This window comes from Pantoea sp. Fr-CA_6, from assembly GCF_024520895.1.
Lineage (GTDB): Bacteria > Pseudomonadota > Gammaproteobacteria > Enterobacterales > Enterobacteriaceae > Pantoea > Pantoea agglomerans.
This window is the reverse complement of the sequence record NZ_JALNPO010000006.1, coordinates 1-56,995: the sequence shown is the minus strand read 5'-3', so window position 1 is coordinate 56,995 and position 56,995 is coordinate 1. Positions and strand designations below refer to the sequence as shown.

Genomic DNA, 56,995 nt, shown 5'->3' with positions numbered 1-56,995 from the left:
TTCCGCCCTCAGCTACACCATGCAAAAGCTGGAAGAGGAGCTGGATGTGGTGCTGTTTGACCGTTCCGGTCACCGTACTAAATTTACTAACGTGGGACGCATGCTGCTGGAGCGTGGCCGGGTGCTGCTGGAAGCAGCCGATAAGCTCACCACCGATGCGGAAGCGCTGGCACGTGGCTGGGAAACCCATCTGACCATCGTCACCGAAGCACTGGTACCTGTTGATGCGCTGTTTCCGCTGGTGACGCGACTAGCCGACAAGGCCAATACGCAATTTTCGCTGGTGACGGAAGTGCTGGCGGGCGCGTGGGAACGGCTGGAACAGGGCCGGGCCGATATCGTGATTGCCCCCGATATGCACTTCCGCGCCTCCACCGAGATCAATACCCGCAAGCTCTACACCATGATGAGCGTCTATGTCGCCAGTGCTGACCACCCGATTCATAACGAGCCTGAACCCCAGTCTGAAGTGACGCGGGTGAAATACCGTGGCATTGCGGTCGCAGATACCGCGCGTGAGCGTCCGGTGCTGACCGTGCAGTTACTGGATAAGCAGCAGCGCCTGACCGTGAGCAGCATGGACGATAAGCGCCGTGCGCTGCTGGCTGGCCTGGGCGTGGCGACCATGCCCTATTCGCTGGTAGAGCAGGATATTGCGGAAGGCCGTCTGCGGGTGGTGAGTCCGGAATATACCCGCGAGGTCGATATTATTATGGCGTGGCGGCGTGACAGCATGGGCGAAGCCAAATCCTGGTGCCTGCGTGAGATCCCGCGCCTGCTGGCGAAGAAAAACTAAAGCGCCGATTCAGGGCGAGGGCCAGGAGCGGCTCAGGCAATCCATCGCCACTGCCCTGAAGCGGGTGAAATCGGTGCTATCCCGCAGGCGGGTCATCGCCCTTTCACGCAGGAACGTCACAAACAGATCGTATATCGCCATCGCCTCTTCATATTCACTTTTGCTGATCGCCAGCAGGAAAATGACATAGGCGGTATCGTCTCCCCAGGCAATGCCGTGCGGCGCCAGCACGGTGTAAACCACGGTTTTCTTTGCCAGCAGCCCCAGCGAGTGCGGCAGCGCAATGCCTTCGCCGAGCATGGTGCTGACAATCGCTTCGCGCTCTTCAACCGACGGATAGAACGCCGCATCCACAAATCCCTCCGCCTCCAGTTGATCGCACAGCTGGCGAAACAGTTCAGACTGGGTCATCGGCCTGTCGACGATATGAAAGTGCTGGGCATCAAAAAATTTCGCCAGCATATAGGGCCGGGTACGGTCCACCAGCACCAGCTTGCCAATCTGTTCCAGCTGAAAACCGGTGGGAAACGGCGACATCACCACCACCGGCTTCTCTTTTTCGCTGAGCCGGATGGTGGAGATAACAAAATCTTCATCGATGCGGTTGCGCGCCTCATACTCGCGCTGGGACAGGCGGGCCGTGACCTGCAACTGCGGATATTTGCGCAGCAGCATCGCCTCAATCATTCGCAGCGTGGAGTTACCGCTGTCGCAGACCAGCAGCACCTGCGGATGACGCTGATAACCGACGTCATAGTGGCGCTCCAGCCCGACACCGATATGCAGCACCAGAAAGCCAATCTCATTCTCGGTGATGACGTAAGGGGTATATTTTCCCCAGCTGGTCACCGCCGCTAAGGTGACATCATAGGCCATGGGATAGTGCTGTTTGATGTTGCTGAGCAGCGGGTTGGGAATATGAATCTGATAGCGCACCCGCGTAATCATGGTTTTGATGTGGGTGAGCAGGTCAGCACGCAGCTGCTGATCGTTTTGCAGATTGAAGTTGTAATGGGTGTTGATAAAGCTGAGCAGATAATCCACCAGCGCGTCGGCGTCATCAGCATTGATGGCGCTGGGAGCAATCGCCTGAATGCGTCGCGCGGCGATATTGACCCGCAGCCAGTTCTCTTCCGCCGGTGAAATCGGTTTGCTGACCAGCGGACGCATCAGATTAATCAGGTGATGGGCCGCTTCACGCACCTCATCACCAATCTCCTCTGCACCCGGATCGTTAAGCGGATAGCCTTCACTGATGCGCCGCACCGCCACGGCGCAGTAAAGCCGCAGATAGCGTTCACCCTCATCGCTGAGCCGAATGTTGTGCTGAGCAAAACAGCTTTGCAGCAGCGGGCGCAGCGTCTCCAGCATGCCGCTGTTCAGCGCTTCGATAGTGAGCAGCGGGCTCTCGGGCTGCGCCTGATCAATTTGCCATAACAGGTCGGTCAGGCAGGTACGAATTGCCACTTCGCTGCCAAACAGCTTCATGCCGTAGTGGGGCTTGCTCTCAATGGTGAGGTGATAGCGCCCCAGCCATTCGCGCACCTCCGCCATATCATTCTGCAGGGTGGCGCGGCTGACAAACCACTCTTCTGCCAGCTCTTCAAGTTTCAGGGAATAGGCGGCGGTAAGAAAGCGGGTCAGCAGGTAGCGAACCCGATCCGGCGAGGTGCGCGGCACCCGTAGCGGCGACGCGGTATGCTGTTGCAGATGCTGAAAGCGCTGAGCATCCTCAATCTTCAGCTGATAGCCCGCGCCGCGATTGAGGACAAACTGCGCGCCATGTTCTGCCAGCAGCGCATTCAGCGCCGTGATATCGGTACGCACGGTGCGTGTCGAGACGGCGAAACGCCGCGCCAGCTCATCCTGAGGCAGCGTTTCGTTTTGCATGGCATCGAACAGTTGCGCAAGGCGCTGATTGGGAAATCTCACAAGCGTTACCTGTTTGCAGACAGAAATAGGGAACATCAGCCTACGGAGATCGTCTCGCAACGTCCATGCTGCGCGATCTGCCTGTTGCAGGCAGATCGTGTTGATCTCTAAGCCAGCAGCGTTTTACAGATGGCCAGCAACTGCTTCACATCTTCAACGCGGGTCTCTCCGCTGGCTTTGTCGATGATCGAACTGTAGACGTGCGGGATCACTTTGCTGACGCCCGACTCCAGCGCTATGCGCACGATCTCACCGAAATTTTCCAGATCGATGCCGCCGGTTGGCTCCAGCCAGAAATCCAGTTTTGCACAGGCTTCCGCCACAGCGCGATACTCATCCACCGCCTGCAGACCGCCCATCGGGAAATATTTTACCGAGCTGCCGCCCATATCCTGCAGCATCGCGATCGCCGTTTCGACGGGCACGATCCCGTCACGCTGTTTTGAGCTGCGCGGTCCGGTGGAGATTTTCACCTGACCTGGCGTGCCGGTGGGCGAGATCAGCCCGTTCACTATCGTCTGCGACTGCCCCAGCAGCGCACGGCTGGTGGCGACGCCGGTAAAGACCTGATTCACATGCTGCGGTTGCAGCACTGCCGCGATCTCACTCACCATCTGTGACTGGTTGGGATCGCCCGCACCCAGACCAATCGAGAGCGCATTATCGATCAGCGCGGCATACTCGCGCATATCGGCGATAGCGGCTTCATTGCTGGCGTAGTTTTTCGACAGTACGCCGACCAGCACATGCCCTTCTGCCGCCTGCCAGATAGCGCGTGCATTCTCTTTCGATCCCGCCAGTACGTTAAGGCAGAGACGATCCTGATAGAAATTGGGGGTCAGCGTCATGCGTTTTTCTCTCCGTTTAACAGTGCCTGAATGCGGGTGAAAATAGTGTGCAGTTGATCGGCGCTGACGCTGCGCACGTCCGCCTCAATGATCCCTTCGTTGGCTTTGTAGCCACGAAAGTAGATCGCCACATCGCCGTTTTTCAGCGCCTGCACCAGATCGCCGGTGCGCTGCTGGATCGCGGCTTCGTCGAACTTGATCTCAGCCCGGGCGATGTCGCGTCCGGCTGCGTCCCACACTACCCGGGCCGTCACGCCATTCAGACTGTTGAGCTGTTCAATGAACGGCGTCATTTTTTCCACCATCTGCGCGCCGCTGATTTTTGGCTGCGTCAGATAGTTTTCAATCGCCTGGGTCAGCCCCAGGATCCCCTCTTTGCCCACTTTCATCGCGCGGCCAATGCCGTTGGTCTGGCGTTTGACCCACTCAACGTAGTGGTGTCGGCCAATCACCAGCCCGCTGGTCGGCCCTTCAATCGCTTTTGCTCCGCTGTAGATCACCAGATCGGCACCCGCCTGGTAGTAGCATTGCAGATCCTCTTCTGCCGCCGCATCGACGATCAGCGGGACGCCATGCTGGCGCGCAACGGCTGCGGCCTGCGCCACATCGAGATGGCTCTTCTGCACACAGTGGTGCGATTTTACATAAAGGATCGCCGCGGTCTGTGGGGTGATCGCCGCCGCAAGCTGGGCGGGTGAGCACTCGTTGCTGTAACCCGCTTCCACAAGTTGCCCGCCACCCAGTGCCACCATGCTGCCGACCGGTGCGCCATAGTTCACGTTGTGCCCTTTCGGCACCACAATCTGGTGCGGGACAGTCAGCGGCGCGGCATGCAGGTTATCCACCAGCCAGTCGTTGTCTTTCACAATCACCGCCGCCACGCTCTGGGCGATACCGGCCGAGGCGCAGGAGACCACCAGCGCGTTCTCCACCTTCAGCAGACCGGCGATATAAGCACCGGTCTTATCCACCAGATCTTTCATTTCGAAGTAGTGATCGAGGCCATATTTCACCGTATCGATCACCTCACTCGACGGCGTAGAGACGCCGAGGATCGTCATACGGCCAGAGGCGTTAATCACCGGCTTCAGGCCATACTTTTCATATACCGAGGTCATGCGCTATTCCTTCTTCAGTCGCGATCCACGTACCAGCAACGATGGCCGCCAGCGGGACCAGATGCTTCTCACCTGCGACCTGTTCACCTTCTGAATCGATGAATGGCCGGGTTTCCTCTTTGACGCTAAACACAGTCAGATCGGCGTCGTAGCCGACTTTCAGCTGGCCTTTGCGCTGCAGGCGCAGTCCTGCCGCCGCATTGACCGTTACGCAGTCAATCACCTGCGGCAGGGTCATACCGACACTGAAAAATTTCGACATCACATGCGCCAGGTTGTGAACCGGTCCGGCCAGACGATTGCGGCAGTAAATGTCAGAGCTGATGGTGTCGGGCAGAATGCCCTGCGCAATCGCCGCGCGGGCGACTTCAAAGCTGAAGCTGGCACTGCCGTGGCCGACATCAAGTTTGACGCCACGCGCGATAGCCTGTTTTACCGCCGCTTTGAGTTCGCCCTGCGGCGTCAGGATACGGTTGGGTTTGCCGTTAAAGCAGTGCGTGATGATATCGCCCGTGGTGAGCAGATCCGCAATCTGGTCGAGATTGGGCGGATTATTGCCAATGTGAACCATCAGCGGCAGCCCGCCGGTTTCCTGCTGGATCGCCTTCGCTTTGATCAGCGGCTGCACACCATTCTCGCCCACCACGCTGCTGCTGATGCGCGCCTTGAGGCCGACAATAAAATCGGGCAGCCGCGCCACCGCCTGCTGCACCGCCTCGCCATCTATCTGCGTCATGTCAGCCAGCTCATTCTGGGTGACGATACCGGTGCGGGCGATATTGATCAGCGCATAAACCTGGGTCTGTGCCGCGCGTGTCAGCCGGTAAAAGTCATCAATGTGCTCTGCGCCGGTGCTGCCCGCATCGACAACCGTGGTGACGCCATGCGCAACACCAATCGCATCCGCTTCATCATGATAAATCGGTGATTTGGGATAGCAGTGAACGTGGGAGTCGATCCAGCCTGCGCTGAGGTAGTAACGGCCAGCCAGATCGCGCTCGCGCTGTGCGTTGCCCTGCACCTTGCCTATGGCGGCGATGCGGCCATCCTGCAGGGCAATGTCGACCACCTGCTCATCGCTGAGACGCGCACCGCGAATAATCAAGTCGTACATGGTTTCTCCTTAACGGCAGCCCGCTGCCGGGCTGCCGGTGAGATCAGAGAGCAATCGGAAACAGTGCCCCAAGGATCATCGCGCCGAGGATAGCGCCGCCGGTAATGGGCTTGTTCCAGAGATAGAAGAGCAGCGCGCCCAGCAGCGAACCCAGGCCAATCGGAATGGATGCCGCCATGGCTGACAGGATGATCAGCGGCCCCAGAAAGCGCCCCGAGGCATTACCCGCACCCATCATCACGTCTGCGCCGTAGGTTGAGTCGCTCTGATTGATGGTGAATTTACGCGCCAGAATAATCAGGTAGCCAATCGCCACACCAATCACCAGGCCCGTCGCCAGCGAGGCAGCGAAGTTCGCCACCGGGAAGACAATGCCCGCACCCAGCAGCAGTGCCGGAACGCCCAGCCCGACGCCGGTCTGAATCGCCCCGCCGATATCCAGAATGCCCACCAGCGAGCCTTCGATGATACGGGCGAACAGGAAGCTGGCACCAAAGGCGGCGACCGCGCCGTAGACGCCGGTCTCCATGCCTGCCCGCAGCATCGACACAAACGCCACTTCGTTGAACGCGCCGATGCCATAGAGGTAATACATGTGAGTTCCGGCAAAGACGCCAGAAGAGAGCAGGCCAACAAAGATCGGGAAAGACCAGTCGGCGTACCAGAAGCCTTTATTTTCGTTCATCGCATCGCCTCTTATTTGCCGCTGACTGAGTTATGGATCATGTCGAGCCAGCCGGGAATGCCGAGCTGGAAGGACTGCAGCAGCTTCATATCGAAACCCCGGAAGAAGCCGCTCAGCACAAACAGCAGCACGATGGCGGTCATCATGACTTTGGTGACCCGGTTCCAGCCGCTCTCTTCCACGCCTTTACCGATCAGGATACCCAGCACCAGTCCCGGCACGGCGTTGCCCATGATCAGCTGCGCCAGGCCGCCAAAAATGGTGGCCCAGAAGCCTGACTTTCTGCCCGCGTCGATCGCCGCCAGCCAGAAGATCACCGGCATGACGGTGTTCACCAGCAGGTTAGCGGCGGGCACCAGCACTTTGACTGCCGTGACCTGCAGCGCAGCCGGAACAGCCGAGGCGGTGGAGTTGAGGAAGGCGACCACGATCATGCCGATGATGCCGCAGGCGATGGCCATTTTTTTCGGATCGTGCAGCGTCTCCGCCACATTACGATTCTTCACCATCAAGGCGGCCGCACCCCAGTTTGGAATGATGCGATGATCCACATCCTGAGTGAATGAACCGGCTGCAACCGACGATGCCCAGGCATTGAAAAAGAAGCCAAGACCAAAGGAGAAGTGGGATGCCGGATCGCCCTCGCACGAGTTCAGCTCGCCCAGCGTACGGAAAGCGCCCATGCCCTGAGTGGTTGGCGCGTGGAACATGCGCGCCGCACCCGCACCGACGCCGACCCCTACCAGCCCGCCAATGATCAACGACTTAAACAAAATGATTAAAAACATGTTGTTGTACCTTGTTGTCGTTTTTACCTGCCCAATCGCACGCCGCCGCATCGCCCCTGCCTGATCATCGCGATGTCGCGACAGCAGAGCATCGGGCAAACGGCTGGCTGGCGTTAACAGGCTCTGCTTTACGATGCCGCCGTGAACGCCACCTGTTCGGTGTCGAAAACGGTGACGCTGACGGTGATCTCCAGCGTGACGCTGAAGCTCCGCCGTTGGCGCGCCAGAAAGAAGAAGAGAAACTTCTCGGTTTTGACGCTCTCCTGCGCGCGCAGCACCCGGACATCCTGAGGTTCAATGCGCAGCAGAATTTTTTGCGTCGCGCGCAGAACCTGGTTCTGCACACGACTCAGGGCATCGGCAAAGGCTTTCGCTCTGGTGTCGCCTTTGCCCTCGACCGTCACCTGGGTAACGTATTGTTCTTTCATAATCAGCTGCCGTGCTTCTTGTTCCAGGCCTGCACCAGCCGCTCGCCTAACTCTTCTTTATCCATAAAGCCGAAGCCCAGCACCGTGGCACCTTCATTAATGGCGGTGACGCCTTCGTCGACAGAACGCATGCCATGCTTTGCTTTGTAGCCATATTTGTTCTGAGCGGTGATAGCACCGGCGCCGCCGCTGCCGCAGAACGAGATGCCGAAATCGGCGTTTTCCGCCTTCATCACGTCACCCAGTTTCATGTCAGCGGCGACACCTGGCACCACGACGGCACGGCCACCCGCTTTTTCGATGCCCGCCGCCACTTTCTGTCCTTTACCTAAACGATCACCAATCACTACTGTTACCATCTTATGTTCCTCTCTGGTTGTTTGATCGCGCGACTTCAATATGCACTGACAGCAGCCAGGCCTCTTCGCGGGGCAGATTGCCAAACAGATCGACGACCTGCTGCGCCAGCGCTAACGTTTCCGGCGGAATATCTTCAAACAGCTCCGCTTCCACTTCCGGCAGCGGCTCACCGCTCAGCGAGCGTGACGCCATGGCACCGACATGCGATTGCAGCATCTGCTGCTGAACCGCATTGGGCTGAATACCCTGCTGCTGATAGATCGCAGCAATCTGCGTCATCACGCTGTCAGCCAGCTGTTGCACTTTCTCAGGTGCCGCTTCATACACCGGGACGCCGTTATTACTCACCTTGCTACTCCTGTTAAACCGGATAATTCGCGTTAAAAACAAATTAGCGGTCATCGCCCCGACTGTGGAGAGGCAACATTTCCAGCAGCAAGTGGAAATTGAAGTGAAGGTTGTGCGTCAGATCGCAGGCTGCATGCTTAGTGCGACACGCGTCGCAGAATGCATAATTTGATGGATTTAAACGTGAAAGACGGTGATGTTGTGCGGCGACAAGCCGGACGCGCGGGGGTTCAGGGTGCGGTGATAAGCAGAAGTGATGGTAAAAAACCGCCGGCCTGGCTGGCCGGCGATCTGATTAACGGAATTTCTTATGGTTGGTATTGCGGATGTCGTCGAACTTCGCTGCTTCGCGTTTCGCCCCGTCCACATTGTTGGCTTTCGCCAGCGCGCTGACCACATCGATCTGCGCGATCAGTGAGTCGATACCGGCATGGAAATCTTTCACCTGTGGGCTGTCAGCCGGCTGGCCTTCCAGCTTATCCGGCGTGCCCTGTCGCGCATCCTGTGCCGCGGCACGCATTTTGGTCAGCGCCTGCTGCATCTCCTGGGCATTGTCACTTTTTTTGACGATTTTCAGGTTCGCATTCAGTGTATCCATATCCTGCTCCAGATCCGCCGCATAGAGACTGACGCTGGAGAACAACAGAGAAGCCGACAACATTGCAATCACATGCTTACGCATCATTACTTCCTTTTTATTGTGATGAAAAAAAAGCAGCCAACCGGCTGCTTCAGGAATCCATCTTTATTGTCCCGCTATCTTCATCTCAGGCAGTAACACTGAACCGCACTGGATATTGCTGCGGGTTTCAATATCGTCACCGATGGTCACCATATTGCGCCACATCTCTTTGAGATTTCCGGCGATAGTCACTTCGCTGACCGGGTACTGAATAACGCCATTCTCGACCCAGAACCCGGCCGCACCGCGTGAGTAATCACCGGTAATGGCGCTGACCCCCTGTCCCATCAGTTCGGTCACCACTAACCCGGTGCCCATCTGCTTCAGCAGGTCGTCAAAGCTGTGGCCCTGGCCCGCAATGCGCCAGTTATGAATGCCGCCAGCGTGACCGGTGCTGGTCAGGCCCAGTTTGCGGGCTGAGTAGCTGGTTAACAGCCAGGTCTGCAGCACGCCATCTTTGATGATGTCGCGCGCCTGGGTACGCACCCCTTCGCTGTCGAATGGCGTGGAGGCGAGCCCTTTCAGCAGATGCGGCTGTTCATTGATGGTGAGCCACTCCGGCAGGATCTGCTGACCCATAGAATCCAGCAGGAAGGTCGATTTACGGTAAACGTTGCCGCCGCTGATCGCGCCAACCAGATGACCAAATAAGCCGGTTGCCACTTCTGAGGCGAAAATCACCGGGGCTTTCATGGTCGGAAGTTTACGCGGTGCCAGACGGGAGAGCGTGCGGCGCGCGCACTCTGCACCGACCCACTCCGGGCTCTTCAAATCTTCAAACGCGCGTCCAATGGTGTAGGCGTAGTCGCGCTCCATATTACCATCCTGCTCGGCAATCACGCTGCTGGAGAGCGAGTGACGGCTTGAGCAGTAGCTCTGTAACATACCGTGGCTGTTGCCAAAGACTTTGATGCCGACGTGGCTGTTGAAGCTGCCACCTTCAGTGTTGGTAATACGCTTGTCGGCGCGCAGTGATGCCTGTTCCGCCTGCGCAGCCAGTTCAATGGCGCGGTCAGCATCAATCTCCCACGGATGGTAGAGATCCAGGTCTGGCGCATCATAGGCCAGCAGCTCTGCGTCGGCCGGACCGGCAAAGGGATCGGGCGAGGTATAGCGTGCAATATCAATCGCCGCCTGCACGGTGCGTTTGATCGCGTCCGGGCTGAGGTCGGTCGATGAGGCGCTGCCTTTACGATTCTGATGATAGACAGTGATGCCCAGCGCACCGTCGCTGTTGAATTCGACGTTTTCCACTTCGCCATAGCGGGTGCTGACCCCGATGCCGGTGGTTTTACTGACTGCCACTTCCGCGCTGTCAGTGCTTGCTTTAGCCAGTTCAAGTGCCTGCGCAATGGCCTGCTCCAGTACTTTTCGCTGTTCTGCAACCTGAGTAGATACGTTCATCGACCTGCCGTCTAATCTTATGTGTGAATGATTTGAGTCTATCAGAGTCAGAGAACAATTTCGCAGTCACCCGATAAACTGGTAGGATTAGCCTCTTTTTTTTGGGAGCCCGGAAATGACCAAACAGCCCGATGAGTGGCTCGACGATGTGCCAGATAATGACGAAGAAGAAGATGAAGAGATTATCTGGGTCAGTAAGAGTGAAATTAAACGCGATGCAGAAGAGTTAAAGCGCCTGGGTGCCGAACTGGTTGATCTGGGTAAAAACTCGCTGGATAAAATCCCGCTGGATGAGCGCCTGCGTACCGAAGTTGAACTGGCACAGCGCATCAAGAAAGAGGGTCGCCGCCGTCAGCTGCAGCTGATCGGTAAACTGCTGCGCAGTATTGATGTGGAGCCGATCCGCGTTGCACTGGATAAGCTCAATAATCGCCATAACCAGCAGGTTGCGCTGTTCCATAAACTGGAAATGCTGCGCGATCGTCTGATTGAACAGGGTGATGAAGCGATGGGCGACGTGATTGCGCTTTATCCCGATGCCGATCGTCAGCAGTTACGCAGCATGATCCGTAACGCGCAGAAAGAGAAAGCGGGCAGCAAGCCGCCGAAGTCTGCCCGTCAGATTTTCCAGTATCTGCGCGAACTGGCCGAAGCGAAGTAACGCCATGGCGGGCAGCCTCGCCCGCCTCCCGGCAGCGCATTTATCGATAGATATAGAGAATACCGGTGCGCAACCGCAGCTGGCGTTCGCTCGATGTCGCAGAACGTCCGATATCGCCAAAGGTGACGTAAGGCACCCAGACGCGATCGTTGCCAAGCGCATAATCGAACTGTAACTCCTGTTCGTAATCATCATGTTTATTGGCAAAGAGTTTCGCATCCGCGTGTTTATACACCAGCTTATAGGTGGTGGTCAGCCGATCGCTTTTATTTCGCAGATAGAGATCAAAACGGTTGGCAGTGCGATGCCGGTCAGTATCGCAATAATCAATACCGCCGGTACGGCATTGATCGTCATGCGCATAATCGGTCAGCTCAAGACGATAAAGGCCACCGAGAGACCAGCGATCATTAAATTTATACCAGGGTGCTACACCGAATTTCCATTCAGTGCGCGAGGAGTTAAATTCTGGCTGAATAAAAGGCGACACTGTCCAGTTTCCCCAGTAATACGACTTCAGAAAGGTCACCTCCACTACGTTTAACACGGTGTCGTTATAATATTTGTCTTTTGGATCGGCGCCGCCGGTTTTGAATTTGGTTTCGACCCCGAGAAACATATTGTCCGGCAGCGTGGTGCTCAGACCCAGCTTGTCGTAGTGCGTGCGGTCGCGAAGGCGGTACTCATGCCGGTAATCAACGGTGGCCGTGGCCAGCGCCGCAGCAGAACTGCATAACAACGCGGCGCCCAGCAAAAACGACAATGAATTATTATTTCCCATATGAACATCCTTATTAGTGGTAATCAGAGCAATGAATTATCCGAACTCATTCGTTTAACACAGAGTTAACTTATATTTAAAAACCTCATCAATATAAGATCGCGCATAAAGAGAACCTGTTATTTATTCCTTTAACTTTAACGCGTTAATTATTATTTCTCAGTCACTACAGGGATGATGCTAGAAATAACCGGCGAGAGCGGCCTTTCTGTTTCAGACACTAATAAGAAAAATATGGCAACGGCAGGAAGAGTGAGCAGATCGAATTCAAAAATATGCGGAATTTATTGAGGGAATAATATTTCCGGGGATAATGCTTTTAAAAAAGCGCCCGAAACGGGCGCCTGTGACATTATGCCAGCCTGTCCAGCAGCTTCTGGTGGATGCCACCAAACCCGCCGTTGCTCATGACCAGAATCGTGTCGCCTGGCTGAGCGGCTTTGGCCACCATTTCCACCAGGGTATCGATATCCGCGCTCCAGTGTGCAGGCGGAATGCACGCTTCTGCGACATCAGATACCTGCCACGGAATATGGTGCGGCTGGAACAGAAAGACCTCATCAGCACGCGCCAGCGACGGTGCCAGATCGTTCTTGCTGACGCCCATCTTCATGGTATTAGAGCGTGGCTCCAGCACAGCCAGGATACGCGCTCTGCCGCCAACTTTGCTGCGCAGGGCAGCCAGCGTCGCCAGAATCGCGGTCGGATGGTGGGCGAAGTCATCATAGACTTTGATGCTGTTCACTTCGCCGCGCAGCTCCAGCCGTCGACGCGCATTGATAAAGCTGTTCAGCGCCTGGCCTGCATCTTCCGGCTTCACACCCACATGGCGCGCGGCAGCGATCGCCATCAGCCCGTTGTGCATATTGTGTTCACCCACCAGCGCCCAGTTCACTTCCCCGACTTTTTCGCCGTCGAGCCAGATTTCCCAGTGAGACGCATCGTTGGTGAGCTTCTTCGCCTGCCAGCGCCCGTGCTCGCCGACGTTCTCCTGTTCGCTCCAGCAGCCCATCGCCATCACCTGTTTGAGGTTAGGATCATGTTCCGGCAGCAGGATCTTGCCCTGGCCCGGTACGATCCGCACCAGATGGTGGAACTGCTTCTGGATCGCGCGCAGATCGTCAAAGATATCGGCGTGATCAAACTCAAGATTATTGAGGATCAGCGTACGTGGGCAGTAATGGACAAACTTGGAACGCTTATCGAAAAACGCGCAGTCGTACTCATCCGCCTCAATCACGAAGAATGGACTTTTTCCTAATTTTGCCGAGACATCGAAGTTTCCGGGCACACCACCAATAATAAAGCCTGGCTCAAGGCCGCAGGCCTCGAGAATCCACGCTGCCATGCCGGCTGTGGTGGTTTTGCCGTGGGTTCCCGCGACCGCCAGCACCCAGCGATCGCGCAGCACGAAATCGTGCAGCCACTGCGGGCCAGAGAGGTAAGGAATGTTGCGTTCCAGCACCGCTTCCACGCAAGGATTACCCCGCGTCATCGCGTTGCCGATAATCACCAGATCAGGCACCGGGTCAAGCTGACTGGCGTCGTAACCTTCTGTTAATTCAATACCTTGCTGTTCAAGCAGAGTACTCATAGGTGGGTAAACGTTGGCGTCTGACCCGGTCACCTGATGACCAAGTGAACGGGCCAGCATCGCCAGACCGCCCATAAAAGTGCCACAAATCCCGAGGATGTGAATGCGCATTACGTGATCCATTACTCAAAAGTTCGGCGCACAGTGTAACGCCGCTCGCAGACGGAAGAAACGGATTAGGACTATGGTTTTTGAAGTTCAATCGGCTAAACTGCGTACGCATCCGTTGGCAGACTGTTACGCGTGCTGCCACTCCATCGAAGATTCAGGGAATGTGTTATGAAAACGTTGGGCGAATTTATCGTCGAGAAGCAGCATGACTTTCCGCACGCTACAGGTGAACTGACAGCGCTGATTTCCGCTATTAAGCTGGGTGCCAAAATCATCCACCGCGATATCAACAAAGCCGGTTTAGTGGATATTCTGGGTGCCAGCGGCGTCGAGAATATTCAGGGTGAGCAGCAGATGAAACTTGATCTGTTTGCCAACGAGAAACTGAAGGCAGCACTGAAAGCACGTGGCATCGTCGCCGGTATCGCTTCTGAGGAAGAAGACGAGTTTGTGATCTTTGAAGGTGAAGAAAACGGTAAGTACGTGGTGTTAATGGATCCACTGGATGGTTCTTCTAACATTGACGTTAACGTTTCCGTCGGCACCATTTTCTCTATCTACCGCCGCGTCAGCGAGCCGGGTACGCCGGTTGTTGAAGCGGACTTCATGCAGCCAGGCAACAAGCAGGTCGCTGCCGGTTACGTGGTTTACGGCTCCTCCACCATGATGGTTTATACCACCGGTGCAGGCGTGCATGCGTTTACTTACGATCCGTCTCTGGGTGTGTTCTGCCTCAGTCACGAACGTATGACCTATCCACCAACGGGTTACACCTACTCCATTAACGAAGGTAACTACATTCGTTTCCCGCAGGGTGTGAAGAAATATCTGAAGTTCTGTCAGGAAGAGGATCTGCCAACGCACCGTCCTTATACCTCACGTTACATCGGATCGCTGGTCGCGGATTTTCATCGTAACCTGCTGAAAGGCGGCATCTACCTCTACCCAAGCACCGCCAGCCATCCTCAGGGTAAGCTGCGTCTGCTGTATGAGTGCAACCCGATGGCGTTCCTGGCAGAGCAGGCGGGCGGTAAAGCCAGCGACGGTCAGAAGCGTATTCTGGATATTCCACCGGTCACGCTGCATCAGCGCTGCCCGTTCTACTGCGGTAACGAGGCGATGGTGAACGACGTTGAGCGTTTCCTGGCCGAGTTCCCGGATTGCCGTCAGGGTTAATCCGGCAGGGGTATAAAAAGTCATATAAAAAGCAAGGGCGCGATTTTCGCGCCCTTGCTGTTTTTACGCCGTCTGCAACCTGAACTGCGCCATGGTTGCCTGAAGCTGATCGGACTGCGCTTCCAGCGACTGGGTTGCGGCGGTGGCCTGCTCCACCAGCGCCGCGTTCTGCTGCGCCGCCGCATCCATCTGTGTGACCGCCAGATTAACCTGCTCAATGCCACGGCTCTGTTCGTCGGAGGCCATCGAGATCTCTTTCATCAGTGCCGTTACGCGCATGACCTCACCAGAAATCTCATCCATGGTTTCCCCGGCCCGCGTCGCCATCTCGCTGCCCTCTTTCACCCTCGACTGTGAATCACTAATCAGCGTACGGATCTCTTTGGCCGCGTTAGCGCTGCGCTGTGCCAGCGTGCGCACTTCGTTTGCCACCACCGCAAAGCCACGGCCCTGCTCGCCTGCGCGCGCCGCTTCAACGGCGGCGTTGAGTGCCAGGATATTGGTCTGGAAGGCGATACCATCAATCACGCCAAGAATGTCGCCGATACGATTGGCACTGTCGGTAATCTCATGCATTTTTTCCATCACATAGCAGACCACCTCCGCGCCGCGATCGGCAGTATCAGAGACCGCGTTAGCCAGCTGGTGCGCCTGCTGGGCGTTGCTGGCGTTAAGCCGCACGGTTGCCGTGAGCTGCTCCATGCTGGCGGCCGTCTGCTCCAGCGAGGCGGCGGACTCTTCGGTACGCTGCGACAGATTGACGTTGCCCGCGGCCAGTTCACGACTGCCGATGTCGATCTGCATACTCGCTTCGCGCACCTGACTCACCGAGGTGCGCAACGACTGCTGCATCCCGGCGAGCGCATGATTAAGCCGCCCCAGCTCATTGTTGCCCGACGGTGGCAGCGCCTGCGAGAGGTCGCCCGCCGCGACCTGCTCAAGATGGAGAATGGCCAGGTTCAGCGGCTGCAGCAGCATCCGGCGCAGCAGTTGCCAGGCGAGCACCAGCAGCAGCAGTGTTAATACCACCGCCACGGCGATCAGGATTTTCATTTTGGTTTCGTTGTAGGCCGCCTGCGCCAGCTGGGCCTGGGTGATCTGATCGGCCAGCTGGCTGAAGTCCGTGACGGCCTTGTTGTAGCTGGCTGCCAGCGTCGCCAGGTTGCCTTCCAGCAACTGGTAATACTCGTCGGTATATTGCTTATCCAGGGCGTTCATCATCGGTTTGATGCCCTGGTCGAGATAGGCTTTGTAACTGGCCGAAACTGCATCAGCCAGCTTTTTGCCGTGCGCCGTCACCGTTCCGGCGTCTACAAAGCGCTTCAGGCTTTGCTGTGATGAGACCACATCCGCCTGCGACAGTTTTGTTACTGCCGCCCCCTCTTCCAGTAAACCAATTTCAATTTTACGCACCGCCAGCGCGGCGTTAGCGCGGGCCCGCATCAGATCGGCATTGCTCTGGTAAAGACTGTTCAGCTCGATCCCCTGAATGCGGTTGATCACATCCAGCGAGCGATTCCCTTTGTTAATTGCCACGATACCCATAAAACTCACCGCCAACAGCAGCAGTGTCATAAATGCCAGCAATGCCAGCAACCCCGTGCGAAGTGATAACTGTTTCATCCAGATAGTTTCCGTGTATGTGAAAAGGCAAATTTTCCAGCGGCCCTAAAACGGATGAAGTATCGGCAGTAACGGCGCGAAACTTTAACCCTGATTAGTGTTAACAACTTGATCATCACGGGAACATCCATCAAGCTAATCGCCGCTTATCCGTTATCCGGAGAAAAGAATGAAACCAGGATTACTTCTGATGCTGCTGTGCCTCAGCACGGCGGCGCTGGCAGAGGATCTGCCGACAGACGCCTCGCCCGATCGCTGCCTCAATGACGCCTCGACTACCCTTGCCATGAACCAGTGCTACGCTGCGGCTAATCGGGCCTGGGATCAGGAGATGAATAAGCAGTACAACAAACTGATGAAAACCCTCTCCGGCGAACCTAAAAACAAACTGCGTGCCGCGCAGCGCGCCTGGCTGAGCTACCGCGACAGCTGGCTTGAGGCGAGCCGCAGCCAGCTCAGTTCACAAGGCACGCTGGGCAGCGTTTCGCTGAGCGCTCAGAGCCTGAGCCTGGTGCGCAATCAGGCACTGATGTTGCAGTCACTTGGTAAAGGCAGCTGTGCTAACCCCGATGACTGCTGATCGATAACCGGCTTTAGCGCTGGCTGAAGTCAGCGCGCTCATTAACCTTCAGGGAGAAACCATGGCTGCTTACGCCTCGACCATCATTCTGATTTGCCTTGCCGTACTGAGTTATTTCGTTCACAACAACGCGGTCACGATTTCAATTCTGGTGCTGCTGGCGATTAAAATTACCCCGCTGGCACAGTTCTTCCCCTACGTAGAAAAACAGGGCATTACCTTAGGCATCATTATTCTTACGGTGGCGGTGATGGCCCCGCTGGCAAGCGGCTCACTGCCCGCCTCTGCGCTGATCAAGTCGTTTGCTAACTGGAAGTCGATTGTGGCGATTCTGGTGGGGATCTTTGTCGCCTGGCTGGGCGGCCGTGGCGTGAACTTTATGAGCGTCCAGCCTTCGGTGATTGGTGGTCTGCTGATTGGTACGGTGATTGGCGTGGCGTTCTTCCGTGGGGTGCCGGTAGGACCACTGATTGCCGCAGGCATTGTTTCGCTGTTTGTGGCGGCTAAGTAGCGTTTGGGCGCATTCCGAAACGCCAAAAAGGGGGCATACTTTCAGAGTCAGTTGGCTATAATAGCCGACACTCAACATACGACTACTGAAGGAATGCCAGATGAGTTTGAACCAGGTGCCAGCAGGTAAAGACCTGCCAGAAGATATCTACGTTGTCATTGAGATCCCAGCGAATGCTGATCCGATCAAATATGAAGTTGATAAAGAGTCTGGTGCCCTGTTTGTAGACCGTTTCATGTCTACCGCCATGTTCTATCCGTGCAACTACGGCTACATCAACCATACCCTTTCTCTGGATGGTGATCCGGTTGACGTACTGGTTCCGACCCCGTATCCACTGGTTCCAGGCTCAGTGATCCGCTGCCGTCCGGTTGGCGTGCTGAAAATGACCGACGAGTCTGGCGAAGATGCCAAACTGGTTGCCGTTCCGCACACCAAACTCTCTAAAGAGTACGATCACATCAAAGATGTGAACGACCTGCCAGAACTGCTGCGTGCACAGATCACCCACTTCTTTGAGCACTACAAAGATCTGGAAAAAGGCAAATGGGTGAAAGTGGATGGCTGGGATAATGCCGAAGCCGCTAAAGCTGAAATCATCTCCTCTTACGAGCGCGCACAGAAGAAGTAATTCTGCTGCCGGTTTGTGAGTCGAAAAAAAAACACCGTCCGGATGGACGGTGTTTTTGTTCAGGCCTCTGGCTCCTCATCGCGCTTCAGCCAGTCACCACTCATGATGCGCTGGCGTCCTGCCACTGAGCGTTGATAGACATAAAGCCATGCACTGCCAAACGGCGTCTGAGTCAGATAACGTTTGTACTCTCCCCCTTTGGTGCGAAGCGCATCCAGCTCCGCAAGGGTTGAGGCATCAATGCGGTACACCTCACAATGTACCGCTCCATTGCCCTCAATCACGCCGGGATAATGGCCCAGACTGTAAAGCTCAAAGCCTTCAATCTGGTGATCACCCAGCCACTGCGCATTCGTCATCCAGTGACTGTTTCCCTGTTTGCGCCGTAAACTGCCGTAGACAATTATTCGCATTGCTAAAACTCAAACTGATAGAGCAAATCGAGAGCCTGATCCACACCGGACACGGCTTCCAGATAGAGTTTAGGCATCAGGCGGTAACGCAAGGTTAACGTCGCCAGTGAATCAAATATGCCAACACCGTATTTTACCTGCAGACCCGGTAGCACATAGCCGCTGACCTGCACCTGCTGGCTGTCGCCAACACCGGCAGTATCAACAGCGAGATTGCTGACACCGAATGTCTCCCCGATTTTACCCACAACCTGCCCACTTTGTGCAACCCCTAAGCCAACAAGTGCTGAAGTGAGGGCGTTACTGTCGCCGTCGCTGCCCAATCCCTGACCGCGCAGCAGATAGGAAAGCGCTTCCTGTTGCGACATCGCCGGATCGGAGAAGACTTCCGCTTTTGGCTCATCCGCCAGGCCAGTGACGCGCAGACCCGCGGTGACGCCATCTTCGGTGGCATCCGGGTTACGGATGGCTTCCAGGTTGACGTAAGGCTGATCCGGCGGACCGGCAAACTGCAGCTCGCCTTTACGCACGATCAAATCCTGACCATAAGCGTGGAAGCGACCGGACGGAATGTTGATCTGACCGTTCAGGCCGAGTCCTGACTTATCCTGCACCATTTTCAGATCGCCATTCAGCTTCGCTTTCAGGCCAAACGCAGAGAGTCGCACATCGTTGCCGACGTGGATCACCAGATTGCTGTTAATCGGAATCGCGGCGGTTTGCGGTGCAATCGGCTTCAGCTGTTTATCCAGCAACACCTCATCCGACGAAACGCCAGTGGCGCTTTCCGGCACTTCCTGCACCGTGATGCGCGCCCATGGAATATCGACCCGGCCATCAAGGTTAAAGGCCGCTGGCGTCGCTTCAAACACCAGATCCGGCGAGACATCCATGCGCACCATCGGCGGCACGGTCACGCGAACCCGGCTGCCCTGCGCCGCAATGCGCGCACGCCAGTTGTCGAGCTGGCTCCAGTCTGCGTTACCGCTGAGGTTGATATTGCCCTGCCCGGTCTGCACCAGCCCGTTCAGGGTGGAGCTCATGCCGTTAAACACCAGATTCAGGTTGGCACTGGTCAGGTCAACCGGCATAAAGTTGCCATCCACATCCACACCCGTCAGGCCAAGCTGACCAAATACCTGCGGCTGCTGCACGCTGCCGCCCAGGCGCAGGCTGCTGTTCAGGCTGCCTTTGATCTTCTCGCCCTGCATCAGCGCCGGATTGAGCATCGCCAGCGAGACATTGCGGATGTTGACGTTACCGCCCAGCGTGCGGCGATTTTGCGGATCGTCGATCTGCACGTTGCCATCCAGCTGACCGTTATTGGCGATGCGGATCAGCCAATCGAGCTGGGCGCGTCCGTTTCGCAGCGCGGCATTGAGGTTCAGCGTGTCAAAGGCGATCGGCAGATTGTTGCCCTGCACATCCTGCACCACTTTCACGCCGTTGCCCTTCAGCGCCACGGTACCGGTCGGCAGGCTGCCATCGGCAGTCCAGTTGACGCGCACGTCGCCGCTGAATAGGCCGCTAAGCTGAGTCGCATCCGGCATAAACGGCTTCACCATCGCCAGGTCAAAGCGATTCAGCACCACATGCGCCTTGCCTGCCGGGCCCGCTTCAACCGGCTCCGGCACACAAATTTGCGCATTGGGGTTCTGCCAGCAGTGCGGCCCGATGGTTGCCGTCTGGCGGCTGTTCAGATAGTCGATGGCCATGGCGCGGGTCAGACGCCACTCACCGACTGGCGTATCAAAGTGGGTGTCGTTCAGCGACCCTTTCCAGCGCTCGGTCTGGCGATCAAAGCTGCCGTTCAGCGCCAGCTGGCCAGAGACCGGTTTGCCCTGCACATTGAGCTTCAGCTGATGCTGATGCTCATTGCCGTCCGCGTTCAGCGTCAGCAGGCTGATGTTCAGCGCATCCTGCTTCAGCTGCTCGACGCGCAGTTGCAGTTTACCCGCCACCTGCTCGCCGGAACGGACGTCGCCATTCAGGGTGACGCGATTGATCTGCATCTGCTGCCAGCGCAGACCACGGGCATTGAGATCGGCCAGCAGCTGCGGTGCCTTCAGGGTGCCACGCGCTTTTATTGTGCCGTTGATGACGCCGCCCAGACCCGGCAGCGCATTGTCGAGCTGGGGCGCGTCGATGCTGGCATCGAGATCCAGACTGTCGCCCAGCGCCCCTTTAACATCCAGATGGTTGCGTCCCAGTGCCAGCTTAATGCCCGGCACCGTCCACTGGTTGTAGCTGTTACCGGTCAGGGAGCCATCAGCGGTCACGGCGTTCTGTTTCACATTGCCTTTCAGCTGTAGCTGCGGCACGCTCAGTTGCCAGCTGCCGCCATACAAACTGCCGCGGGTGGTGATTTTGCCATCCAGCCGTGCTGGCCAGTCGGGATACTGTTTAGCGGTATTGATTCCCGCCAGCGTCAGCTCACTGCGCCAGCTTATCGCCTTGCTCCAGTCCACCAGCGCGGTGAGATCGATATTGCCCTGCAGCGCAGCCACGCGCAGGCGGTCGAGGCTGAACTGCTCAACGTTGCCTTTACCCGTCAGCGAGATCGTCGCCGGTGGTACAGATTCACCCTTCACGGCAGTCTGCAGCGACATCACATAGTCGGTGGCTTTGCCTTTGAACTGATAGTCCAGGTTATCCGCCTGATACGCTACCGGACCGGTCAGCGGCCAGCGTAACTGCGGACTGGTCAGCTTCAGTGACAGCGGCAGTCCCGCCACCGCCAGCTGGGTCGTGGCGTCCAGCTGCGCATTCACTGGACCGGAGAGGTTCAGCCCCATCTTCAGCTCGTCGCGCATCGCGCCATTAAGTTTCAGCGCGAGCTTTTCGCCTTTAATCGGATCGGTATTCACTGTGCCGTTAAGGGAGAAATCGACAGGCCAGTTATCCGCCAGCGTCGCCTGACCGCTACCCTTCAGGTTGCCGAGGTTCGAGTCCACCTCCAGCGTGCTGAGCTGCATCTGACGATCGGCGGTTCTGGCTTTCAGCAGCAACCGGCTGACGGAAATATCGGTGTCGCCGGTAATGCGCAGCTGTTCACCCAGAATCTGCTGCACCTCAATATCCAGCGGCAGACGGAAATCAGGCATCTCAGGCAGCAGGGGTTGCGCAAACATCGCCTGCAGCGTTTCACCCAGCGGTTTTTCAGCGGGATGTGGCTGCTGGACTTTCGGCTCCACCACCTCGTCATTGACCACTTTCGCCGCTTTCGGCAGCGCAATCAGCAGGCTTTGAATATGGGTCGGATTCAGCGTCAGCGCACGATCCTGCCACTGCAGGCCGGTGGTGAAGTCGAGCAGCGATATTGCGGTATCATCAACTTTGACATTGATATTGTGCAGGCCAAAGTGACGCAGCGTGATGGGGTATGGCGTGCTGAGGTTAGTGTTGCCACTCTCCTCTTCCGGCGCTGGTGCCGCTGGCGTCATTTTCTTGCTGTCGACCACCACGCTGATATCGCGCAGGGAGACATCGTTAACGCACACGGAGGAGTGCAGCAGGCAGTTGAGATCCACCGCCAGATGAATTTGCCCGGCATCGACGCTGACGCCGGGCATTTCGTAACGCAGACCGTTAAGGGTCAGGTTACGCCAGCCCCCATCGACCTGTTTGATTGACAGGCCCGGCACCCAGCGCGACGCACCTTTCAGCACTAAATGCAGCCCAGGCGTGGTACCGATTAAAAATGCCACCCCACCCAACAGCACGACCAGAAAGATCAGAATGCCGATCAGGACCTTTTTCCACAGCTTCATAGTTCTGGCCCCAGCCCTACGTAAAATTGTAATCCATGCTCTTCGTCATCCCCGATGGGTCTGGCGATATCAAATTTGATTGGGCCAACCGGTGAAGACCAGCGCACGCCGACGCCCGCACCGGTTTTGACGTTACTTTGCTTGATGTCGTTAACCGCTTCGCCCGAGTCGACAAACACCGCGCCCCACCATTTCCCGGTGACGTTGTACTGATATTCCAGCGATCCGGTGGCGAGTTTTGACGCACCGGTGAGTTTGCCGTCATCATCGCGCGGTGAAATGTTTTTATATTTGTAGCCACGAATACTGCGGTCACCACCGGCAAAGAAGCGCAGATCCGGCGGCACTTTGTCGAAGTCGTTGGTTTCGATCCAGCCCAGATTGCCACGTGCCACAAAGCGATGACTGTCGCCAAGGGTACGGATCCAGACGTTTTGCGCCTGCAGGATCAGGAAGTCGACGTCTGAACCCCAGGTGGTATCAGAGACGTCTGCCGAATAGCGCTGTGAATCGCCCCATGTCGGCATCAGGCCGCCACGGGAACGGGTACGGTTTACGCTGACGCCGGGATAGAGCAGCATAGTGGTGTTGGTCACGCTGCCCTGAGTAAAGTGATCCAGGCTCCAGCGCAGGTTGACCGCCTTCTGCCAGCCGCTGCTGCTGTCCCAGTTGCGCGACATCGCAAGCGTCGTGGTATCCGCTTTGGTGTCGTTGAGGTCGGTGCGCTTCAGGCCGCCGGAGAAGGTGTAGTACTGCTCAAGCGGGCTTTTCAGCAGCGGTACTTTGTAGCTGAGATCGACCTGCTGTTCCGGCGCGGAAACGTAGGCGCTGGCCGCCAGGCTGTGGCCGCTGTCGTTGATCCACGGTTTTTTCCAGGTCCCTTTCAGGCGCGGACCGACGTCTGTGGAATAGCCGACGCCGGTTTCAATGGTGTTTTCGGTGCGGGGTGACATTACTGCGCTCAGCGGCAGCACTTTGGTCTGTCGTCCCTTGCTGAATTCCGGCGCGACCACCACCGAATTAAACCAGCCGGTAGCGGAGAGGCGGCGATTCAGCTCGGCTAAATCGCGGGAGCTGTAGTAGTCCCCCTCTTTAAACGGCACCAGGTTTTGCAGGTACTCTTCGCGAATTTGCGATCCCTGGAAAGTAACGTCGCCGAAGCGATAGCGTTCGCCACTGTCGTAGTCGATATCCCAGAACGCTTCACGCCGCTCAACCGAGACACCAAGCTGGCTTTTTTTAAACGTGCCGTCGAAATAGCCGTTACGCAGTGCGAGATTAGAGAAGCCGCTTTTGAATTTGTCATATTGCCCGTGGTTAAGCTGGCTGCCCACTTCAGGGCGTCCCTGCTTCACCCAGGCTTTGTAATCCGCGTCATTGCGCGCATCGCCTTCGACCACAATCGTGCTGCCGCCGATTTTTACCGGTTCACCAGGCGTTACGTGTGCCACTAATACCGGTCGTCCACCCTGCGCAGGCGCGGGGCGGGATTCGAAATCGATGGTGGGCTCGTAATAACCGAGCGCGCGCAGCCCCTCTTTTATCGCAACAGAAACGCGCGCGCGAAAGCGGCCATCATTAGAGACCTCATCGCTGCCGATGGTGGACAGACGCGCTCTGACATTCTTTTGCAGATCCCCGGATAAGCCGTCTACCTGTAATCGCACTGTCGCCGCCTCAAGGGCGGGCGCGGCAAGCAGCAGGCCAGCCATGCAATAAACATAAAATCGTGGCACCTGTACTCCTGTTAATCATGCCGGCCCCTTTTCCGCGGGGCGCTTATTAATCTTCTTTGCCCGCACTACCGCAACGGCAACATCCTCATCATAGCCGCACTTTATGGCAAACGGCGGAGCAACTCTGACATCTAAGTCAAATAACGGGGCTATTGTCGGTAAATGGGGTGAGCGATACAACTCCTGCGGGTCGGAATGATCAGTCCGATATGACTCACTCAGATAAATCCGAGTCTGTAACCGGCCGCTCTGGCTGCTAATGCGCCCTTAAGCAGCGGTTTGCCCTCTGGCGGCGCAATGAGCGCTCCTGCTATAATCGGCCACCACAGGCATGCCGCCTGTTTTCATTTCTGCCCCGACATGTCGTTTGTTGTCGAACTGGCGCAGACATTTTTGGCACGGATAGCTTTGTTTCACGGATAAACCAACTCTGTTTGCGCTTACCCACGCTGCCCAGGCCAAAAATGACAAGTGGATAACCCTTTGGATCTCATATGTTAGATAGCTTACTTGTCATTCTGTTACTGATCGTAATCAGTGCCTTTTTCTCTCTGTCGGAGATCTCGCTGGCGGCCGCCCGTAAGATCAAACTGAAACTGCTGGCCGATGAAGGCAACGTAAATGCGCAGCGCGTGCTGAAAATGCAGGAAACGCCGGGCATGTTCTTCACCGTGGTGCAGATTGGCCTCAACGCCGTCGCCATCCTGGGGGGTATTGTTGGCGATGCGGCGTTTTCGCCGGTTTTCAGCGGCCTGTTTAACCGGTTTGTCTCGCCGGAACTGGCGGAGCAGCTCAGCTTTATCTGCTCCTTCACCATCGTCACCAGCCTGTTTATCCTGTTTGCTGACTTAACCCCAAAGCGGGTCGGCATGGTCGCACCGGAAACCATCGCGCTGCGCATCATCAACCCGATGCGTTTCTGCCTGCTGATAATGCGTCCGTTGGTGTTTCTGTTTAATGGCCTGGCTAACGTCTTCTTCCGTATTTTCAAGCTGCCGATGGTGCGTAAAGATGACATCACCTCCGACGATATCTACGCGGTGGTTGAAGCGGGTGCGCTGGCTGGCGTGCTGCGTAAGCAGGAGCACGAGCTGATTGAAAACGTGTTTGAGCTGGAGTCACGTACTGTTCCCTCCTCCATGACCTCACGTGAGAATATTGTCTGGTTTGATCTGCACGAAGATGAGACCAGCCTCAAAACCAAAATCGCCCAGCATCCTCACTCGAAGTTTCTGGTCTGCAGCGGCGATATCGACCATATCGTTGGCTATGTCGACTCCAAAGAGCTGCTGCTGCGCGTGCTGGGTAATCAGAGCATGGCGCTGAACAGCGGCCTGCAGATTCGCTCGGCGCTGATCGTGCCGGACACGCTGACCCTCTCTGAAGCACTGGAAAGTTTTAAAACCGCCGGAGAAGATTTCGCGGTGATCATGAACGAATATGCGCTGGTTGTGGGCATTATTACCCTGAATGATGTAATGACCACGCTGATGGGCGATCTGGTTGGCCAGGGTATGGAAGAGCAGATTGTGGCGCGCGATGAGAATTCATGGCTGGTTGAAGGCGGTACGCCGATTGATGACGTGATGCGCGTGCTGGACATTGATGATTTCCCGCAGTCAGGCAACTACGAAACCATCGGCGGCTTTATGATGTATATGTTGCGTAAGATTCCGAAGCGTACCGATTTTGTGAAGTTTGCTGGCTACAAGTTCGAGGTGGTGGATATTGATAGCTATCGCATCGATCAGCTGCTGGTCACCCGCATCGATGAACGACCGCCGGTGCTGAGCATGACGAAAAGCGAAGAAGAGTAGAATGACCAGCAGTCTGGACATGGACAGCGCGGAACAACCGGAATGTGACGTAGTCTGTGAGAATTGTTGGCACTGCTCAGGTTCAGAGTGACAAATAAAATGGCCTGACTGGCCAGACACTAAGGGCGCCATCGGCGCCCTTATGATTAGTTGAACTCAAGTTTGAGACGAACGACCTGGCGGTTAATTTCTGACATCACGCTCAGGTGCTGTTTGTCTTTGACGCGCGGGATTAATACTTTCCCTTTGTCGAACTCGAACGCGCCGACGTCCTTGATATACAACCTTCCTTTGAACAGCGTTTTTACATATTTCGCTATTTGTAGCGGATTATAGCGCTGGAAGATCTTCATACTGACTAACTCCTGTACATTTTTAAGCACGCTTCGCCGTTTCCAAATTTGGTTCCAGCCCATGAAGCGCGAATTCGCGATAACTATAGAACACTCAAACCTACTAATGTTCCTAAAAGTGATTTTTTTTACTGAATTGACACATCATTACAGAACACTCTGTTATCAGGCTCACACAACACAGTATAAACCTTCGTTGGTTAAGGAATTGTGGCGGCCATAACAAACCTGACACCTTTCCAGGACAGGCGCATCATCCCTGCTTACTATTGCAGTAAAATGACTAACTGGTCTGATCACTCAAGGAAATAGCAATGCGAATAATTCTGGCAGCTGTAGCGTTGTCTTTACTGATACCGGCAAGCGTGATGGCTCATGACCTCAGGCAGGATATGCGGGTACCGGCCGTTGGCGTGAACGACAAAGGCGAGCTGTTATTGCAGCAGGATAAGTTTAGCTATAAAAACTGGAATAGCGCGCAGCTCAGCGGAAAAGTTCGCGTGGTTCAGCACATCGCGGGTCGCTCATCCGCTAAAGAGATGAATGCCGCATTGATCGAGGCGATTAAGGCCGCGAAGCTGCCGCATGATCGCTATCAGACCACCACCATCGTGAATACAGATGATGCCATTCCCGGTACGGGCATGTTTGTGCGCAGCAGCGTCGAGACTAACAAGCAGCAATATCCGTGGTCGCAGTTTGTTGTCGACAGCAAGGGCAATGTGCAGCATGCCTGGCAGTTACAGCCGGGCGGTTCCGCCATTGTGGTGCTGGATAAGCAGGGTAAGGTGAAATTTGTGAAGGATGGATCGCTGACGCAGGATGAAGTGACAAAAGTGATTACGCTGGTCACCTCCCTGCTGAAGGATTAATCGCTGAAGCCCCGGTGGGGAGAGCATCGCCCGCCGGGGTTTCAGCCTTCAGCAGGCTGAGCGCTCAGACAGCGTTAAAACAGTGATACGCGGAAGCCAGGATTAAGGAAGGATTCGCGCGGCGCGTAGTCCAGAGTTTTACCCTGCCAGTCGTGCACATGCGCGCCCGCCGCCATCGCCACGGCATGACCCGCGCCGGTATCCCAGATGTTGGTGGGTCCGAAACGGGGATAGAGCTGCGCTTTTCCTTCTGCCACCAGGCAGAACTTCAGTGAGGATCCGGTCGCGACGGTCTGATGTTCACCTAACTGCTTCAGGTACTCTTTCATCTCATCGTCGTCGCCATGTGAACGGCTCACCACCACCAGCGGAGGACGCGCATCACGGACATGAATCTGTTCACGCTGACCGCCCTCCTCTTTCCACGCTTTGCCGTCTGCAGCGGAATACATCACGCCCAGCACCGGCGCATAGACTACGCCCATTACCGGCTTGCCTGCTTCGATTAGCGCAATATTAACGGTAAATTCGCCGTTACGCTTGATGAACTCTTTGGTGCCATCCAGCGGATCGACCAGCCAGTAGCGCTGCCAGTGCTGACGCACCTCCCAGGCTGGCGGATCTTCTTCTGACAGCACGGGGAGATCAGGCGTTAACTTTTTGAGGCCCGCGAGGATCACCTCGTGTGCAGCGATATCCGCGGCGGTCACCGGCGAATCATCCGATTTGTGAGAAACGTCAAGCGGCGCGGCACCGTTATAGACCTGCATAATCGCGTCGCCTGCTTCGCGTGCCAGTTGGCAGATTTGCTCTAACATTTTTCACCTCATTGTGTCTGTCTGCTGCAGGATCAGCTCATCGTCAGATAGTGACATTTTAGCAGTTCCGCCTGAAGTGCCCATTCACAGGCACTTCGGCGATTCAATTTATAGATATATCAATATCATAGTTACCCATTTATCGCCACGCCTGTGCCGCTACGCCTCCATCGTTTAAGAATCCGACGCTGACCGATGCGTCAAAACGTTATACCCATCACGATTTAAAATGACTATCTGTCATGCTTTTACATTATTTTGAGATCCTTATTTATTTTGCAGCAGGAGCAAGCATGTTTAAGCCCGGAATGATGTTACTGGCACTGAGCGTTTCCGTCGCCACCCAGGCGGCGACGGTGGATTTGCGGATACTGGAAACCACCGATCTGCACAGCAATATGATGGATTTCGACTATTACAAAGACACGCCAACCGAGAAGTTTGGTCTGGTGCGAACCGCTACGCTGATCCACGCCGCACGCCAGGAAGTGAAAAACAGCCTGCTGGTCGATAACGGCGACATCATTCAGGGCAGCCCGCTGGGTGACTACATGGCGGCCAAAGGATTACGTGAGGGCGAGATCCATCCGGTCTACAAGGCGCTCAACACGCTGGATTACAGCGTCGGTAACCTCGGCAATCATGAATTCAATTATGGCCTGCCCTACCTGAAAAAAGCGCTGGCGGGCGCACGCTTTCCCTATGTGAACGCCAACGTGATTGATGTGAAGAGCGGCAAACCGCTGTTTACCCCATACCTCATCAAATCCACTATGGTGGTTGATCGCGAAGGCAAGACGCAGACCCTGAAGATAGGTTATATCGGCTTTGTGCCGCCGCAGATCATGGTGTGGGATAAAGCCAACCTGCAGGGCAAGGTACGCGTCGATGACATCACCGAAACGGCTCGCCGCTACGTGCCTGAGATGCGCGCGCAGGGCTCCGATCTGATTATCGCTATTCCCCACTCCGGCCTGAGCAGCGAGCCGTATCACACGATGGCGGAGAACTCGGTTTACTATCTCAGCCAGGTGGAAGGCATTAACGCCATCCTGTTTGGTCATGCGCATGCGGTCTTCCCCGGCAAGGAGTTTGCTGACATCAAGGGTGCAGATATCGCCAACGGCACCCTGAACGGTATTCCGGCGGTGATGCCAGGCATGTGGGGCGATCACCTTGGCGTGGTTGACCTGGTGCTGAACAATGAGGGCGGACGCTGGCAGGTGAGCAGCGGCAAAGCACAGGCGCGGCCAATCTACGATACCGCAGCGAAGAAATCGCTGGCGGCAGAGGATCCGGCGCTGGTGAAGGTACTGGCTGACGATCACCGCGCCACGCGGGAGTTTGTGGCGAAGCCCATCGGCAAGTCCGCCGATGTGATGTACAGCTACCTGTCGCTGGTACAGGACGATCCGACGGTACAGATCGTCAATAATGCCCAGCGCGCCTACGTGGAGCATTTCATTCAGGGCGATCCGGATCTGGGCCGTCTGCCGGTGCTCTCTGCTGCTGCGCCGTTTAAAGCGGGCGGACGTAAAAACGATCCGGCCAGCTATGTCGAAGTGGAGAAAGGCGCGCTGACCTTCCGTAACGCGGCCGATCTCTATCTTTATCCCAATAACCTGGTGGTCATGAAAGTCACCGGTGCGCAGGTAAAAGAGTGGCTGGAGTGCTCAGCGGGCCAGTTTAATCAGATCGATCCCCACAGCACGAAAACGCAGTCGCTGATCAACTGGGATTTCCGCACCTATAACTTTGATGTGATTGACGGGGTTAATTATCAGATTGATGTGACCCAGCCCGCACGCTACGACGCAGAGTGTCAGTTGATCCATCCTGAGGCCTCACGTATCCGTCAGCTTAGCTGGCAGGGTAAACCCGTCGATCCACAGGCGACCTTCCTGGTGGCGACCAATAACTATCGCGCTTACGGCGGCAAGTTTGCCGGCACCGGAGATAAATACATTGCCTTTGCCTCGCCGGATGAGAACCGTTCCGTGGTTGCAGCCTACATCAGCGCGGAAACCAAAGCGCACGGTGAAGTTCAGCCGAAGGCGGACAATAACTGGCGGCTGGCACCGATTACCTCATCCACCCCGCTCGACATTCAGTTTGAAACGGCACCGGGTGATAAAGCGACCGGATTTATTAAGCAGCATGCGCAATATCCGCTTCAGCCCAAAGGGACAGATGCGATCGGCTTTGCTCTGTGGCAGGTGAATTTACAGCAGAAATAAGGCGGAAGAAAACGCTGCAACCGGGGGGGTTGCAGCGTCCGGAATTACAGAATTTCCAGCAGTTCGACTTCGAAGATCAGGGTGCTGAATGGTGGGATAGAGGCACCCGCACCGCGCTCGCCATATGCGAGGTTCTGTGGGATCACCAGTTCCCATTTTGAGCCAACCGGCATCAGGGTCAGCGCTTCAATCCAGCCTGGAATTACGCCGCTTACCGGGAATTCCGCTGGTTCGCCACGGGCAACAGAGCTGTCGAATACGCTGCCGTCGATCAGTTTACCGGTGTAGTGAACGCGTACGCGATCCTGACGTGATGGGATTGGACCCTCGCCCTGCGTAATCACGCTGAACTGCAGGCCTGATTCGGTGCTGCTCACGCCTTCACGCTGCGCATGTTCCTGCAGGAACGCCTGACCTTCTGCGGCCATGGCTTCGGTGCGCTCACGACGCACGCCTTCAGCGCGTTCATGCACTTCACGCAGTGCGCGATGAACCACATCAACCGGTACGGCCGGCGAGTTCCCTTCCAGCGCGTCGCGCAGACCCGCGAGCAGTGCTTCTGGTTGCAGACCCTGCAGACCAGATTCCAGCAACTGCTGGCCAACCTGTAAACCAATACCGTAACTTGCTTGTGCTTCGACGCTGTCGAAAGAAGGGGTAGTCATCTTCGTTCCTTTCACTCTCGGATAAATTCGAACCGGCAGCATAGCAGCGCAGGCCGCTGGCGTAAAATGCCCTGCATCGCAGATGACTTTTGCCGGGGAAAGAGAAACAATAGAGCCGTCAATTTTATCAATGCTGGCAGGCACTTCGCGCCGGTATTGCCCATACTATAACTATCGGGGGGGATCACCCCCTCTGTAGCACACGAATAAGAGAGCAAACATGGGCCAGATAGCCCCACGACGCCGCAGGATGCGTGCAAAACATCTTGTATCCCGGCTGCAGACCTGGCTGGCCGCACGCAGGCTAAAGCAGCCTGCCGGAGAGGAGGAACCCCGAATGGCTTCAGACACGTCATCCCGCCTGCCGACATGGCTTCAGCGTATCTGGCATTTTACCGACCACATTCGCTGGATGGACCCGCTGCCTGCGCTGCACCGCCGTGGCATTGTGGCCGCACTGCTGGTGATGCTGGTGGCGTTTCTCTGGCCCGCCAGCACGCTGCGCTATCCGGTCGAGCAGCCGGCCGCACCCCAGACGGAGAAAGAGGTGCCGATGCAGGCGGATATTTATGAGAACAACAGTAGTCGCCAGCCGTCATCCTCACCGTCTCAGCAGACGCCAAAAGCCGATTCTCAGGGCGAGTGGCGCAATCTGACCATCGCTTCCGGTCAGACGCTGGCGCAACTGTTTCGTGATAATAGTCTGCCGGTCAATGATGTGTTTGCGATGGCGCGGGTGGAAGGCAGCGATCAGCCACTCAGCTCACTGAAAAGTGGTCAGCAGGTGAAAATCCGTCAGGATGCGCAGGGGGCGGTAACAGGTCTGACGGTGGAGGGCGCAAACGGTCCGGTGCTGTTTACACGTCAGCCAGACGGCAGCTTTATTCGCGCGCAGTAACGCGAACAGCGGCGATTGAAAGGCACAAAAACAAAAACGCCGGCACAGGGCCGGCGTTTGTGTCGTGCTCAGTTAATAAAGATTAACCAGCAACTACTTTCACGTTCAGTTTCGCGAATACTTCGCTGTGAACCTGGAAGCTTACTTCATGCTCACCGGTAGTGCGCAGAACGCCGTTCGGCAGACGAACTTCGCTCTTAGCCACTTCAACGCCAGCTGCAGTCACTGCATCAGCGATGTCGCGGGCACCGATTGAACCGAACAGTTTACCTTCATCGCCCGCTTTAGACGTGATGGTTACAGTGCCCAGTTCATTGATTTTCTCAGCGCGTGCAGTTGCTGCAGACTGAACGTCAGCCAGTTTGGCTTCCAGTTCAGCACGGCGTGCTTCGAAGAACTCAACGTTTTTCTTGGTAGCAGGAACAGCTTTGCCCTGTGGTACCAGGAAGTTACGAGCGTAGCCCGCTTTAACGTTAACCTGATCACCCAGGGTGCCAAGGTTTGCTACTTTATCAAGCAGAATAACTTGCATTACCTTATCCTCTTAAAGTCGTTAATGGACAGTTGCCGATTACTGATGACGATCAGTGTACGGCAGCAGAGACAGGTAACGCGCACGCTTGATGCAGCGAGCCAACTGACGCTGGTATTTTGCACGAGTACCGGTGATACGGCTCGGGACAATTTTACCGCTTTCGGTAATGTAGTTTTTCAACGTTGCGATGTCTTTGTAATCGATCTCAACAACGCCTTCCGCGGTGAAACGGCAGAACTTGCGACGACGGAAATAACGTGCCATTAGGCTAGTCTCCAGAATCTATCAATTCAATCTGCTCGGCATGGAACACCACTTTGCTCTGGCCATTTCGTGCCTGATGGCAACTAATGAAACCGTCGAGTGTGAGTTGCGTGCCGACCGTTATATGTTGAGTAATCACCTGATGGGCGCTGCCGCTGATAATAACCGGCATACGACACCAGGCTTGCCGGTGAAACCCGGCCTCCTCCTGCACTGAGCGGTGCTCAAGCACGAACTGACAGTGAGGAATTCCTGACGGGCTAACTCTTCGAACCGGCGTCTTGCACACAGTGCCAGACAGGCGAAGTCGATTAACCGTCACGATGGATTACTCTTCAGAATCCCCAGCATCTGACTCATCAGCGGATTCGTTAGCAAAATCTTCGCGACGATCACGACGCTCATCTTTCGCTTTAACCATCGGCGATGCTTCAGTTACCGCGTTTTTAACGCGCATAACCATGCTACGGATAACGGCGTCGTTGAAGCGGAAGTTCGTTTCCAGCTCATCGATCGCTTCCTGCGGCGCTTCAACGTTCATCAGAACGTAATGCGCTTTGTGCAGTTTATTGATCGGGTAAGCCAGCTGACGGCGGCCCCAGTCTTCCAGACGGTGAATCGTGCCTTCTGCACCAGTGATAGCACCAGTGTAACGCTCGATCATGCCAGGAACCTGTTCGCTCTGGTCAGGATGAACCATAAATACGATTTCGTAATGACGCATCGAAATTGCTCCTTACGGATTATTCAGCCTCCTGTCGGGGTCAACCGCGGCCCATGGAAGCAAGGAACGTTATAGGCTGTGTCCCACAAAGGTTCGTTGTGACGAGCGTTTGTGGGACACAGCCTGAGAATGCGGCTGAAAAATTGACGCGTAATCATACTGGCGGCGACGGCTAAACTCAAGCGCACATTTCAACAAATGCCATCCGGCGTGCCATATACGGTAGCTTTTCGTGCTAATCATGTGAATACAGCGCGTTAAGCGGGAAAGGTTCAAAAAAGCTGATTAAGAGGTTCAGGCGGACGATCTGGCGATAATGTGCACAGTCGCTAAACTTAATGCAGACGCTACGGTTTGGCTTATCGGCGTCTAACAGAGTGTGTTCCCTGAAGTGAGGAGTCGGGCATGAAAACGTTCGTCATCGCCACTTTACTGGGTCTCTTCCTGTCTCCACCCGCTCTTGCCAGCAATGCTGACTGTGCGCAGCAGATAAGAAGTCACAGCAGCGAAGCGGCATCGGGTTATATCTATGTTAATCGGCTGGATGCGCCACAAAAGAACCCGGTCAACGCGCCTGCCAGAGCAGCAGAAAAATCGTCTGCGCACTGGTAAGTGCTGGTAAATTTACGGGCGGCAGATCCACTCTCCGCCCGCTCATTTTTATAGCTGCTGTTTAAAAAAGCTGACCAGCGCCGTCAATGCTGATGGCGTGATCTTATGTCCAATCTGTTTTTCAGACAGCGAAGTCAGATGCTGCGCCAGCCCGTTGTCACGCAGCGCCCTCTCCAGCCGGACGCTCTCCGCCCAGGGCACCACCTCATCCGCCTCACCATGCCACAACAGCAGCGGACGGTTTGCCAGGGCCTCCAGCCGGTTGCAGGGATCGTAGTCCGCCAGCGGTGCCATGCGGGCAGCAAACTGCGCTTGCTGCTCAGGCGTGTCGGCCACCAGCGGCGGAAAGAGCGACTGACTGAGCTGCATAAAATAGCCCGATCCCATCAGGCAGGCGACGCTCTGAATCTGCGGATAACGTGCCATCGCGCCCAGCGCCGTCATGCCGCCCATCGACGCGCCCGCCACCGCAAAACGCTCGCCGGCGATCAGATCGTCAGCGCGCAGCGCCGATTCCAGCTGCGGCAGCTCATCAATGTTCTGTTTCAGAATCTCCCAGAAGCGGCCAAGGCGTGCATCGGCATCACCGTGATAGCGCGCGCCGTGCAGATCTGCATCCGGCATCACCGCCCGGAACCCCGCCTGTGCCAGCGCGACAGCGAAGTAGGCGTAGACCTCTTTTGAAGAGGTAAAGCCGTGATAAAACAGCACGGTAGGCAGTGGCTGATGCCGTTGTCCGGCAGGCGTGGCGTGCAGGCATTCGATACCGGCCAGCGTTTCTGTGGTGAGTTCAATCATGGTCTCTCCTGAGAAGGGGCAAGGCGTGCCGATTGAGTGTACGTCTGCGGGTTAATTTACGAAATCCCCTGCTGCGTTTAGTCGCCAGATTTCGGCCTAAACTTTTCCCGCGCTTTGCCGTTGATGTTGTGTCCCCCTAACTTGATCAAAGGTAATTTATGAAGCGTCTCTCTCTCAGCGGCCTGAGTCTTGGAGTTAAGCTGTCTGTACTGACGTCTCTCAGCGTAGCGTTATTGTTGCTGGTTCTGACGCTAACCCAGAGCCACACCGCTTCGCGGCAGCTGGAAAATCTCGCCATCGATGACATGCAAAACCAGGTGCAGGGCATCAGTGAAATGGCCACCATGTTCAACGCCACTCTCACCGAAGAGGTGGCTCACTACACCAGTCTGTTTACCAGTTTCCTGCCTAAGCGTTTTAGCCTGGATGAAGGCTCCCGGGTGCAGGTCGGTGCCTTTTCGACGCCGGTGCTGCGCGCCGGGTTAAAAACGCTGAACCTCGACCAGACCGCGGTAGACGATTTCACCGAACGCACCGCCGCCGTGGCGACCATTTTTGTGCGCGACGGCGATGATTTTATCCGTATTTCCACCTCGCTGAAAAAGCAGGATGGCAGTCGCGCAATCGGTACGCAGCTTGACCGCAACGGCGCCGCCTGGAAAAGCGTCCGTCAGGGCGACGTCTATCAGGGGCTGGCGACGCTGTTCGGCCATCGCTACATCACACAATATCAGCCGGTAAAAGATGAGAGTGGCAAGGTTGTCGCCATCCTGTTTGTCGGCGTTGGCATTGATAAGCAGTATGCGCTGATGCGTGAAAAAATCCTGGCACGCAAGCTGGGTGATAGTGGTCATTTCTTTGTGCTCAACGGCACCCCCGGTAAGACGCAGGGAGAGTATCTGTTCGATCAGCACAACGAAGGAAAACGACCTGCCTGGGATAGCGCGACACTCCAGCCGCTGCTGACTCAGCCGCAGGGCATGCTGCAGGCAGAGATCAACGGCGAGCACCAGATTCTGGCCTGGCAGCAGCTGCCGGGTTGGAACTGGGTGATCGCCGGCGAAGTTAACCGTGAAAGCCTGCTCGCCCCGATTACGCATAGCCGTAACCTGTTCCTGATAACCGGACTGATTCTGGTGGTGGTCTTTGCGCTGGGGTTTGTCTGGTACAGCCGTCGGGCGATTACCCGTCCGTTGCAGCAGGTGATCCATCTGGCGGAGCAATATGCCGCCGGGAATCTGCAGGTCCATATGGATACCCAGCGTCGCGATGAAGTGGGCCAGTTGATCGTTGCGATCAACGGCATTGGCGATGGTCTGGAGAAAATCGTCAGCCAGGTACGCGGCGCGGCGCAGGAGATCAGCGACGGCACAGACACCATCGCGGCCAGCAGTCATAACATCAGCGAGCAGATCGGGCGTCAGGCCAGCAGCGTGGAGCAGACCTCTGCCAGCATGGAGCAGTTTGGCGCGACGGTTGAACACACCGCAGACAGCCTGCGTCAGGCGATGTCACTGGTGGCCGAAGCCAGCGATATCGTCAGTCACGGCAGCCAGACGGTGGTGCGCTCGGTCAACACCATGTCGGCGATTAAGGTTTCATCACAAAGCATTGCTGATATCACCCACGTGATTGAGTCGATCGCCTTCCAGACCAATATCCTGGCGCTGAACGCCGCCGTTGAAGCGGCACGTGCCGGGGAACAGGGCCGTGGCTTTGCCGTGGTGGCCGCAGAAGTGCGTGCGCTGGCACAGCGTTCTGCGCAGGCCGCTAAAGAGATTGATGGACTGATTGCGACCTCCATCAGCAACGTGGCGGAGGGCCATCAGTTATCTGAGCAGACGCGCGATGCGATGAGCGACATTGTGACCCACATCGAGCAGGTGCAGGCGCTGATGGGCGAGATCAACGTGGCGGCGCAGCAGCAGGCGGCAGGCATCGGCCAGGTTAATCTGGCGATGAACCAGATCAGCCAGGCGACTCACCAGAACAGCGAACTGGTGACACAGGCGGAAAACAGCGCGCAGAACCTAAGTGATAAAGGGCATCACCTGACCCAGCTGGTCAGCGTATTCAGCCTTAAATCCTGACGTCATTCAGGGCGATGGCATACACTTAATGCTTCGTCCTGAAAGAGGGTTTTGCTATGCGTTTCGCTTATTTACTGGTGATAAGCCTGCTGCTGGCAGGCTGTTCCGCGCTTGAGACCACGCCAAAAGCACCGCCCGCGCCGACGCAACAGGCGCAGGAGATTTCACGGGCGCAGAGTGGCGGTTTGCCAAAGCTGGGCAATATTACCGTTAACGTGCGCGGCTCACCGGATGATGCCGGGCGGGCCGTGGCCACCCGGGCTAACCAGGCCGGTGCGGCTTACTATCAGATCGTGGCGCTGAGTGAAACGGTAATGCCCGGTCTCTGGTACGCCAGCGCGATTCTTTACGGCGCATCACCTGCCACAGGCACGGGCCAGTAAACGGTCTGTGATTGCTGCCTCAAGGGGGCGGGAGCCACGCCGATCGAGCCACTGCTGGCACCATGCATCCGCCAGCGGCGGTTCGCCATATTTCAGTAGCTGAGCGCCGGTCGCAAGCTGCAGCAGCGTGCGGGTCACCTCGCGCGCCTGCTCTTCGGGGACTTTGCTCATTCGCAGCCGTAACTGACGCCAGCGCGCATCGAAATGACGATTACTCCCTTTCACCGCTTCAAATTCCTGACTCAGCATCTCCGAAACCTCTGCCTGACGGGTGAGCACGCGCAGTACGTCAAGACACATCACGTTGCCCGACCCTTCCCAGATGCTGTTGACCGGTATGTCACGATAGAGGCGCGGCAGCTCGCTCGCTTCGCAGTAGCCGATGCCCCCCAGCACTTCCATCGACTCCGCGACGAACGGGGCACCCGCTTTGCAGATCTGATATTTTGCAGCCGGAGTGAATAAGCGGGCAAACGTGACCTCATGCGGTTTTGCCGGTTGTGACCAGGCGCGCGCCAGCCGCATCAGCAGTGCGGTTTGCCCCTCCAGCTGCAGCGCCTGCTGTGCCAGAACCTGACGCATCAGCGGCTGATCCACCAGGTTTTTCCCCATCACCTGGCGCTGATGTGCATGCCAGAATGCCACCGAGAATGCACGCCGCATCTGACCATGACTGCCGAGTGCGCAGTCGAAGCGCGTCATACCGCCCATTTTAAGGATGAGCCGCACGCCTTCGCCCTCTTCTCCCAGCAGCCAGCCGGTCGCATCGCGAAACTCCACCTCACAACTGGCATTTGAGCGATTACCCAGCTTATCTTTAAGCTGCTCAAGCTGGATGGCGTTGCGTGACCCATCAGGCAACAGGCGCGGCAGGAAGAAACAGCTTAATCCGGCGGGCGTCTGCGCCAGCACCAGATGCGCATCGCTCTGCGGCACCGAGAAGAACCATTTGTGGCCGGTCAGCCGGTAGGCTTCACCCGGGCCGCGCGCCCCCAGCGGCTCGGCCCGGGTAGTGCTGGTGAGCAGATCGCTGCCGCCCTGTTTTTCCGTCATGCCCATACCGATCAGCAGACCCCGCTTCTGGTCGCCGGGCTGCGCATGGGTGTCGTAACGATCGCTGAGCAGCGGATCGAGCCAGCCTTCAAACGCGGCGGGCAGATAAGTCTGCAACAGTGGAATGGCCGCGTGCGTCATGGTCACCGGGCAAAGCGTGCCCGCTTCAACCTGCGCATGCAGAATAAAGCGCGCAGCGCGCGCCACGCTGGCCTGTTCACGTACTGTGGGATGCCAGCTGAGATTATGCAGGCGGCTGGCGCAGACACCCTGCATCAGCAGGTGCCAGGCGGGGTGAAAACGGACTTCATCCATCCGTACGCCGCGGGCGTCGTAGCGCAGCAGTTCAGGTGGCTCCGCGTTGGCGAGCCGGCCCAGTTCCAGCGACTCGGCGCTGCCCAGCTGTCGGCCTACCGAAGCCAGCCACTCCCGATCCCATCCGGCGCCTTCGCGTGACAGTGCCTCGCCGAGCGGCGTATCAGACAGGAACAGGTTGCTGTTGCTCAGAGGATGGGGCTGATTAAAAACGGTGTGTGTTGTCCAGGTCATAACCACTCCTCGCGGATGTCACTCAGTAAGTATACCCGTCGTCTTTCAAGCTGCATTTTTGTTGGCTGCGTTCACTCACCCGAATCACTTACTCATGTAAGCTCATCGGGATTCGTTCTCTTGCCGCCTCAATGCAACCCGAAATCCTTTGGGTATATACGAATGACGCGCAGTTATGCCTGGTACAGGAACTAATTTGTGGCGAGGATCACATCGGGGATCAGGCGTTGCGCTGACGCACCGCTTCAAACAGGCAGACACCCGTAGCAACCGAGACATTCAGCGAAGAGACGCTGCCCGCCATCGGAATGCTGATCAGCTCATCGCAATGCTCACGGGTCAGACGACGCATGCCTTCCCCTTCCGCGCCCATCACCAGCGCCATCGGACCGGTCATTTTGCTCTGGAAGACGGTATGGTCAGCTTCACCTGCGGTACCGACAACCCAGATGTTGTACTCCTGCAGCAGACGCAGGGTACGTGCCAGGTTGGTGACGCGGATCAACGGCACATTCTCTGCCGCGCCGCTGGCCACTTTTTTGGCCGTTGCATTCAGGGGCGCAGAGCGATCTTTCGGCACGATAATCGCGTGCACACCGGCCGCATCGGCACTGCGCAGGCAGGCACCCAGATTGTGCGGATCGGTGACCCCGTCCAGCACCAGCAGGAAGGGTTTCTCCAGGCTCTGCAGCAGATCCGGCAGGTCGCCTTCCTGATACTGACGACCCGGTTTTACCCGCGCCACAATACCCTGATGCACACCGCCTTCAACCTGGCTGTCGAGCCACTTGCGCTCGGCCAGCTGAATCACGACCCCCTGAGCTTCCAGCGCGGCGACCACGGGTTGCAGGCGACGATCGTCGCGGCCTTTGAGGATAAAGACTTCCTGGAAACGTTGTGGATCACGTTCCAGCAGCGCCTGCACGGCATGGATACCAAAAATAATTTCGCTCATCGATCTGCTCAGTGTTTGGAAATGAATGAATGACCGCCCTTTCTCAGTGAGAAAGGGCGGGTGCGCGCATCAGTCAGGCTGCGCCTTTTTTCTGGCGCGCTTCGCCCGGGTGGCGGCGGCGATTTTACGGGTTTTTTCCGAGACGTTTTTACTTTTATTCTCGGTATTTGCAGCGGCGGGCTTGCCCTTGTCGCCCCGGAAAGCGGCGTCCGGCTCGAAGTTGGACTTCTTGCTCGCATCACGACGGCGTTTCGCTGGCGCTTTGTCGTCACGCTTCGCCCGGTCGCGTGCGGTTTTGCCTTCACCACGTACCTGACGCTGGCTGGAGATCAGGGCAAAGTCGATTTTACGCTCATCCATATGGACGGCTTCAACACGCACTTCAACCGTATCACCCAGACGATAGGTGCGACCGCCCGATTCACCGATCAGACGCTGACCTACCGGGTCAAAACGGTAGTAATCGTTGTCGAGCGTCGAAACGTGGACCAGACCATCAATGAACAGATCGCTTAAGCGTACAAAGAAGCCAAATCCGGTCACGCTGGAAATGACGCCGTTGAAGACGTTGCCAACCTGATCCTGCATGAAGTCACACTTGAGCCAGTCCGCGACGTCACGGGTCGCTTCATCGGCGCGGCGTTCGGTCAGGGAACAGTGCAGGCCCAGTTGCAGCATCTGCGGCATGTCGTAGTGATAGCCGCCGGTTGCTGTCGTCATATCTTTGGCGACGCTGCGATCTCTCGGCATCAGGTATTTAATGGCGCGCTGTACCAGGCCTTTACCTTCGTCCTGCTCTTTTGCCAGCAGATATTTGATGGCGCGATGCAGCGTCAGATCCGGATAACGACGGATTGGCGAGGTAAAGTGCGCATACGACGAGAGCGCCAGACCAAAGTGACCGCGGTTTTCCGGATCGTAAACGGCCTGCTTCATCGAACGCAGCAGCATGGTTTGCAGCATTTCCGCATCAGGACGATCGGCAACCTGCTTCAGCAGCGCCGCATAGTCGATTGGCTGCGGTTTATTGCCGCCAGGCAGGCTCAGTCCCAGCTCGTTGAGCACGGTACGGAAGCTCTTGATGCTTTCGTCGGTCGGGCGATCGTGATCGCGGAACAGCGCCGGTTCCTGATTTTTCTCAACGAAGCGTGCCGAGGCGATGTTCGCCAGGATCATGCACTCTTCGATCAGCTTATGGGCGTCATTACGTGACACGCGCTCAACACGCTCAATACGGCGCTCGGCGTTGAAGATAAACTTCGCCTCTTCCGTTTCAAACGAGATACCGCCGCGCTCTTCACGAGCGGCTTCCAGCGCATGATAGAGGTTGTTCAGCTCTTCAAGGTCTTTAACCAGCGGCGCATACTGCTGGCGCAGCTCTTTGTCGCCCTGCAGAATGTTCCAGACTTTGTTGTAGGTCAGACGCGCATGGGAGTTCATCACCGCTTCGTAGTGCTTGAAGCCGGTCAGTTTACCTTTGGTCGAGATGGTCATCTCGCACACCATACAGAGGCGATCGACCTGCGGGTTAAGCGAACATAAGCCATTCGACAGCACTTCCGGCAGCATCGGCACAACCTGCGACGGGAAGTAGACCGAGGTTCCGCGCTGATGCGCTTCGTCATCCAGTGGGGTGCCAGGACGGACGTAATAGCTGACATCCGCGATAGCTACCCACAGACGCCATCCGCCACCGCGCTTCTTCTCACAGTAAACAGCATCATCAAAGTCACGGGCATCTTCACCATCGATGGTGACCAGCGGCAGCTTACGCAGATCGACGCGGCCTTTTTTGGCCTCTTCCGGGACTTCTTCTTTCAGTTTGCTGACCTGAGCTTCCACTTCCGGCGGCCAGGTGTGCGGGATTTCATGCGTACGCAGCGCCATATCCACGGCCAGGCTGGTACCCATATCATCGCCCAGAATCTCGGCGATTTTACCGATCGCTTTGCTGCGACGGTTCGGACGCTGGACCAGCTCAACCACCACCACGGAACCCATACGGGCATTCATCGTCTCTTCAGGCGGGATGAGGATGTCAAAACTCAGGCGACTGTCGTCCGGTACCACGAAGCCAGCACCGGCATCGGTAAAGTAACGGCCAACGATCTGATTGTTGCGGGGTTCCTGCACCCGGACCACTCGCGCTTCGCGGCGGCCTTTGCGATCGGCACCCAGCGGCTGCGCCAGGATCACGTCACCGTGCATACAGAATTTCATCTGTTCTGCGGAAAGGTAGAGGTCATCTTTCTGACCTTCTGCCCGCAGGAAGCCGTAGCCATCGCGGTGGCCAATGACTTTACCGCGCAGGAGATCAAGACGTTCTGGCAGGGCATAACACTGACGGCGGGTGAACACCAGCTGACCATCACGCTCCATGGCGCGAAGGCGGCGACGCAGCGCCTCAAGGTGTTCTTCTTCCTGCAGATTCATCTCTTCAGCCAGCTCTTCGCGGCTGGCCGGTTTTTCACGTTTTTCTAACAGAGCCAGAATAAATTCACGGCTCGGAATAGGGTTTTCGTATTTTTCAGCTTCTCTATCCTGAAAAGGATCTTTTGACATAGCGGTTCCTCCGATGTCATTTAATATTTATTTCCACCGGCGATCTGGACAAGATGATCTCATAAAGTGGTGTATTTCCTTCGACCAGATCTGCCAACGTATAGCTATCCAGCTCCTGCAAAAATCGCTGCACCGCATCATGTAACGCCTGCTTCAGACGACAGGCTGGCGTGATGGAACAGGACGCACAATCCACTAATTGTAGTGGTTCCATCTTACGTACCACATCGCCAATGACAATCTGACGAGCTGGCATACCCAGACGAATGCCCCCGTTTTTACCACGCGTTGCGGCGACATAGCCCGCCCGGCTCAGCTGATTGATAATTTTGACCATATGATTACGGGACAAACCATAAGTGTTCGTCACTTCCGTAATATTGGTCTGCTGACCTTCCGGCAACGATGCCAGATAAATCAGTGCCCGTAAGCCATAATCAGTAAAACTCGTGAGCTGCACAGTAACCTCAGTGAACCTTCAGGCGCGGCATGACCTTATTCGCCCTGTGATTGATGCCAGGATTAAATCGGATCGCCATTCGATTAGCTACGATGATAAACCAGAGTCTGTCTGGCCGTGCGCTTTTTTAAGCCAGCAGAAGGTTTGACAAGCGAAGGGAGGTTAAGTGGCATCAAAGAATGGAAAAACAAGGGCCGGACAGCGTCCGGCCTGAATGATTACGCGTCGAACGGGTCGCGCAGAATCATTGTTTCACTACGATCAGGGCCGGTTGAGATGATATCAATCGGCACACCCGTTACCTCTTCCACACGCTTGATGTAGTCACGCGCAGCCTGAGGCAAACCTTCCAGCGTCTTGACGCCAAACGTTGTCTCACTCCAGCCTGGCAGGGTTTCGTAGATCGGCTCAATGCCTTCCCAGTTCTCTGCCGCCAGTGGCGTGGTGGTCACTTCGCGGCCATCAGGCATACGATAAGCCACACAGATCTTCACCTCTTTCAGGCCATCCAGCACGTCCAGCTTGGTCATGCAGAAACCTGACAGGGAGTTGATCTGGACCGCGCGGCGAACCGCTACCGCATCCAGCCAGCCGGTACGACGACGACGACCGGTGGTCGCGCCAAACTCATTACCCTGCGCACAGAGGAATTCGCCGGTTTCATCGAACAGCTCGGTCGGGAACGGGCCTGCGCCAACGCGGGTTGAGTAAGCTTTCACAATACCCAGCACGTAGTCGACATAGCGCGGGCCAATGCCTGAACCGGTCGCTACGCCACCTGCGGTGGTGTTGGATGAGGTCACGTACGGATAGGTACCGTGATCGATATCCAGCAGCGTACCCTGCGCACCTTCAAACATAATCAGATCGCCACGCTTACGCGCGACGTCCAGCAGTTCAGAGACGTCAACGACCATGCCAGTGATGATGTCAGCAACTTCCATCACATCACTCAGCACTTTATCGAAGTCGACTGCCGGCTCTTTGTAGTACTCCACCAGCTGGAAGTTGTAGAAATCGACCACTTCTTTCAGCTTGGCCGCAAAGGTTTCTTTGTTAAACAGGTCGCTGACGCGCAGGGCACGGCGAGCGACTTTATCTTCATAAGCCGGTCCGATGCCACGCCCCGTGGTACCAATCGCTTTGGCGCCACGAGCACGTTCACGCGCCATATCCATCGCAACATGATATTGCAGGATCAGCGGACAGGCTTCAGAAATCAGCAGACGTTCACGTACCGGGATCCCGCGCGCTTCCAGGCCTTTCATTTCTTTCATTAAGGCTTCAGGAGAAAGCACTACGCCGTTACCAATGATGCTGGTGACGTTATCGCGCAGAATGCCAGAAGGGATCAGGTGGAGGACGGTTTTTTCACCGTTGATGACAAGCGTGTGGCCCGCATTGTGGCCGCCTTGATAACGCACAACGTAATTCGCGCGCTCAGTCAGAAGGTCTACAATCTTACCTTTACCTTCGTCACCCCATTGGGTGCCCAGTACGACGACGTTCTTACCCATTTCTCAAAATCACCGATTGCTTAAAAAAGGATTCTACCATCTGATCCCGTGGTTTTCAGCACTTTTAGCATACGATTGCGCGCTTTTTTGCCTGAGTTTTGATCACTACAACATGTTGGGGATAATAGCGTTGAAAGGCACAATTTAGCCGGTCTGAACGTCAGCCTCAGAGGTTGCCGTGCAGGCTGAGCATGCAGTAAATCACCATGCCAGCAACGACCAGTCCTCCACCAAAGCGGTGCAGCAGACGATCGGGCAACCGCGTCATCGTCAGGATCATGCGTCGCCAGGCGCGCGGCATAAACATTGGTCCCAACCCTTCCAGCACTAACACCAGCGCCAGCGCCATCCAGATGCTTGTTTTCATTCTGATACCCAAAAAAAAGGGCCGACAACATTGTCGGCCCACAGGTTATATCAGTTCTTAGCGTGTCGCGTTAGAGGGCGCCTTCATATATCGGAAGAAGTCGCTATCCGGGCTTAACACCATCACATCCTGATCGCTATTGAAGCTGTTTTCATAGGCACGCAGGCTACGAATAAAGGCGTAGAAGTCAGGATCTTTGCTGAACGAATCGGCAAACAACCGCGCCGTTTCCGCATCACCGTCACCGCGTGTAATCAGCGCTTCACGCTGGGCTTCAGCCAGAGTACGGGTGACCTGGTAATCGGCCTGGGCGCGCAGTTTTTCCGCCTCTTCCTGACCCTGTGAACGCTGGCTACGCGCTACCGCTTCACGCTCAGCACGCATACGGTTAAAGATCGCATCAGACACTTCAGTCGGCAGGTTGATCTGCTTGATGCGAACATCCACCACCTGAATACCTAACGCCGCCATACTGTTCGGGTTTGGTGCTGGCTCGCTGCTGTTGGTTTCACGCTCGACACGGGCCGCTGCACTGGCAATCGCGTCATCAGCCGCAGGGGTTGCGATTTCATCATCGTTGCCTGCAGAGCCGGTATTCAGCGCGTCACGCACATCGGTGGTCAGACGACCACGAGAGTCCGTTACGATATCTTTCACATCCAGACGACCCATCTCAGAACGCAAGCGGTCACTGAACTTACGTTTCAGCAGCACTTCCGCCTGAGAGACATCACCGCCACCGGTGGCCAGGTAGTAGCGACTGAAGTCGCTGATACGCCACTTGATGTAGGAGTCCACGATCAGATCTTTCTTCTCTTTGGTGACGAAGCGATCGGCCTGGTTATCCATGGTCTGGATACGCGCATCCAGCGTTTTAACCGTTTCCAGGAATGGAATCTTGAAATGCAGACCCGGCTCAAACACCTGCGGCTTGTTTTCGCCATCGCGCAGGACTTTACCGAAGCGCAGAACAATGCCTCGCTGCCCTTCCTGCACCACAAACAGGGACGCATAGAGCGCCACCAGCACGACAATGATTAAAAATACTATTGGCTTACGCATCGATTACTCTCTCCCTTCGCGCTGGCTGTCGCTGCGCTGAGCATTTGCCCGACGCTGATCCATGATATTGTCCGGACTGTATGACGACGTTTCATTGCGGCTGGCACTGCTATCGGAGCGCGCAGGCAGCGAAGAACCATTCGCGCCTTTCTGACCATTCTGGCCCGATGAAGTCTGACCGCCACGCATCAGTTGATCCAGCGGCAGCACCATCAGGTTATTACCCCGATCGTTAACCAGTACTTTGCGGGTATGGCTCAGCACACGCTCCATGGTCTCGATATAGAGACGCTCTTTGGTGATTTCGGGTGCAGCTTTATACTCAGGCAGAATCTTGGCGAAACGCGCCACCTCACCCTGCGCTTCCAGCACGGTACGCTCTTTGTAAGCGCGTGCCTCTTCCAGAATACGTTGCGCCTGGCCGTTAGCACGAGGCTGAACTTCGTTGGCGTAAGCTTCGGCTTCACGAACGTACTGCTCGCGGTTTTCGCGTGCGGCAATCGCGTCATCAAATGCAGACTTCACCTCTTCCGGCGGACGTGCAGCCTGGAAGTTGACGTCCAGCACCGCGATTCCCATGTTATAAGGGCGAATCGTCTCGTCGATTTCACGCTGGGTATCGCTACGCACCACGGTACGACCTTCGGTCAGGATGCGGTCCATGGTAGAGCGACCAATCACGCCGCGCAGTGCGCTGTCGGTAGCCTGACGCAGGCTGTCGTCCGCGCTGGTCACAGCATAAAGATAACGTTCCGGATCGGTCACGCGGTACTGCACGTTCATCTCCACGCGTACTACGTTCTCATCCGAAGTCAGCATGACGCCAGAAGCAGCCAGTTCGCGCACCGATTCAACGTTAACCGCACGCACCTGATCAACGAATGTCGGCTTCCAGTTCAGGCCGGGTTCGACCAGATGACTGAATTTACCGAAGCGCGTCACCACGCCACGTTCCGCTTCTTTGATGGTGTAGAAACCGCTTGCAGCCCAGATGACTACAGCAGCAACAGCCACGATACCAACAATTTTGCCACCGCTGCCGGAGCCGCGCTGACCGTTGTCGTTCTGTTTGCCACCGCCCAGTCCACCAAGCTTCTTGCTCAGCTTACGGAAGATATCATCCAGATCAGGAGGCCCGGATTCCCGTCCTCCCTTATTCCCCCCAGAGTTGCCGCCTTGATTATTGCTGCTTCCCCACGGGTCGCGGTCCTGTCCGTTATTTCCGGGCTGATTCCACGCCATGTTTCTACTCCATTTATTGTAATTACGATTTTTACCCTTCAGCTTTCGGATTGCAGCGGTGTTGGCTGCCTTCGCTCACCCTGGTCACTTACCTGCGTAAGTTCCCGGGGATTCACTCAGTTGCCGCCTTGCTGAAATCCAAAATACTCGGGTAACGCCAGCGTATTCGGGTCTGCAAAGAAAGTGCGACAATCTTCAATTTTTAAGGTAAATGCGTTTGGGCAATATCAAACAATGTAACTGGTCAGCGACGGTTCCTGCTTACATAAACGCATCCACTCAATAATGGGCATACGTATCTGCAATCCTACACTGCCGTCTTCTTCATTCCACTCTTTCTCAATCGCCTGCAGCTGATAGAAACGGCTGCGAAGTCGCCCCGCTTCCGGTGGCAGACGTAATGCGTGCTGGGCTATTTCACCCGCCAGACGCTCAGACAGCGCCTGCCATAGCAACGGAATGCCTGCGCCTGTCTGGGCGGAAAGCCAGACGCGGATTGGCAGGTTTTCTTCGTTACGATCGATACGCGGTTCGAATCCGTCGAGCATATCGATTTTATTCATCACCAGTAACGTCGGGATTTCGTCCGCTTCAATCTCTTCCAGTACGGCATCGACGGCGGCGATATTTTCCGTGACGCGAAGGTCAGCCCCATCAATCACGTGCATTAACAGCGTCGCCTGACGTGTCTCCTGCAGCGTGGCTTTAAAAGCGGCAACCAGGTCGTGAGGAAGATGGCGAATAAAGCCTACCGTGTCCGCCAGTACCACGTCCCCGACATCAGCAACATTCAGACGACGCAGTGTGGGGTCGAGCGTCGCAAACAGCTGGTCTGCGGCAAAGACATTGGCGGAGGTCATGGCGTTAAAGAGGGTCGACTTGCCGGCGTTGGTGTAACCCACCAGCGAAACCGTTGGCACATCCGCTTTGGCGCGTGACTGACGTCCCTGCTCACGCTGTTTTTCAACTCGCTCAAGACGAGACAAAATCTGACTGATACGGCCGCGCAACAGCCGGCGGTCCGTTTCTAACTGCGTTTCACCCGGGCCACGTAAACCAATCCCGCCTTTCTGGCGTTCAAGGTGGGTCCAGCCGCGCACCAGACGTGTCGCAAGATGGCGCAGCTGTGCCAGCTCAACCTGCAATTTACCTTCGTGGGTACGTGCGCGTTGGGCAAAGATATCCAGAATTAAACCGGTGCGATCAATGACCCGGCATTCGCACAGGCGCTCGAGGTTTCTTTCCTGAGCGGGCGTAAGGGCATGATCGAATAATACGACCGATGCTCCTGTTGTTTTTACCGCATCGGCAATTTCAACGGCCTTTCCTTCACCGACAAAATACTTGGGGTGTGGCGCTTTGCGGCTGCCAGTAACCACTTGCAGCGCCTCAACGCCAGCAGAAGAGACCAGGGTTTCAAACTCCTGCAAATCTTCTACTTCTTTGTCTTGGGAGAACCAGATGTGTACCAGTACGGCCTGCTCACCGGCTTCATAACGGTCAAACAAGCTATAACCTCGCTAAATAAAAGACCAGGACGGAAAACCGCTGTTCTCCGTTCCTGGCTGTACGGTGACGCGTTATTCTGCGTTATCACCGTCTTGTTGTGGCTGTGGCTGCGCAGTTGTGTTGCTGCCGCCATGATGGTAATTGTTGCTGCCGCCACCGGTATTATTGCTATGGTGAGAAACCGGGCGTGAAGGAACAACGGTAGAAATGGCGTGCTTATACACCATCTGACTCACCGTGTTTTTCAACAAAATGACGAACTGATCAAATGACTCAATCTGACCCTGCAACTTAATACCGTTAACCAGATAAATCGAAACCGGAACACGTTCACGACGCAGTGCGTTCAAAAACGGGTCTTGTAATGATTGCCCCTTAGCCATTCTATCTTTTCCTTATATGCTTGTTGTTTGTTGCAAGTAGAACCTATGGTTCTGAAAAAACTGCGTAAAAATTTGCGCACGATAACCCATCAATTGTACACAATCACCCATGCTTCGCACTAAGAACCTGTAACACTGTATCACGCGCCAGCCGGGGCTCGTCACTGTCAAGCCAGTGAACATTTTCCCAACCGCGTAACCAGGTCATCTGTCGCTTAGCAAGCTGCCGGGTTGCGCAAATTCCCCGATAAACCATCTCGCTGTAATCGATTTCGCCCGATAAATAAGACCACATCTGACGATAGCCAACACAACGAATGGAAGGCATGTCCGTATGCAAATCACCTCGTGCAAAAAGGGCCCGAGACTCCGCTTCAAATCCTGACGCCAACATCTGCTCAAAACGCAACGCGATGCGCTGGTGCAGCAATTCACGGCTCGCGGGGGCGATGGCAAACTGTTGCACGTCGTAGGGTAACGCTTCACCGGATGTTTTTGTCAGTTCCGTTAAAGTTTTACCCGAAATAAAAAAAACTTCCAGTGCTCGCGAAAGTCTCTGCGGATCATTCGGATGAATACGACTGCCGGCAACCGGGTCGATTTCACACAGCTGGCGGTGTAAAGCTTCCCAGCCTTTTTCACGCGCCGTTTGCTCTATCCGCTGACGAACGTCGGGATCGGCCGAGGGCAACGGCGACAATCCTTCAAGTAACGCCTTGAAGTAGAGCATGGTTCCACCAACAAGCAACGGTATTCGTCCGGCTTCAACGATATCCGCCATTTCTGCTAAAGCATCCCGCCGGAACTCCGCTGCCGAATAGGCTTCAGCGGGATCGCGAATGTCGAGCAGACGATGGGGTGCCACTGCTAACTCCTCAGCCGACGGTTTCGCCGTACCAATATCCATCTGACGATAGATTAAGGCAGAGTCTACGCTGATTAGTTCCACTGGTAACCGCTTACGCAATTCAATTGCTAAAGCGGTCTTGCCAGAAGCCGTGGGTCCCATCAAAAAAATAGCCTTTGGCCGGCCAGCCTGGTTTAATTCACTCATGCTTCAACGCGTTGATCGCGCTCTCAATCTCTATGGGCTGTAATAAGCCTGAAGGCGGCGATTTCAGCAGCTGTGGGCAAAGCCGTTCAAGCTCTGCCAGCAGGTTGATCGCCTGTGAGTGATTCCAGTCGGAGGACTCTGTATCCTGACGCCGCGCCAGCCACTGGGCCAGTTTCGTCGCAGAGATCTCCTGCTGCCGGGCGAGATAGCCTAACAGCTCAGGAATCAAGATTTGTAAATTTTGTGTTCGTAACGGTAAAGGCACCGCGCGTAAGGTCACGTGGTCACCTTCGGGCTGAAGATCAATACCCATCTGATTGAGCAGGCTGCTCTTTTCTTTTGCGGCCTGCCGTTCATCCAGGGCGATTTTGAGCCGCACCGGAATCAGCAGGGGTTGCGGTTTAAGCCCTTCCTCACCCGGTTCAAGCTGCGCCTGTTTCAGCCAGCGCGCCGCGACCGGCAGCGCCATCAGCATTAACTTCTGATCCTGCTCCAGCAGCGCATAGTGGTTTTGCAACACGGTCAGTACCCGGCCAAAGCTCTGGGCATGCGCGGCCAGCGGCGAGGGTTTTTCGGCCGGACGCGGTGCCGGTTCACGGTTTTTTGGCGGCGGCGTGGCGCTGACAGGCGTTTTCAGCAACTGCTGATAAACCGCGCCTTCACGCTGACGATACACGTTCTCTTTGTTTTGCCAGGCCGGCGCCGCTGCGGGCGGTGTTTGCCGCGTGGAGGCTGAAGATTGATTCTCGCTGGCGGGGGCTGAAGGCTGCGCAAAATGATTCCCCCCCGCCGCCTGACGGTTTTCCGGCTGCCAGCGCGGTGCGGCTTCTTCTGCCTGCAGCGCAGGCAAAATGGGTGACGCTATCGCCTGTAACGCGCTGACCACGCCCTGATAAATAAAATCATGCACCAGGCGTGACTGATGAAAACGCACTTCATGCTTGGCCGGGTGAACGTTGACATCCACCTGATGCGGATCGATCTCCAGATAGAGCACGTAAGCGGGCTGCTGGTCATCCTGGAGCTGGGTCTGGAAAGCCTGGCGAATAGCGTGATTAATCAGCTTGTCGCGCATCATCCGGCCATTGACGTAGCAATATTGTAACTCGGTGACCTGGCGCGAACCGGCGGGATCGGCGACCCAGCCGCGCAGCGAGAGATCATCATGCTGCCAGTCAATTCGCAGCGCATGCTGAATAAACGTGGTGCCGCAGATAGCCGCCAGTCGCCGTTCGCGCTGGCTCTCCTCGCTGACCGCCCGATACTGACGCATCATTTTGCCGTTGTGGCTCAGTGAAAGCGCGACATCAAAACGCGCCAGTGCAATACGACGGATCACTTCGTCGATATGACCGAACTCGGTTTTCTCTGTGCGCATAAATTTGCGGCGCGCCGGGGTGTTATAAAACAGATCCAGCACTTCGAGCGTGGTCCCACACGGATGCGCAGCCGGTTTAACCGTTACCGTCATATCACGCCCTTCCGCATAGGCCTGCCAGGCTTCGGTTTGATCGGCGGTACGTGAGGTTAAGGTCAGGCGGGAGACAGAACTGATACTGGCGAGCGCTTCACCGCGAAAACCCAGGCTCATGATCGCTTCCAGATCATCCAGTGAGGCGATTTTACTGGTGGCGTGTCGGGCCAGCGCCATCGACAGCTCGCTTTTCACGATGCCGCAGCCGTTGTCACGGATGCGGATAAGCTTTGCGCCACCCTTTTCAATATCAACGTCAATGCGCGTTGCACCAGCATCCAGGCTGTTCTCCACCAGCTCTTTTACAACCGATGCAGGACGTTCAACCACTTCACCCGCCGCAATCTGGTTTGCAAGTTGGGGCGGTAAAATTTGTATCGGCATGGTTTTCCTTTTAGCTGGCCGCCCGGCGCAGCGGCCGGGCAAACAATCAGGATGCAGGGATTTTCAGGTTCTGCCCCAACATGACGTTGGTCGATTTCAGATTATTGGTCTGCATTATCGCTTTCGGGCTGACGCCATAATGTGCGGCAATGCCGGTCAGTGAATCCCCCACAACCACTTTATGACGCACAACGCCGCGTGGCGTGGCGCGCGTGGTGCGGCTAGCGGCCGCACTGGCCGGCACTTTCAACCGCTGTCCGACCCATACCACATCCCGCTTCAGGGTGTTCATTTCACGCAGGGTCGACATGCTGACGCCATACTTCGCGGCAATCCCGGAGAGTGTCTCACCGCGCGTAACCGTATGGCGCTGAGTTACGCCGGTATATTGCGTCACCCCGGTCGCCGGGTTGCTGGCGACGTTAACCGCTGGCGACGAGCCCAGCGGCCGGTTTTCCTCCTTTGGGATGGATTGCAGCGGGTGCGCCAGGAAATAAGTGCGCAGACCTTTATAGATCGACTGCGCAATCTTATCCTGGTGTGCGCTACTGCCAAGCAGTCGCTCCTCCGAGGAATTACTGATAAAGCCGGTTTCCACCAGCAAAGAAGGAATATCGGGTGAACGCAGCACGCCAAGACTGGCATGCTCAGGCAGACGTTTATGCAGCGATGTCACGCTGCGCATCTGCTGCAACACTTTCTGGGCGATGTCATAACCGACCCGCTGCGAGTGACCGAATTGCAGGTCAAGTACTGCCTGGCTGAGGTAGGGGTCGGCCTGACTGTTAGCCAGCAGGTCACCTGCGCCGCCCAGCAGCTCAGACTGTTTCTCTTTCTGCTCCAGCCAGTTAGCCATCTCGTTATTGGCCCGGCGGTTTGATAATACCCAGACCGATGCACCGGTCGCCGCATGGCTCGGCGCAGCGTCAGCATGAATTGAAACCAGCACGTTGGCGTTGGCTTTACGCGCCACGTCGGAGCGGCCCATAACCGAGATAAAATAGTCGCCATCACGTGTCAGGACGCCTTTAAACATCGGATCGTTATTCAGCAACACCCGCAGTTTACGTGCAATTGCGATTGTGACGTTCTTCTCTTTCAGTCCGCGCTGCCCGATAGCGCCGGGATCCTGACCGCCATGTCCGGCATCAATCGCCACAATCACGGTATCGTTCTGGCTGACGGCCCGGCCAGGACTCACGGTGCTGGCTGTGCTGGTCACGGACGTCACCGGATTCGAATTAAAGGGGTTCGCCGCTGCGGCACTCTGGGTGGGCACGCGCGTCGGGGCCGTTACCGGCGCAGGCACACTGCGCGTAACAGCAGGCGGCTTACCGGTAATGGTGAAGACCACGCTGTAGCTGTTGCCATTGCGCTGGGTGACCGCCCGGGTTTTACCCGCCTGCGTCAGCTCAAACACCAGCCGCACGCTCTGTTTATCTTTCGGGGTGCTGGTGCGAATTCGCTTTACGATGTTTTCGCCGCTGAAATTTAACGGCAGCCCCTGAACCACGCCGCTCTGGCGCACATCAAGCACCACACGGTCAGGATTGCGCAGCGGGAAGAAGCCATAGACAGGTTGTCCGGCAAAGTTCAGGGTGATGGTTGCCTGGCTGTCGCCATTAGCGACTTTGATATCCGACAGGGTGGCGGCAAACAGGGGTGTACAGACCAGCAGCAACAGTGTCACCAGCGCTATTTTCATCCGTGACATCATGCCTGATCCCTGCCCTGACCAAATTGTTCAAGCCATTGCTGGCCCGACGAGGATTGTGCCGTCAGTTCCGCTTCACGCGCCTCACCCACGTAACGCAGCGTTAGCGTGAGATCGGGCGGCGGCAGAAAACCGGCGCCCTGCTGCGGCCATTCAACCAGGCAGATAGCATCGCCGCTGAAATAGTCGCGGATGCCCATGAATTCAAGCTCTTCAGGATCGGCAAGACGATAGAGGTCGAAGTGATAAAGTGTGCGGTCGTCCAGCGTGTAAGGCTCAACCAGCGTGTAAGTAGGGCTTTTGACGTTGCCCTGATGGCCCAGCGCCTGCAGAAAGCCGCGGCTGAAGGTGGTTTTACCCGCCCCCAGATCGCCATAGAGATAAATCACTGCCGCGCTGCCACAGGCGCGCGCCAGCTGAGCGCCCAAACTGAGCGTAGCCGCCTCATCGGGCAAAGAGATAACACAGGTCTTCATGCTTCTTTATTCATCTCAGGATTAACAAACTGCCACAGCAGATCCAGTAAATCAGTTGCCAGCATACCGCGCGTACCACGTTCCGCAGCGACCGCATCGGCCGCGGCACCATGTGCAACGCAGCCGGCGCAGGCCGCATCAAACAGCGTCAGTTTCTGGCCCACCAGCGAGGCGATGATTCCACTCAGGAGATCGCCCATACCGCCGGAGGCCATTCCGGCATTGCCCACGTCAGCAAAGGCCATTTCACCTTGCTCGCTGGCAATCAGCGTACCGGCGCCTTTCAGTACCACTACGCCACCATAACGCTGCGCCAATGTCTGCGCTGCATGTAAGCGGTCACTCTCAATTTCACTGGTCTCGGTATTCAGCAAACGCGCCGCTTCTCCAGGATGCGGCGTAATAATGCGATTCTGACGTTTCTCCGCACTGATTGCCAGCAGGTTAAGTGCATCCGCGTCCCAAAGCATCGGCTTTTCACTGCTCGCTACCCGCTTCAGCGCACGCTTTCCCCAGTCGCGCTGACCCAGACCGGGCCCTATCGCAATGACATCGGCCCACTCCAGCGCCTCCGTCAGGCGCTCATCGGTCAGTTCATCGACCATAATTTCGGGCCGGGCGGTCAGGATCGGAATAATATTATCTTTGTGAGTAAGTACTCGCACTAACCCACTACCGCTGCGCAACGCCGCTTCTGCCGTCATCCGCACCGCGCCAGCGGTACCGGCATCGCCCCCCACTACCAGCAGCCGGCCATGACTGCCCTTGTGCGAGGTTGGTTTGCGCGGCTTGAGCCAGCGGGTTAATGCGCTGGCATCATAACGCGCGATGGGAGCTACTTCGCCCGCCAGAAAAGCGGCCAGGCCGAGATCGGCATAGTAAAGCTCTCCAATGTAATCTCGCGCTTTGCCAGTGATCTGGCCCGGTTTAAGAGCGACCACACTCAGCGTATGGCTGGCATTAATTACCTCACCGGGCGCGGTGCCATTGCGGGCTGATAAACCGGAAGGCATATCAATGGCAAGTTTCGGCGCCGCATGAGCGTTCGCCTGCTGGATCAGCGTGGCATAGGGTTCTTCGGGCGCACGATGACTGCCGGTTCCCAGCAGCGCATCCACAATCACATCGATCTGCTCTGGCCAGACCGCATCGGCCGCATGAATTTCACCGCCCGCATCCAGCCACGCGTCCCGTGCACGCTGCGCCTCTTCCGGCAACGCTTTTTCACTTTCGCACGCCAGCAGCGTAACGGTTTTGCCCGCCGCCTGTCCCAGTCGCGCCAGCACATAACCATCGCCACCGTTGTTGCCGTGACCACACAGAATCAGCCAGTGGCTGGCCTCTGGCCAGTGCGCAGTCAGATGCTCGTAAGCGGCCTGTCCGGCACGCTGCATCAGCTCATACAGCGTAATGCCGAGCGCATCGGCCCCCTGTTGCTCAAGCTGGGCCACAGCCTGCGCAGGCCAGACAGAATATGGTAAACTGCGGCTGTTTTTCTTCGAATCCTGGTTACTCATGTCATACCCTCTCGATCTTCATCAATTCGCACAACAGATTAAACAGTGGGGATTGGATCTCGGCTTTCAGCAGGTCGGCATCACCGATACCGATCTCAGTGCGGAAGAGCCGCGCCTGCAGGCGTGGCTGGATAAGCAGTATCATGGCGAGATGGAGTGGATGGCGCGACACGGCATGATGCGGGCGCGTCCTCATGAACTGCTGCCCGGCACGCTGCGCGTTATCAGCGTTCGCATGAACTACCTTCCGGCCAAAGCCGCCTTTGCCAGCACGTTGAAAAATCCCCAGCTGGGCTATGTCAGCCGTTATGCATTAGGTCGTGATTACCACAAAGTATTGCGCAATCGACTGAAAAAGCTCGGAGAAATGATCCAGCAGCATTGTGGCGAGCTTAATTTTCGCCCGTTTGTGGATTCGGCCCCGCTGCTTGAGCGGCCGCTGGCGGCCAAAGCGGGACTCGGCTGGACCGGCAAACATTCGCTGATACTGAATCGGGAAGCAGGCTCATGGTTTTTCCTCGGCGAACTGCTGATCGATATTCCGCTGCCGGTAGATACACCGCAGCAGGAGCAGTGTGGCCGCTGTGTCGCCTGCATGACCATCTGCCCCACCAGCGCGATCGTTGAGCCCTACGTCGTGGATGCCAGGCGCTGTATTTCCTATCTCACCATTGAGCTGGAAGGCGCGATCCCGGAAGAATTTCGCCCGCTGATGGGCAACCGGATATATGGCTGTGATGACTGCCAGCTGATCTGTCCGTGGAATCGCTATGGACAACTCAGTGACGAAAGCGACTTTTCACCGCGAGCGGCGCTACACGCCCCTGAGCTGATCGATCTGTTTCAATGGGATGAAGCGAAGTTTTTACGCATCACTGAAGGCTCAGCGATTCGCCGCATTGGTCATTTACGCTGGCTGCGTAATATTGCAGTGGCGCTGGGTAACGCGCCCTGGTCGCCCGAAATCGTTCAGGTACTGGAACAACGACTCGGTGAAAGTGACCTGCTGGATGAACATATTCTGTGGGCAATCACGCAGCAGCAGCAGAAACGCGAGCAACTCGTGGTTGAAGTGCAACCTGCCCAGCAGAAGCGCCTGGTTCGTGCAGTAGAGAAGGGTTTACCGCGTGATGCGTGATTGAACAGCTTGATCGCGAATTATCGTTTTCCACATGCTGTGAATAAAAATAAAAAGCTGTTGTCATTCAACTGCAACAACGCTGATTTTGCTGTTAGATAACAAATTGAAATATTTTCATAATGATAAATATCAACAACTTATATAAAAGTTGTGTTTATTTAATAATGAGGCTATCGCTTCGGTTAACCTGCAAGGTTGTGGATAACTCTGTTCAAAAGCCATTTACAGATCGCCGTAACAGGCGCAGATGATGGGGTGCAGTGCTGTGGATAACCTTCATGAAACAATCAAAATCACGCGACGTAAAACAGTCGGATAACGGACTGAAATGAGGGTGATGTTAAATCTGGAGCGGGAAACGAGACTCGAACTCGCGACCCCGACCTTGGCAAGGTCGTGCTCTACCAACTGAGCTATTCC

Annotated in this window: 54 protein-coding genes (1 of these 54 cut by a window edge); 14 read left to right on the top strand and 40 right to left on the bottom strand. The window is 56.2% G+C overall.

The features are described from left to right. Positions 1-796, top strand: partial view of a LysR family transcriptional regulator gene (locus NR201_RS12575; protein ID WP_010256496.1) — the 3' portion only. It extends 104 nt beyond the left edge of the window; 796 of the gene's 900 nt are visible here — the last part of the coding sequence; the start codon falls outside the window, past its left edge; it ends in the stop codon at positions 794-796. Positions 797-805: 9 nt separating this feature from the next. Here NR201_RS12575 and NR201_RS12570 read toward each other — a convergent pair whose 3' ends face one another. The 11 genes from NR201_RS12570 to pmbA all read right to left on the bottom strand — a co-directional run bounded on the left by NR201_RS12570 (position 806) and on the right by pmbA (position 10,503). Beyond that, entirely contained in the window at positions 806-2,728 is a 1,923-nt protein-coding gene (locus NR201_RS12570) for a transcription antiterminator (RefSeq protein ID WP_061902010.1), read from the bottom strand. Between the two features lie 107 nt (positions 2,729-2,835). Next, positions 2,836-3,576 carry a KDGP aldolase family protein gene (locus tag NR201_RS12565; RefSeq protein WP_069025419.1) on the bottom strand — a complete coding sequence of 247 codons (741 nt, stop codon included), beginning with the start codon at positions 3,574-3,576 and terminating at the stop codon, positions 2,836-2,838. Next, the gene (locus tag NR201_RS12560) at positions 3,573-4,694 is read right to left on the bottom strand and encodes a DgaE family pyridoxal phosphate-dependent ammonia lyase (protein ID WP_033769812.1); all 1,122 of its coding nucleotides are present in this window, start codon (positions 4,692-4,694) and stop codon (positions 3,573-3,575) included. The genes NR201_RS12565 and NR201_RS12560 overlap by 4 nt, the downstream gene beginning before the upstream one ends. After that, positions 4,678-5,808, bottom strand: coding sequence for an amidohydrolase/deacetylase family metallohydrolase (locus NR201_RS12555; protein WP_256849827.1), 1,131 nt, complete (start codon positions 5,806-5,808; stop codon positions 4,678-4,680). The genes NR201_RS12560 and NR201_RS12555 overlap by 17 nt, the downstream gene beginning before the upstream one ends. Positions 5,809-5,851: 43 nt before the next feature. Beyond that, a complete protein-coding gene (locus tag NR201_RS12550; protein ID WP_010256482.1) occupies positions 5,852-6,493 on the bottom strand; it encodes a DUF4310 family protein in 642 nt (213 codons plus the stop codon). 11 nt (positions 6,494-6,504) lie between these two features. Further along, a complete protein-coding gene (locus NR201_RS12545; RefSeq protein ID WP_010256480.1) occupies positions 6,505-7,281 on the bottom strand; it encodes a DUF4311 domain-containing protein in 777 nt (258 codons plus the stop codon). A gap of 128 nt (positions 7,282-7,409) precedes the next feature. Further along, the gene (locus tag NR201_RS12540; protein WP_159227019.1) at positions 7,410-7,709 is read right to left on the bottom strand and encodes a DUF4312 family protein; all 300 of its coding nucleotides are present in this window, start codon (positions 7,707-7,709) and stop codon (positions 7,410-7,412) included. A gap of 2 nt (positions 7,710-7,711) precedes the next feature. Continuing rightward, positions 7,712-8,068: an SFCGS family glycine-rich protein gene (locus NR201_RS12535; RefSeq protein ID WP_010256477.1), complete on the bottom strand. Its 357-nt coding sequence runs from the start codon at positions 8,066-8,068 to the stop codon at positions 7,712-7,714. 1 nt (position 8,069) lies between these two features. Further along, positions 8,070-8,417, bottom strand: a complete 348-nt coding sequence (locus tag NR201_RS12530) for a glycine dehydrogenase (RefSeq protein ID WP_022623928.1) — start codon at positions 8,415-8,417, stop codon at positions 8,070-8,072. A gap of 295 nt (positions 8,418-8,712) precedes the next feature. Then, positions 8,713-9,099 (bottom strand): cytochrome b562, encoded by a 387-nt coding sequence (cybC, locus tag NR201_RS12525; protein ID WP_010256473.1) that lies wholly within the window; start codon positions 9,097-9,099, stop codon positions 8,713-8,715. Between the two features lie 63 nt (positions 9,100-9,162). Then, positions 9,163-10,503, bottom strand: a complete 1,341-nt coding sequence (gene pmbA, locus NR201_RS12520) for a metalloprotease PmbA (RefSeq protein ID WP_010256470.1) — start codon at positions 10,501-10,503, stop codon at positions 9,163-9,165. Between the two features lie 115 nt (positions 10,504-10,618). Here pmbA and yjgA point away from each other — a divergent pair, with 115 nt between their 5' ends. Continuing rightward, positions 10,619-11,164 (top strand): ribosome biogenesis factor YjgA, encoded by a 546-nt coding sequence (yjgA, locus tag NR201_RS12515; RefSeq protein ID WP_010256467.1) that lies wholly within the window; start codon positions 10,619-10,621, stop codon positions 11,162-11,164. 40 nt (positions 11,165-11,204) lie between these two features. On the opposite strand, the gene NR201_RS12510 is transcribed toward yjgA, so the two are convergent. Both NR201_RS12510 and mpl read right to left on the bottom strand, forming a co-directional pair. After that, positions 11,205-11,945, bottom strand: coding sequence for an oligogalacturonate-specific porin KdgM family protein (locus tag NR201_RS12510; RefSeq protein ID WP_010256466.1), 741 nt, complete (start codon positions 11,943-11,945; stop codon positions 11,205-11,207). A 352-nt stretch (positions 11,946-12,297) separates the two neighbouring features. Continuing rightward, complete coding sequence (mpl, locus tag NR201_RS12505) at positions 12,298-13,650, bottom strand: UDP-N-acetylmuramate:L-alanyl-gamma-D-glutamyl-meso-diaminopimelate ligase (RefSeq protein ID WP_010256463.1); 1,353 nt, start codon at positions 13,648-13,650, stop codon at positions 12,298-12,300. Between the two features lie 168 nt (positions 13,651-13,818). Here mpl and fbp point away from each other — a divergent pair, with 168 nt between their 5' ends. Then, positions 13,819-14,826 carry a class 1 fructose-bisphosphatase gene (gene fbp, locus NR201_RS12500; RefSeq protein WP_010256459.1) on the top strand — a complete coding sequence of 336 codons (1,008 nt, stop codon included), beginning with the start codon at positions 13,819-13,821 and terminating at the stop codon, positions 14,824-14,826. A 63-nt stretch (positions 14,827-14,889) separates the two neighbouring features. Here fbp and NR201_RS12495 read toward each other — a convergent pair whose 3' ends face one another. After that, positions 14,890-16,449: a methyl-accepting chemotaxis protein gene (locus NR201_RS12495; RefSeq protein WP_010256457.1), complete on the bottom strand. Its 1,560-nt coding sequence runs from the start codon at positions 16,447-16,449 to the stop codon at positions 14,890-14,892. 169 nt (positions 16,450-16,618) lie between these two features. On the opposite strand from NR201_RS12495, the gene NR201_RS12490 reads away from it, so the two are divergent. From NR201_RS12490 to ppa, 3 genes are all read left to right on the top strand, one after another. Next, positions 16,619-17,029 carry a lysozyme inhibitor LprI family protein gene (locus tag NR201_RS12490; RefSeq protein WP_256849826.1) on the top strand — a complete coding sequence of 137 codons (411 nt, stop codon included), beginning with the start codon at positions 16,619-16,621 and terminating at the stop codon, positions 17,027-17,029. 61 nt (positions 17,030-17,090) lie between these two features. Continuing rightward, positions 17,091-17,540 (top strand): DUF441 domain-containing protein, encoded by a 450-nt coding sequence (locus NR201_RS12485; protein ID WP_003855520.1) that lies wholly within the window; start codon positions 17,091-17,093, stop codon positions 17,538-17,540. A gap of 100 nt (positions 17,541-17,640) precedes the next feature. Further along, positions 17,641-18,171 carry an inorganic diphosphatase gene (gene ppa / locus NR201_RS12480; RefSeq protein ID WP_003855519.1) on the top strand — a complete coding sequence of 177 codons (531 nt, stop codon included), beginning with the start codon at positions 17,641-17,643 and terminating at the stop codon, positions 18,169-18,171. Between the two features lie 59 nt (positions 18,172-18,230). Here ppa and NR201_RS12475 read toward each other — a convergent pair whose 3' ends face one another. From NR201_RS12475 to NR201_RS12465, 3 genes are read right to left on the bottom strand one after another with little or no spacing between them, the layout of a single operon-like run. Next, on the bottom strand, positions 18,231-18,584 hold the full coding sequence (locus NR201_RS12475) for a gamma-glutamylcyclotransferase (protein ID WP_010256451.1): 354 nt from the start codon (positions 18,582-18,584) through the stop codon (positions 18,231-18,233). Between the two features lie 2 nt (positions 18,585-18,586). Continuing rightward, positions 18,587-22,354, bottom strand: a complete 3,768-nt coding sequence (locus NR201_RS12470; RefSeq protein ID WP_033758895.1) for a translocation/assembly module TamB domain-containing protein — start codon at positions 22,352-22,354, stop codon at positions 18,587-18,589. Beyond that, positions 22,351-24,066, bottom strand: coding sequence for an autotransporter assembly complex family protein (locus tag NR201_RS12465; protein ID WP_174819611.1), 1,716 nt, complete (start codon positions 24,064-24,066; stop codon positions 22,351-22,353). The genes NR201_RS12470 and NR201_RS12465 overlap by 4 nt, the downstream gene beginning before the upstream one ends. 518 nt (positions 24,067-24,584) lie before the next feature. On the opposite strand from NR201_RS12465, the gene NR201_RS12460 reads away from it, so the two are divergent. Then, positions 24,585-25,907 (top strand): hemolysin family protein, encoded by a 1,323-nt coding sequence (locus NR201_RS12460; RefSeq protein ID WP_010256442.1) that lies wholly within the window; start codon positions 24,585-24,587, stop codon positions 25,905-25,907. Positions 25,908-26,053: 146 nt separating this feature from the next. Here NR201_RS12460 and NR201_RS12455 read toward each other — a convergent pair whose 3' ends face one another. After that, positions 26,054-26,260 (bottom strand): DUF1107 domain-containing protein, encoded by a 207-nt coding sequence (locus NR201_RS12455; RefSeq protein ID WP_003855513.1) that lies wholly within the window; start codon positions 26,258-26,260, stop codon positions 26,054-26,056. Positions 26,261-26,574: 314 nt separating this feature from the next. Between NR201_RS12455 and NR201_RS12450 the strand changes: the two genes are divergently transcribed. After that, positions 26,575-27,132, top strand: a complete 558-nt coding sequence (locus NR201_RS12450) for a YtfJ family protein (protein ID WP_010256439.1) — start codon at positions 26,575-26,577, stop codon at positions 27,130-27,132. A gap of 74 nt (positions 27,133-27,206) precedes the next feature. Here the strand turns inward: NR201_RS12450 and cysQ are convergent, their stop codons facing one another. Further along, positions 27,207-27,950, bottom strand: coding sequence for a 3'(2'),5'-bisphosphate nucleotidase CysQ (gene cysQ / locus NR201_RS12445; RefSeq protein WP_010256437.1), 744 nt, complete (start codon positions 27,948-27,950; stop codon positions 27,207-27,209). A 293-nt stretch (positions 27,951-28,243) separates the two neighbouring features. Here cysQ and NR201_RS12440 point away from each other — a divergent pair, with 293 nt between their 5' ends. Beyond that, positions 28,244-30,187, top strand: coding sequence for a bifunctional 2',3'-cyclic-nucleotide 2'-phosphodiesterase/3'-nucleotidase (locus NR201_RS12440; RefSeq protein WP_256849825.1), 1,944 nt, complete (start codon positions 28,244-28,246; stop codon positions 30,185-30,187). A gap of 44 nt (positions 30,188-30,231) precedes the next feature. On the opposite strand, the gene fklB is transcribed toward NR201_RS12440, so the two are convergent. After that, positions 30,232-30,852 carry an FKBP-type peptidyl-prolyl cis-trans isomerase gene (fklB, locus tag NR201_RS12435; protein WP_010256433.1) on the bottom strand — a complete coding sequence of 207 codons (621 nt, stop codon included), beginning with the start codon at positions 30,850-30,852 and terminating at the stop codon, positions 30,232-30,234. Between the two features lie 220 nt (positions 30,853-31,072). Here fklB and NR201_RS12430 point away from each other — a divergent pair, with 220 nt between their 5' ends. Further along, complete coding sequence (locus tag NR201_RS12430) at positions 31,073-31,750, top strand: LysM-like peptidoglycan-binding domain-containing protein (RefSeq protein ID WP_306281360.1); 678 nt, start codon at positions 31,073-31,075, stop codon at positions 31,748-31,750. A gap of 82 nt (positions 31,751-31,832) precedes the next feature. Here the strand turns inward: NR201_RS12430 and rplI are convergent, their stop codons facing one another. The 4 genes from rplI to rpsF are packed head-to-tail and all read right to left on the bottom strand — an operon-like array spanning position 31,833 to position 33,273. Beyond that, positions 31,833-32,282 carry a 50S ribosomal protein L9 gene (rplI, locus tag NR201_RS12425; protein ID WP_010256429.1) on the bottom strand — a complete coding sequence of 150 codons (450 nt, stop codon included), beginning with the start codon at positions 32,280-32,282 and terminating at the stop codon, positions 31,833-31,835. 39 nt (positions 32,283-32,321) lie between these two features. After that, positions 32,322-32,549, bottom strand: coding sequence for a 30S ribosomal protein S18 (gene rpsR, locus NR201_RS12420; RefSeq protein WP_002210155.1), 228 nt, complete (start codon positions 32,547-32,549; stop codon positions 32,322-32,324). 4 nt (positions 32,550-32,553) lie between these two features. Then, a complete protein-coding gene (gene priB / locus NR201_RS12415; RefSeq protein ID WP_010256154.1) occupies positions 32,554-32,871 on the bottom strand; it encodes a primosomal replication protein N in 318 nt (105 codons plus the stop codon). A gap of 6 nt (positions 32,872-32,877) precedes the next feature. After that, positions 32,878-33,273 carry a 30S ribosomal protein S6 gene (gene rpsF / locus NR201_RS12410; RefSeq protein ID WP_003855334.1) on the bottom strand — a complete coding sequence of 132 codons (396 nt, stop codon included), beginning with the start codon at positions 33,271-33,273 and terminating at the stop codon, positions 32,878-32,880. 405 nt (positions 33,274-33,678) lie between these two features. On the opposite strand from rpsF, the gene NR201_RS12405 reads away from it, so the two are divergent. Further along, the gene (locus NR201_RS12405; RefSeq protein WP_010256150.1) at positions 33,679-33,885 is read left to right on the top strand and encodes a hypothetical protein; all 207 of its coding nucleotides are present in this window, start codon (positions 33,679-33,681) and stop codon (positions 33,883-33,885) included. 48 nt (positions 33,886-33,933) lie between these two features. On the opposite strand, the gene yjfP is transcribed toward NR201_RS12405, so the two are convergent. Next, complete coding sequence (yjfP, locus tag NR201_RS12400; protein ID WP_033758907.1) at positions 33,934-34,683, bottom strand: esterase; 750 nt, start codon at positions 34,681-34,683, stop codon at positions 33,934-33,936. Between the two features lie 158 nt (positions 34,684-34,841). Here yjfP and NR201_RS12395 point away from each other — a divergent pair, with 158 nt between their 5' ends. Then, positions 34,842-36,773, top strand: coding sequence for a methyl-accepting chemotaxis protein (locus NR201_RS12395; protein ID WP_256849824.1), 1,932 nt, complete (start codon positions 34,842-34,844; stop codon positions 36,771-36,773). Between the two features lie 56 nt (positions 36,774-36,829). Further along, positions 36,830-37,156 carry a biofilm peroxide resistance protein BsmA gene (gene bsmA, locus NR201_RS12390; protein WP_033758911.1) on the top strand — a complete coding sequence of 109 codons (327 nt, stop codon included), beginning with the start codon at positions 36,830-36,832 and terminating at the stop codon, positions 37,154-37,156. On the opposite strand, the gene NR201_RS12385 is transcribed toward bsmA, so the two are convergent. From NR201_RS12385 to nnr, 15 genes are all read right to left on the bottom strand, one after another. Beyond that, entirely contained in the window at positions 37,130-38,758 is a 1,629-nt protein-coding gene (locus NR201_RS12385) for an isovaleryl-CoA dehydrogenase (protein WP_256849823.1), read from the bottom strand. The two genes, bsmA and NR201_RS12385, sit on opposite strands and share 27 nt — an antisense overlap. A 220-nt stretch (positions 38,759-38,978) precedes the next feature. Then, positions 38,979-39,713 (bottom strand): 23S rRNA (guanosine(2251)-2'-O)-methyltransferase RlmB, encoded by a 735-nt coding sequence (gene rlmB, locus NR201_RS12380; RefSeq protein WP_010256134.1) that lies wholly within the window; start codon positions 39,711-39,713, stop codon positions 38,979-38,981. 69 nt (positions 39,714-39,782) lie between these two features. Further along, the gene (gene rnr / locus NR201_RS12375) at positions 39,783-42,275 is read right to left on the bottom strand and encodes a ribonuclease R (RefSeq protein WP_010256132.1); all 2,493 of its coding nucleotides are present in this window, start codon (positions 42,273-42,275) and stop codon (positions 39,783-39,785) included. 16 nt (positions 42,276-42,291) lie between these two features. Continuing rightward, positions 42,292-42,735: a nitric oxide-sensing transcriptional repressor NsrR gene (gene nsrR / locus NR201_RS12370; protein ID WP_010256130.1), complete on the bottom strand. Its 444-nt coding sequence runs from the start codon at positions 42,733-42,735 to the stop codon at positions 42,292-42,294. A gap of 218 nt (positions 42,736-42,953) precedes the next feature. Then, complete coding sequence (locus NR201_RS12365; protein WP_010256129.1) at positions 42,954-44,252, bottom strand: adenylosuccinate synthase; 1,299 nt, start codon at positions 44,250-44,252, stop codon at positions 42,954-42,956. Positions 44,253-44,418: 166 nt separating this feature from the next. Continuing rightward, complete coding sequence (locus NR201_RS12360; RefSeq protein WP_010256126.1) at positions 44,419-44,619, bottom strand: DUF2065 domain-containing protein; 201 nt, start codon at positions 44,617-44,619, stop codon at positions 44,419-44,421. A 57-nt stretch (positions 44,620-44,676) separates the two neighbouring features. Then, positions 44,677-45,681: a protease modulator HflC gene (gene hflC / locus NR201_RS12355; protein ID WP_010256123.1), complete on the bottom strand. Its 1,005-nt coding sequence runs from the start codon at positions 45,679-45,681 to the stop codon at positions 44,677-44,679. 3 nt (positions 45,682-45,684) lie between these two features. Further along, positions 45,685-46,923 carry an FtsH protease activity modulator HflK gene (hflK, locus tag NR201_RS12350; protein ID WP_010699807.1) on the bottom strand — a complete coding sequence of 413 codons (1,239 nt, stop codon included), beginning with the start codon at positions 46,921-46,923 and terminating at the stop codon, positions 45,685-45,687. A 227-nt stretch (positions 46,924-47,150) separates the two neighbouring features. Next, positions 47,151-48,431, bottom strand: a complete 1,281-nt coding sequence (gene hflX / locus NR201_RS12345; RefSeq protein WP_010256119.1) for a ribosome rescue GTPase HflX — start codon at positions 48,429-48,431, stop codon at positions 47,151-47,153. 72 nt (positions 48,432-48,503) lie between these two features. Continuing rightward, positions 48,504-48,815, bottom strand: coding sequence for an RNA chaperone Hfq (gene hfq / locus NR201_RS12340; RefSeq protein ID WP_010256116.1), 312 nt, complete (start codon positions 48,813-48,815; stop codon positions 48,504-48,506). Positions 48,816-48,918: 103 nt separating this feature from the next. Further along, the gene (gene miaA / locus NR201_RS12335; RefSeq protein WP_010256112.1) at positions 48,919-49,869 is read right to left on the bottom strand and encodes a tRNA (adenosine(37)-N6)-dimethylallyltransferase MiaA; all 951 of its coding nucleotides are present in this window, start codon (positions 49,867-49,869) and stop codon (positions 48,919-48,921) included. Beyond that, a complete protein-coding gene (mutL, locus tag NR201_RS12330; RefSeq protein ID WP_256849822.1) occupies positions 49,862-51,727 on the bottom strand; it encodes a DNA mismatch repair endonuclease MutL in 1,866 nt (621 codons plus the stop codon). Before mutL ends, miaA begins: the two co-directional genes overlap by 8 nt. A gap of 46 nt (positions 51,728-51,773) precedes the next feature. Beyond that, positions 51,774-53,444 carry an N-acetylmuramoyl-L-alanine amidase AmiB gene (gene amiB / locus NR201_RS12325; RefSeq protein ID WP_033769796.1) on the bottom strand — a complete coding sequence of 557 codons (1,671 nt, stop codon included), beginning with the start codon at positions 53,442-53,444 and terminating at the stop codon, positions 51,774-51,776. Further along, on the bottom strand, positions 53,441-53,917 hold the full coding sequence (tsaE, locus tag NR201_RS12320; protein WP_010256103.1) for a tRNA (adenosine(37)-N6)-threonylcarbamoyltransferase complex ATPase subunit type 1 TsaE: 477 nt from the start codon (positions 53,915-53,917) through the stop codon (positions 53,441-53,443). The genes amiB and tsaE overlap by 4 nt, the downstream gene beginning before the upstream one ends. Further along, entirely contained in the window at positions 53,914-55,434 is a 1,521-nt protein-coding gene (nnr, locus tag NR201_RS12315; protein ID WP_256849821.1) for a bifunctional ADP-dependent NAD(P)H-hydrate dehydratase/NAD(P)H-hydrate epimerase, read from the bottom strand. Before nnr ends, tsaE begins: the two co-directional genes overlap by 4 nt. On the opposite strand from nnr, the gene queG reads away from it, so the two are divergent. Then, positions 55,433-56,572, top strand: coding sequence for a tRNA epoxyqueuosine(34) reductase QueG (queG, locus tag NR201_RS12310; protein ID WP_022623940.1), 1,140 nt, complete (start codon positions 55,433-55,435; stop codon positions 56,570-56,572). The two genes, nnr and queG, sit on opposite strands and share 2 nt — an antisense overlap. The last annotated feature ends 423 nt before the right edge of the window (positions 56,573-56,995 follow it).

Bases quoted from the DNA above. Each gene is read 5' to 3' on its own strand.
- NR201_RS12565 (WP_069025419.1), bottom strand. From the start codon at position 3,576: ATGACGCTGACCCCCAATTTCTATCAGGATCGTCTCTGCCTTAACGTA.
- NR201_RS12560 (WP_033769812.1), bottom strand. From the start codon at position 4,694: ATGACCTCGGTATATGAAAAGTATGGCCTGAAGCCGGTGATTAACGCC.
- NR201_RS12555 (WP_256849827.1), bottom strand. From the start codon at position 5,808: ATGTACGACTTGATTATTCGCGGTGCGCGTCTCAGCGATGAGCAGGTG.
- NR201_RS12550 (WP_010256482.1), bottom strand. From the start codon at position 6,493: ATGAACGAAAATAAAGGCTTCTGGTACGCCGACTGGTCTTTCCCGATC.
- NR201_RS12545 (WP_010256480.1), bottom strand. From the start codon at position 7,281: ATGTTTTTAATCATTTTGTTTAAGTCGTTGATCATTGGCGGGCTGGTA.
- NR201_RS12540 (WP_159227019.1), bottom strand. From the start codon at position 7,709: ATGAAAGAACAATACGTTACCCAGGTGACGGTCGAGGGCAAAGGCGAC.
- NR201_RS12535 (WP_010256477.1), bottom strand. From the start codon at position 8,068: ATGGTAACAGTAGTGATTGGTGATCGTTTAGGTAAAGGACAGAAAGTG.
- cybC (WP_010256473.1), bottom strand. From the start codon at position 9,099: ATGCGTAAGCATGTGATTGCAATGTTGTCGGCTTCTCTGTTGTTCTCC.
- pmbA (WP_010256470.1), bottom strand. From the start codon at position 10,503: ATGAACGTATCTACTCAGGTTGCAGAACAGCGAAAAGTACTGGAGCAG.
- yjgA (WP_010256467.1), top strand. From the start codon at position 10,619: ATGACCAAACAGCCCGATGAGTGGCTCGACGATGTGCCAGATAATGAC.
- NR201_RS12510 (WP_010256466.1), bottom strand. From the start codon at position 11,945: ATGGGAAATAATAATTCATTGTCGTTTTTGCTGGGCGCCGCGTTGTTA.
- mpl (WP_010256463.1), bottom strand. From the start codon at position 13,650: ATGCGCATTCACATCCTCGGGATTTGTGGCACTTTTATGGGCGGTCTG.
- fbp (WP_010256459.1), top strand. From the start codon at position 13,819: ATGAAAACGTTGGGCGAATTTATCGTCGAGAAGCAGCATGACTTTCCG.
- NR201_RS12495 (WP_010256457.1), bottom strand. From the start codon at position 16,449: ATGAAACAGTTATCACTTCGCACGGGGTTGCTGGCATTGCTGGCATTT.
- NR201_RS12490 (WP_256849826.1), top strand. From the start codon at position 16,619: ATGAAACCAGGATTACTTCTGATGCTGCTGTGCCTCAGCACGGCGGCG.
- NR201_RS12485 (WP_003855520.1), top strand. From the start codon at position 17,091: ATGGCTGCTTACGCCTCGACCATCATTCTGATTTGCCTTGCCGTACTG.
- ppa (WP_003855519.1), top strand. From the start codon at position 17,641: ATGAGTTTGAACCAGGTGCCAGCAGGTAAAGACCTGCCAGAAGATATC.
- NR201_RS12475 (WP_010256451.1), bottom strand. From the start codon at position 18,584: ATGCGAATAATTGTCTACGGCAGTTTACGGCGCAAACAGGGAAACAGT.
- NR201_RS12470 (WP_033758895.1), bottom strand. From the start codon at position 22,354: ATGAAGCTGTGGAAAAAGGTCCTGATCGGCATTCTGATCTTTCTGGTC.
- NR201_RS12465 (WP_174819611.1), bottom strand. From the start codon at position 24,066: ATGGCTGGCCTGCTGCTTGCCGCGCCCGCCCTTGAGGCGGCGACAGTG.
- NR201_RS12460 (WP_010256442.1), top strand. From the start codon at position 24,585: ATGTTAGATAGCTTACTTGTCATTCTGTTACTGATCGTAATCAGTGCC.
- NR201_RS12455 (WP_003855513.1), bottom strand. From the start codon at position 26,260: ATGAAGATCTTCCAGCGCTATAATCCGCTACAAATAGCGAAATATGTA.
- NR201_RS12450 (WP_010256439.1), top strand. From the start codon at position 26,575: ATGCGAATAATTCTGGCAGCTGTAGCGTTGTCTTTACTGATACCGGCA.
- cysQ (WP_010256437.1), bottom strand. From the start codon at position 27,950: ATGTTAGAGCAAATCTGCCAACTGGCACGCGAAGCAGGCGACGCGATT.
- NR201_RS12440 (WP_256849825.1), top strand. From the start codon at position 28,244: ATGTTTAAGCCCGGAATGATGTTACTGGCACTGAGCGTTTCCGTCGCC.
- fklB (WP_010256433.1), bottom strand. From the start codon at position 30,852: ATGACTACCCCTTCTTTCGACAGCGTCGAAGCACAAGCAAGTTACGGT.
- NR201_RS12430 (WP_306281360.1), top strand. From the start codon at position 31,073: ATGGGCCAGATAGCCCCACGACGCCGCAGGATGCGTGCAAAACATCTT.
- rplI (WP_010256429.1), bottom strand. From the start codon at position 32,282: ATGCAAGTTATTCTGCTTGATAAAGTAGCAAACCTTGGCACCCTGGGT.
- rpsR (WP_002210155.1), bottom strand. From the start codon at position 32,549: ATGGCACGTTATTTCCGTCGTCGCAAGTTCTGCCGTTTCACCGCGGAA.
- rpsF (WP_003855334.1), bottom strand. From the start codon at position 33,273: ATGCGTCATTACGAAATCGTATTTATGGTTCATCCTGACCAGAGCGAA.
- NR201_RS12405 (WP_010256150.1), top strand. From the start codon at position 33,679: ATGAAAACGTTCGTCATCGCCACTTTACTGGGTCTCTTCCTGTCTCCA.
- yjfP (WP_033758907.1), bottom strand. From the start codon at position 34,683: ATGATTGAACTCACCACAGAAACGCTGGCCGGTATCGAATGCCTGCAC.
- NR201_RS12395 (WP_256849824.1), top strand. From the start codon at position 34,842: ATGAAGCGTCTCTCTCTCAGCGGCCTGAGTCTTGGAGTTAAGCTGTCT.
- bsmA (WP_033758911.1), top strand. From the start codon at position 36,830: ATGCGTTTCGCTTATTTACTGGTGATAAGCCTGCTGCTGGCAGGCTGT.
- NR201_RS12385 (WP_256849823.1), bottom strand. From the start codon at position 38,758: ATGACCTGGACAACACACACCGTTTTTAATCAGCCCCATCCTCTGAGC.
- rlmB (WP_010256134.1), bottom strand. From the start codon at position 39,713: ATGAGCGAAATTATTTTTGGTATCCATGCCGTGCAGGCGCTGCTGGAA.
- rnr (WP_010256132.1), bottom strand. From the start codon at position 42,275: ATGTCAAAAGATCCTTTTCAGGATAGAGAAGCTGAAAAATACGAAAAC.
- NR201_RS12365 (WP_010256129.1), bottom strand. From the start codon at position 44,252: ATGGGTAAGAACGTCGTCGTACTGGGCACCCAATGGGGTGACGAAGGT.
- NR201_RS12360 (WP_010256126.1), bottom strand. From the start codon at position 44,619: ATGAAAACAAGCATCTGGATGGCGCTGGCGCTGGTGTTAGTGCTGGAA.
- hflC (WP_010256123.1), bottom strand. From the start codon at position 45,681: ATGCGTAAGCCAATAGTATTTTTAATCATTGTCGTGCTGGTGGCGCTC.
- hflK (WP_010699807.1), bottom strand. From the start codon at position 46,923: ATGGCGTGGAATCAGCCCGGAAATAACGGACAGGACCGCGACCCGTGG.
- hfq (WP_010256116.1), bottom strand. From the start codon at position 48,815: ATGGCTAAGGGGCAATCATTACAAGACCCGTTTTTGAACGCACTGCGT.
- miaA (WP_010256112.1), bottom strand. From the start codon at position 49,869: ATGAGTGAATTAAACCAGGCTGGCCGGCCAAAGGCTATTTTTTTGATG.
- mutL (WP_256849822.1), bottom strand. From the start codon at position 51,727: ATGCCGATACAAATTTTACCGCCCCAACTTGCAAACCAGATTGCGGCG.
- amiB (WP_033769796.1), bottom strand. From the start codon at position 53,444: ATGATGTCACGGATGAAAATAGCGCTGGTGACACTGTTGCTGCTGGTC.
- tsaE (WP_010256103.1), bottom strand. From the start codon at position 53,917: ATGAAGACCTGTGTTATCTCTTTGCCCGATGAGGCGGCTACGCTCAGT.
- queG (WP_022623940.1), top strand. From the start codon at position 55,433: ATGTCATACCCTCTCGATCTTCATCAATTCGCACAACAGATTAAACAG.
- nnr (WP_256849821.1), bottom strand. From the start codon at position 55,434: ATGAGTAACCAGGATTCGAAGAAAAACAGCCGCAGTTTACCATATTCT.